Genomic DNA, 57,671 nt, shown 5'->3' on the forward strand with positions numbered 1-57,671 from the left:
TTACCCTACCAACTAGCTAATGCGCCGCAGGCCCATCTGTAAGCCACAGGTTGCCCCGTGTTTCATGATTCTCTCATGCGAGAGAACCAGCTATCCGGTCTTAGCTATCGTTTCCGATAGTTATCCCGATCTTACAGGCAGGTTGCCTACGTGTTACTCACCCGTCCGCCGCTATCCCCGAAGGGACCGCTCGACTTGCATGTATTAGGCACGCCGCCAGCGTTCGTCCTGAGCCAGGATCAAACTCTCCATTAAAGTGATCACCGAAGCGATCTATAATAGAGCTTGTCTTAAGCTCAAAATTCAATGCTAGCGAGAATTTTCATTCTCTGTTAAACATTCACTCGTTGTTCAGTTTTCAAAGGACAATGCTTCTTATTTCTTGCCGCCCCGTTCAGCGGCGACTTGATTAATATATCACAATCCCACACTATAATGCAAGTCTTTTTTATTTTCCATTTTCAGACTCTTCATTATAGTCTTATACAACCCACAGCTTCAACGCGATAAGCATCAATAAACCTGGCACCCCAAGCACACTGACTGTCCCTACGGTTGCGGGGTTTAGCGGAACCTCGATTCGGGTATACGGCCCGAACAGATTTAAAATATATAACAAAAACGCGGCAAATGCAACATGCAAGCATACATATCCAATCCACTGAAAGGTATGCTTGTGCCTGAACAAAGTAATAATCAATAATAATCCGGATACGATAAGGATTCCCCACAGCATATATTGCTTTATCATCAGCCCTCCATTACCCTCCCTTTATATACATCTATGGCAGAGAGGTTCATATTCTTGGCCTGCTTAATTAGCATTTCGAATCTTTTTTCCGCTGCCTCCATAGCATATACGGCATAATCAATCTGATCCACATCCAGCACGTAGTTCAGTCGCTCCTGAGCCGCCACCCATTCGTTATGGGCTACTCCTATCTCAAGCAGCAGCTGCAGTCTCTCATTCTTCAATAGCTCCTCCCGTTTACGATGCTTCGAGCTTAACCTCTGCCATAGCTTCATTTTCGATCCCTCCCAAGTTTGTCCCTATGTTCTATACATATCAATCCAAGGGCTTAAGTAGAACCGAATCTCTTATTTTATACAAAAATAACCCAACTAAGTGCGGCTATGGCTTCGAAGCGGATTCAGGTACATTGCGGTCAAAATGAAAAGTCGCGGCATAGAAGAAGAAGTCTATAAAAAAAAGAAGCCGTACAAGAATAACCTGCGTTATTCTAAACGACTTCTCTTCTTTTCATTGCTATATTCAAAGGCTCGTAAGCTTGTTAAAGCTCCCTGCGTCCTTCTAACGCTTTGGTCAACGTAACCTCGTCGGCATATTCCAAGTCGCCGCCCACAGGCAGACCATGCGCAATCCGCGTCACTTTCAATCCAAACGGACGTACGAGCCTCGACAAGTACATCGCCGTAGCCTCGCCTTCTATATTCGGATTGGTTGCGAGAATGAGCTCCTGCACCTGCTCGTCGGACAACCGCCTCAGCAAATCCGCAATCCGGATTTCATCAGGGCCGATGCCTTCCATCGGTGAGATCGCTCCGTGAAGGACGTGGTAATACCCATTAAATTCTTTGGTTCTTTCCATTGCAACCAGATCCTTGGGCTCCTGCACGACACAGATGACCGAACGGTCTCTGCTTTTATCCTGGCATATGCGGCAGGGGTCCGTATCCGTAATGTTGCAGCAGACGGAACAATAGTGCAAATTTCGTTTGACATTGACCAGGGCTTTGGCAAAATCGATACAGTCGTCTTCCTTCATACGCAGCACATGAAATGCAAGCCGCGCAGCCGTCTTGGGCCCTATACCGGGCAAACGGGCAAACGAATCGATCAGTTTGGCTAACGGTTCGGGATAAAACAAAAGAGATAGCTCCTTATGCTGTTAAAGTAAATTCCCTGTACTTCACAAATGCGGCCGTCGGTCGATTAGAATAAGCCTGGAATGTTCATTCCGCCCGTCAAACGGGACATTTCTTTGTTAGCCATTTCTTCCGCTTTGTTCATTGCATCGTTAATAGCTGTCAGAACGAGATCCTGAAGCATTTCTACATCGTCCGGATCTACGGCTTCCGGTTTGATGACGATTCCGGTGACTTTCTTCTGTCCGTTCACGGTAACAGTAACAACGCCGCCGCCGGCAGTTCCTTCGATCGTTTTTTGCGCCAATTCCTCTTGCGTCTTGAGCATTTGCTCCTGCATTTTCTTCACTTGCTTCATCATTTGGTTCATGTTGTTCATTGAAAATCCACTCCTCGTCATCAATCTTCTTTTATTTTTACCAGATCCTCGCCAAACAATTGGATGGCCTCGTGAATCCATTCTTCCTTCGTTGCCGCCGGTTCTTCCTCATGCACCAGCTTTAACTCCTCACCAGCCTGCTCGGCAGGCTTCGACTGCTCTGCGGCGGCCTTCCAATCCTTCATCATGATAGTGACCAGCCGAAGGGGCTTGCCTAGAATCTCACTCATGACTTGCTCAATCAGCTGTTTATTGGCCGGCTTTTCTGTCGTTTCCCGGTGCATCGAGCTTTTGAAGGCAACGAGCAGAGCCCCCTCAAATACCGCAACCGGCTCTCCGTCCACCAGCCAGGCATGGATGGTAATCTTCAGCTCCTTAACCCGACCAAGCACTTGACTCCACCGCTGAATGACAGCTCTCGTTTCGTCCGTATCCTTGGCGTGCAGGTAGCCCTCCAGCTTCTCAACCCTCTTCATCGCTACAGGTACCGAAGCCGTTCTTCCACCCGAACCGGAATGACCGCCGGCATGGCCGGAACCAGCTGCAGCTGGGGCGACACCCTGCTTAAGCATCTGAGCAATCTGCTCCTCCAGCCGTTGGATTCGGCCAGTCAGTTGAACAATCAATCCATCCTGAGCTGGAGCCGATCCGGCTGTAGGCGCTGCCGCGGCTGAACGTTCAGGACCGGCGGAGCTGCAAAGCTTCATTAAAGCCACTTCCAGCAGCGTTTGGGGCTGTACGGAATATTTCATCTCCGTCTGGTAGTGGTTCAATGTGTCCATCATGGAGATTAGCTCCTGGGTTGTGAACGACTCCGCCACTTCGGCAAATTGTTTTACATCTATGATACGGTCAGTGACCGCCTGAGAACCAGGCACCATCTTGACCATAAGCAAATCGCGGAAATAATACAGCAGGCTCTCCATGCATTTATCCGCACTTTTGCCTTCCTGCATGAAGTCATCAATCAACTGTAATACGGCCCCGACATCCCGTCGTTTCACAGCCTGCACCAATTTTTGAAACTGGTCGCCCGCCATGCCTCCGGTAATCGATACCACATCATCGTATGTGATGCTCTTGCCCGAAAACGCCATGATCTGGTCCAGCAGGCTTAACGCATCGCGCATGCCTCCATCGGACAATCTGGCTATGAACCGAATGGCTTCAACATCGGCATTAATTTGCTCTTCTCTGCACACTTCATGAAGCCTCTCCACCTGCTCATCCAGCGATACCCGGCGAAAATCGAAGCGCTGACAGCGGGAAATAATCGTAGCAGGCAGCTTATGCGGCTCCGTGGTAGCCAGAATGAACATAACATGTGCCGGAGGCTCCTCGAGAGTCTTCAGCAATGCATTGAAGGCTTCCGTTGTGAGCATATGAACCTCGTCGATGATGTACACCTTTTGCCGCACTTCTGTCGGCGCGTACTTCACTTTGTCCCGGATATCGCGGATTTCCTCGACGCCCCGATTGGAGGCCGCATCAATCTCCACAACGTCCATGACGGCACCCTCGGTAATGCGAATGCAATTGGCGCACTCGTTACACGGCTCCTCGGCAGGACCTTTCAAACAATTGACGGCTTTAGCCAATATTTTGGCAGCACTCGTCTTCCCCGTACCCCGTGGGCCGTTAAACAAGTAAGCGTGCGTATAACGCCCTTCGCGCAGCGAATTTTGCAAGGTTTGAACAATGTGCTTCTGACCTACAATTTCACGGAAAGCCTGCGGTCTCCACGTTCGGTATAATGCGATATGTGCCATAGCTTCCTCTCCAACAATTGTTTATCCCGTCTATTATACTACACATCTACGGCTGAATGAAGTGGCTTAGGGGAAAGGAATGCTGAGAGTGAAAGTAGTTCCGAAGCCTTTCGAGGAAACGCGGATATGCCCGCCGATGTCGTGAATAATACGTTGGCAGATGGACAGTCCAAGTCCTGTGCCTTCTTGCTTTGTAGTGAAGAACGGGTCAAAAATTTTATCAATAACAAAAAGCGGTATGCCGGGACCTGTATCGTGAATTTCTATGTTCACTTTTCGCTCCTCAATGTCCACCCTTTCCGTAATCTTCAAATGACCTCCGTCACCCATGGCCTCAATGCCATTTTTGCATATGTTCAGAAAAACTTGCTTCAACAACTCCTTATCCGCTATGACATGTGGAAGCCCGTCTGTGATTTCGCATTGAACGATAACGCCGTGAAGCAGAGCCTCATTCTTAATGATCGGCAAAATATCCTTCACAACCTGCGAAATATCAATGGATGTATAGGTCACATTCTTGGGTTTGCCCAGCAGCAAAAATTCGTTCACCAATTCATTGATCCGGTTCATCTCAGTAAGCATAACCTCGGTATAGCCGCTTTCCCGTTCCATCCCTTGCTCTTGAAGTGTTTTACGAAGCACCTGCAGGAAGCCTTTAATCGAGGTCAACGGATTGCGAATTTCATGGGCGGTTCCCGCCGCTATCTGTCCGATCATCGCCAGCCGGTCGCTGCGCTGAACCTGTTCTTCCAAGGAACGCAGATTCGTCACATCTTTAAAAATAATATAAGCTCCGGCTATCTGATGATTCTCGTCACGCAGCACATTGGAGTCCAGCAAAAGCTCGTAGCGCTCCTGATTGTTCGTCCACGACAGCGCGTGGTTGCGTACAACCATCCCCTCCAGAATACTCCGCTGCACCAACTGATGCTCGGGCGGAAGTGTCGCGAATATACGGTCTACCGGCCGTCCGATCACATTCTCTTTTACTAAGCCAAGCACACGGCACGCCATATCACTGATGTCAATCAATTGAAAGCTGGTGTCAATAAGCAGAACCCCCAGATTGACATCCTTCATAAATGTTCCGGCGAATTGCTGTAGCAAATTCAACCCCCGCTGCAACGTGCCACCTCCTAAGCTATACCCCTTTTAACATTCCAGTTAACTTTAGTATACAATTCTCCTAAATTTTTCATTTTCCTCCTGAGCGCATAAAAAAACACCATCCCCGGTCATAGACCGAAAATGGTGTTTATGTACATACATTTTAAAAAAATAATACCGTGCACCTACCTTGATATTACGATCCAAGCGGAATTTTTAGCCTCGACTCAAGTCAGGCAGCCCTCCGGCACATGAAACATCTTGCTTACGGCTGCTTCCTTCCGGACCTGACCGGGTTCACAAGCATCCATTGCGGAGGACCCAACTCTCAACACCGATTCTAAAACCCAAACCTTACATCGTAATACCGCGAATAGGCGTTCGACCCCGCTACAGCGGATTGCGGGTTACAGGGCACCGCTACCTCCCCGTCTAGCACGGCAAAGATAAGTATAGACGATTCCCCGAGAAATATCAACCTGTGTGCATTATTTACGTGAAACGGAAACTTTCACCGTATATCGGGGCATCATTTTCGACAGCCTGTCGTAGGCCTCCCATTCCACTCTTTCCGCCTCTTCCGCAGATAAGGTGGCCGGCACATCCAGTCTTACCGTAGCAATAGGTCCGTTCATAGTAATGGTAGAGGACCTGACTTCGGGGATTTGTCTTATCGTATCCTTCATTAAACGGGTATCATCCATATACGTATGATAAGTGGGACTCATGGGCATGTTCGGGTTGACCTCCGTTATTCCAAGCGCCCCGTCCCGGGAATACGACTTCACCCTGGTCACTCCGTCCTGCTTCTGACAAGCCGTTCCCCATAATACAACGGATAATAAAATACACAATGTGAATGACGCCACTCTCGGTTTCAAAACAAAAACACCTCCTGCAACTTCTAAGAGCTAGTGAAACAGTCCGATGAACAAAGTCATCAAAGCTGCTGCATTGCTTTTAGGATAGCCACAGGAGGCATGATTATGCTGTAAGACATCTGGAAAACGGTCTAAAATTAGATACCGTATTTCTTTTTAAATTTATCAACGCGACCGCCGGCATCAACGAATTTTTGTTTACCGGTAAAGAACGGATGGCAAGCGGAACAAATCTCAACACGAAGATTTTGTTTGATCGAACCTGTTTCGAACGTATTGCCGCAAGCACAAGTTACCGTTGTGTTATGGTACGTAGGATGGATTGCTTCTTTCACTGCTTTCACCTCTTTTGCCCTGAAACACCATGTGAATCAGAGTTATTTAATTACACACATAGGCGTAGTATATCACGTCAGCTGCATTCGTTGCAAGTAGTTTGTCCGAATTACGGCTTTGGTGGAACATGGGTATAAGAGCCGAGAACAACATGAGGCAGCTCCTCACGGAAAATGTCCAGCATCTGCTTCATTCCGAGCACTTCGCCCTGTGCTTTGGGAATTAGACCCAAATAGCTCTCTGGGTCAATATTCAGATTGCGCAGCTGAATCAGCTTGAGATCGGTTCGTCTGGCAAATTCGATCATGGCTTCGATTTCTTCTTCCCTATCCGTTACGCCGGGAAAAATCAAATAATTGATCGAGGTATACACCCCTTTATCAGCCGCGTAGCGAAGCGATTTCTCGACGTTCTTCAGCGTATAGCCGCGGGGCTTGTAATAAGCATTATAATGGTCGTCCAAGGCACTGATGGTGCTTACCCGCATCAAGTTAAGGCCGGCGTCCACAATGCCGCGGATATGGTCGGTCAGACCGGCATTGGTATTGATATTGATATATCCCATGCTGGTCAGCTCACGCACACGGCGCATCGCTTGAATGATGATCGGCGCTTGCGTCGATGGCTCGCCTTCACAGCCTTGTCCGAAGCTGATGATGCTGTCCGGCGTTTTCAGATGCTCCAGCATGACTTCAACAACTTCATCCACCGTCGGCTTGAAGTTCATACGTGTCTGCGGGGCAGGAAAGCCGCTATCGTCAGGCTGTTCGGAAATACAGCCAAAGCACCCGGCATTGCAGGAGAATGATACGGGAACCGCACCTTCCCAGCGATTCAAGAACGTATTGGAGGCCGTAAGACATTCGTAGCCCAAAGCACAATTCGATAAATGCTTGTAAAGCCGGTTCTCGCTGTACTTCTCCAAATAACGCTGCACCTGCAGCTCCAGCTCGTCAGGATCACAGTTGCGCGGATTCCACCGCTCCGGATCGTCACTCTGATGCGCGGCCACATAAAACCGCCCGTCCTTCCAGACGGCAGCCGTGTAACCGAACAGCGGAAGCAGCTGGCTCTTGTCCGATTTGACGTACCCTGGAAGCAGCAGCCGGGTGAAGCCCTGCGGCAGCAGCGCTCCGACGGCCGTAACATCCCCGGGGACGACTTCCATCTCCCCGGTAGCCGCATTCAAGCCAACCGGTCGTGTATGCGGCAGGCTGACCAACGTAGCTCCTTCCGGAAGAGGAATCAGCTCTTCTTCCATAATATCGGTTATCATATCACCGTTACGGCCAAGTGCAGTATAGTCGGGATGATCGAATACATTTCCATCACGGTCGGCATATAGCAAGTTCATGGCTAATGCTCCTATCTTGTTGAATTACGACGCAGAGGTGTTTTTTACCCGCTTGGAGGCGGATGCGGAAGAAGAACCGCTGCCCCCGCTACCGCCTGTGCTGCCCGCGCCATTTTTTTCGAGCATATCCAAAAACTCTTGGTTCGTCTTGGAATCAGCCAGCTTCTTGAGGAAAGCCTCCAAATATTCATGCGAATCATTCATGCTCTTGCGAATAGCCCATACTTTATCCAGCTCTTCTTTGGTCAAGAGCATTTCCTCGCGGCGTGTACCCGATCGGCGAATGTCGATAGCCGGGAATATGCGGCGCTCCGCCAGCTTGCGGTCCAGGTGCAGCTCCAGATTGCCTGTTCCCTTGAACTCTTCATAGATAACGTCATCCATACGCGATCCGGTTTCAATAAGCGCAGTGGCCAGGATCGTCAGGCTGCCGCCTTCTTCGATATTACGGGCGGCACCGAAAAATCTTTTCGGGCGATGGAACGCCCCGGGATCGATCCCCCCGGATAAGGTACGGCCAGTCGGAGGCACGACCAGGTTGTAGGCGCGAGCCAAACGAGTGATGCTATCCATCAATATAACGACATCTTTCTTATGCTCAACCAAGCGTTGAGCCCGCTCTAACACCAATTCAGCAACCTTGATGTGATTCTCCGGCAGCTCGTCAAAGGTAGAAGCGACCACTTCCCCTTTCACCGAACGCTGCATATCCGTCACTTCCTCCGGACGCTCGTCAATCAGCAGCACAAACAGCTCGATATCCGGGTAATTAGTGGAAATGCTGTTGGCAATTTCTTTGAGCAGCAAGGTTTTACCAGCCTTAGGCGGAGCTACGATCAAGCCGCGCTGTCCTAATCCTACGGGAGCCAATAAGTCCATAAGCCGTGTGGAATAATGCGTAGGGGAGGTTTCGAGCACCAGTTTTTTCTGCGGATACAGAGGAGTCAATGCCGGGAAGTGCAGCCGTTCCGCTGCCGTCACAGGGTCCTCTCCGTTTACTGCCTCCACATGCAGCAAGCCGAAGTAACGTTCGTTTTCTTTTGGAGGCCGGCATTTACCGGATACCAGGTCTCCGGACCGCAAATCAAATTTGCGAATCTGGGAGGCGGATATATAAATATCCTCCGAACTAGGCAGGTAATTGATAGGTCTAAGGAAACCGAAACCGTCCTGCAGGATCTCCAGTACGCCCTCCATAAACATCAATCCGCTTTTTTCAGCCTGCGCGCGTAAAATGGCGAAAATAAGTTCTTTTTTCTTCAACTGCCCGTAATAAGGAATTTGATGCTTTTTGGCCAATTGATAAAGCTCTGTTAATTTAAGTGCCTCTAGTTGAGCTAGATGCATATCCATAATTTCTAACCACCAAACTATTAAATTTTCAAGGCTTAACGTTCCACATTCATTATTCTAGCATGAGGCGTTCATGGAATCCTTTTTCATTTGCCGGGAAGTACATGTTCTCGGAGAAAACCCACTAAGGAATCAGGTCGGGGAATGAGGAAAGGAGCAGCAAGCCTTTCTTGCGAAAAACCATCCCTCAATGTTCACCGCAGCGATCAGACCGGGCGAAGACCTCGCAGATAGCTTTTCGTAAGAAAGCCGCTTCATAACATGTTTAACCGTTTTACGGTGTTCTGTTTCAAAAGACTATCGAAGTGTTGTTTCACTGTGATGCAGACATTGTCTATCATTACCCAATTTGGCGAAGTCTATACGACTACTATTCGTTCTTACGCCATACCTCTGCACCTAAATTCGATAGATTCATAACCAAATGATCGTAACCGCGATCAATATATTCGACGCCGCTAATTTCGGTCACCCCATCCGGTACGGTAAGGCCCGCTATGACCAGCGCAGCGCCGGCCCGAAGGTCCGTCGCCTTCACTTTAGCCGCACACAGCGGAGATCCCTCGATAACCGCCGAACGCCCCTCAACCTTGATTTTGGCTCCCATTCGCACAAGCTCCGGAACGTGCTTAAATCTATTGCTATAAACATAGTCTGTAAGAATGCTGACGCCTTTGGTTTGAGTAAGGAGGCTCGTCATAGGCGATTGCAGATCGGTGGCAAACCCGGGGTACACCAATGCTTTTACGTCGACGCTTTCATAAATAGGCTGACCGACAACACGGATGGACTCATCCATCTCATAAATGTGTACGCCCATTTCCTGCAATTTGGCCGTCAAGGCCTCCATATGCTTGGGAATCACATTATCTACGACAACATCCCCGCGCGTTGCGGCTGCGGCAATCATATAAGTACCTGCTTGTATACGATCGGGAATGATAGAGTGGTGACATCCGTGCAGAGAATCTACGCCTTCTATGCGAATGGTTTCTGTCCCTGCCCCTTTTATTTTGGCGCCCATGGCGTTCAATAAAGTGGCAACATCTATAATTTCAGGCTCTTTGGCCGCGTTTTCAATCAAAGTGACACCTTTGGCGCGAGAAGCTGCCAACATGATGTTGATCGTCGCCCCTACGCTAACTACATCCAAATAAATCTTTGCCCCGCGAAGCTCTTTAGCATGAATATGTAAGGCACCGTTTTCTGTACTTACACGCGCTCCCAGCGCTTCAAATCCTTTAATATGCTGATCGATCGGACGCGGTTCAAAATTGCATCCGCCGGGTAATCCTATGGTGGCTTCCCCAAAACGTCCCAGTAACGCTCCCATCAAATAGTAGGAAGCTCTTAATTTCTTCACATTGCCGTTCGGCATAGGTTTGGATTGCAAGCGGCTCGGGTCGATGATCATGCGATCTTCCTTCCATTCTACCGTTGCACCAAGCTCCTCGAGAAGTTCCGTATAAATGGCTACATCGCTCAAAATCGGTAAATTGTCCAGCGTTACCGTCGTCTCCGATAAAATAGCGGCTGGAATTAAAGCTATCGCGCTGTTCTTGGCGCCGCTTATCTGGACCGTCCCCCTCAGCGGACGACCGCCGGAGACCATCAATTTTTCCATTCGTCCCTCTTCCTCCCACATGACTGCTTTAAAGCACTAAACAAACGAATCAACCGATAAACGGAGCTATTAAAGAAAGAATAGAAGGGAAACACATCTTAACGATGCATTTCCCGTATATAACTTAAGCTTGGTTGGAGCTTCCGAACAATTGAATTTTGGATTTAACCACTTCAATCATGGCTTTGCGGGCAGGAGTGAGGTATTTACGAGGATCGTACACTTTAGCATCTTTGTTCAACACTTCACGGATCGTTTCCGTGCATGCTACTTGGTTTTCGGTGTTCACGTTGATCTTGCCAACCCCTGCTGCGATGGACTTCTTGATCATTTCGTCAGGTACGCCGGATCCGCCGTGAAGAACGACAGGAACAGGAATGGCCTGGGAAACCTTCTCGATAATATCAAATCGGATGTTAGGCTCGCCTGCGTACATACCGTGTGCGGTACCTACTGCGATCGCCAGACAGTCAACGCCGGTTTCTTCATAGAAACGAATAGCTTCTTCCGGCTTAGCAAGGCTTGCATTCTCTTCGTCAACGCTGATATCATCTTCAACGCCGCCGATAGTTCCAAGCTCGCCTTCAACGGAAACGCCCATAGCATGAGCGGCCTTAACCACTTCTTTAGTCAAACGGATGTTTTCTTCGAAAGAATAGTGAGAACCGTCAAACATAACGGAGCTGAAGCCCGCGCGGATACATTTCATAGCAACTTCAAAGCTGCTGCCGTGATCCAGGTGCAATGCGATCGGTAATCCGGATTTTTTGGCAGCCGCTTCAGCAATGGCAACCGTAAACTCGATACCCATATACTTCAAAGCTCCTTCACTTACGCCGTAAATGAAAGGAGACTTCAATTCCTCTGCTGCTTCTACGATAGCTTGGGCGAACTCCAGGTTGTTCATGTTAAATTGTCCAACTGCATACTTGTTCGCCTTTGCCTTAGGCAAAAATTCGTTCATTGAAACCAATGGCATGTGTCTCTTCCTCCTAGTGTTTATTGACCGAGTTAAGTACGAAGACCGCTCTTGTGTCATACTGCGTTATTATATCATATAAAGCTTAAAATGATAACCAAGCCTATAGTAATTTTCCAGACAAGCCTACCTAAAATAGAGGGTTATCTTTGGGGATTTTACATGTAAGCGAACCCAATTCCATAGAAATAAAAAAAAGAGATCCTGAAAAATCAGGATCCCACTGCGTATGAATTGTTGCCCGTAAGTCGCAGCTGATTGTTGACTGCATGGCGAAGCTCATCAATGTCGAACGGCTTCGTGAAATGCATGATAGCCCCCAGCTCCGTAGCTTCCTTAATCATGTCCAGCTCACCATAAGCTGTCATCATGATCACTTTGATGGAAGGGTCAATGGCTTTGATATGCTTCAAAATATCCAGGCCGTCCATTCCGGGGATTTTCATATCCAGGAGCACAAGATCAGGAGAGGCCGATCTGACAATCTCAAGGGCCAGCTTCCCGTTGGAAGCCTGGTAGGTCTCATAGCCTTCGCTGCTGAACACTTCCATTAACAAAATGCGAATACCGTTCTGGTCATCAACAATAAGCAACTTCTTCTTCAATACGGTAACCTCCTCATTCCGCTTTCGTTTGTTTGTCGGAATTCCGTCCTGTCTAACGATCCTAACAAGATAAATTCGATACAAACACCGATATTCCTTCTTGTTTCTGCGGAAAGTTGAAAACTTTTACAATTAAAGAAGTTTCTGAAGAAGCAAATCGAATTGTGTTGTTATGGAATATGCTGTCGCATGAGGATCTATGACTAATTTTTCATTTGAAATGCCGCTTGAACGAAATGCTTGAACAAGGCTTGCGGACGGTTCGGACGCGATGTGAATTCCGGATGGAATTGCACAGCCAGGAACCAAGGATGATCCGGGCATTCAATGATTTCAACCAGTCGGCCATCTGGCGACGTACCGGTAATTTTCAAGCCGGCCGATTCCAGCATGTCACGGTATTGATTATTAAATTCGTAGCGGTGACGGTGTCTTTCGTAGACAAGCTCATCGTCGTAGCAGCGCATAGCGAGCGAGCCTTCCGCCAATTTGCATGGATACAATCCAAGACGCATTGTGCCGCCCAGATCTTCAATATCCTTCTGCTCAGGCAGAAGATCGATCACCGGATACGGCGTAGTCGGATTGATCTCGGAGCTGTTCGCTCCCTCCAGATTCAATACGGAACGCGCATATTCCACTACGGCTACCTGCATTCCCAAGCAAATGCCGAAGAACGGAATTTTGTTCTCGCGCGCATAGCGAATGGCAGAAACCTTGCCTTCGATGCCGCGATCGCCGAAGCCTCCCGGTACAAGAATGCCTTGTACACCCTTCAGCAGCTCTTCCACGTTGCCGTCGGTCACCTCTTCGGCGTTGACCCAACGAATTTTAATTTCCGTGTTGCTGTCGATTCCGGCATGCCCCAATGCTTCGACAATACTTAAATATGCATCATGCAGTGCAACGTACTTGCCGACAATGGCGATTTCCGTCGTATGCTTCAAGGATTTGACGCGCTGAACAAGGCTTTCCCATTCCGTCATATCCGGTTCATTCGTAGTCAGCTTCAAATGATTAACGACGATATCGTCGAGCCCTTGCTCACGCAGCATCATTGGTACTTCATACAAGGTATCCGCATCCAGACACTCGACTACCGCTTTCTCATCGATGTCGCAGAACAAGGCCAGCTTGCGCTTCATATCCTCGGACAACGGATGCTCCGTACGGCAAACGATAACATGAGGCTGAATGCCGATTCCGCGGAGCTCCTTCACGCTGTGCTGGGTCGGCTTGGTTTTGACTTCACCCGCCGCTTTCAAGTAAGGAATCAGCGTCACGTGGATGTACATGACGTTCTCACGTCCAATGTCGCTCTTAATTTGGCGAATAGCCTCGATGAACGGCAAGCTCTCGATATCGCCGACCGTACCGCCGATTTCAGTAATAACGACGTCGGATTGCGCTTCGCGTCCTGCGCGGAATACGCGATCCTTGATTTCGTTGGTAATGTGCGGGATAACCTGCACCGTTCCGCCCAAATACTCTCCGCGACGCTCTTTCGTAATAACGGAGGAATAGATTTTGCCCGTCGTTACGTTGCTGTTCTTGGATAAGTTAATATCGATAAAACGCTCGTAGTGACCCAAGTCCAAATCGGTTTCCGCGCCGTCATCGGTAACGAAAACTTCCCCGTGCTGGTATGGACTCATCGTTCCAGGGTCTACGTTAATATAAGGGTCAAATTTTTGAATGGTAACTTTCAGCCCCCGGTTTTTCAAGAGCCTTCCGAGCGATGCCGCTGTAATCCCCTTGCCCAATGAGGAAACAACGCCCCCCGTGACGAAAATATACTTGGTCATTATGTAACCCTCCAATATTGATAGTATTGCGCGAAATCAGTTCTCATAAACGGAAGGAAAGCAACAACTTCCGCGCCACAATCCATTTCACGTCCAACGGCGCGGAACGCACAAAAATCCCCCATAAAAAAAGAAAAAATGCCCCGACTTTGCGCGGGGCACTTTATAGTCAAGACATTCGTCATGATTCGATCTTTTCCAAAGCCCAGAAAATAGTTTACTCTGAACGCCCATCCCTGTCAAGAAGGAGGAGGGAATTGGTTTATTTCCGATCGTCGTCTTCATCCTCATCATCAAATTCTTCCTCTTCGGAATCATCCAATTCCTCGTCGGAGTCTTCCTCCAGATCGGTCTCCTCGATCTCCTCTTCAATCTCGTCCTCTTCGAAGAATTCGGTTTCTTCCTCTGCTTCTTCTTCCGATTCAAAGTCATCCTCGTCACGCACTTTGTCGAAGGAGTCGTAATCTTCCTCCTCAGCGAAATGATCTTCTTCCTCGGCGAACAGATCCTCATCGTCCAGATCGTCGTCTTCGTCGTTAATAATGCGCGGACGCTTGCCGCTGCCAACGGCATCCTCGGATTTCTCAACCGGATACCAGCGCTTCAATCCCCACAAATTCGTGCCGACACAAGCAAACCGGCCGTCTATATTGATCTCCGTATATAGTTGAGCGATAACCTGCATGACTTCATCTTCAGAGAGGCCTTTAATTTTGGCGATTTCAGCCATTAAATCACGGTAATAAAAAGGTGTATTCGCAGCTTTCAGCAATTCAAATGCTAGATCGACCATCGGCATTTCTTTTGCTTGCTCCGCACCGACCTTTAGAGTGTACTGTCCACTCATCCAAGCACATCCCTTCGAACATTTTACAAGAGTCCTAACTCATAATATCCATTATACTCATTTAGTAAACCTTATTTTATGTAAAAATGCAACTAGGAGTCTGTCCGCAGGACCGCTTTTTTTGCTGATAAAGACTCTGGTCCCCATCCTCCTCAAAATCTTTGCCGATCCCGTCCAAAGAAAGAAGCGAAGGAGAACTCCTTCGCCTTTGACTGTATCCGCGAGAGCCGAGTACAGATCTGCCCCAACTCCCATCTCGCTGAAGAGAATCGACCGACTCTCTCTATTTATCGTATGTGCAAGTTTCCCGAATGACACGGGTCCCAACCCAATTATTTATATAAAGGTTATGTGCACATGCCGCCGGACTTCCTCCCACATACGATATTGAAAAGCGTATGATTCCAGACGGCCGATGCATGGGGGGAAGATCAACTGTGAAACCATCCGCGTTTGTTGAATGGCTACATGGAGCCATGGAAGGTACAGGCAGCAGCGATTGCAAGCATATCATCCGATTCAACGACCCAATGCATTACTCAGCTTGCCTGCAACAAATTAAACGCCGCAAGAAGAAATGGACCCGGCTTAAGGAAGTCCAGCCGCTGCAAATCATTCACGCCCTTTCCTGCACCCTGAATTCCCCGGAGCTGTTGGCGGATCTCCCTTTTATCCAATCCGTTGAACCGGATACCTTGATGAAGGTTCATGCACCGAAATCTTTAAAGTCAGTTCAGTCTAACAGCGGAAAGTCAGCGAGCGAGACGCAGACGATTCCTTGGGGCATTCGGCATATCCGGGCCCCTCAAGCTTGGAAAAAATCCAAAGGGGACCGGATTCATATCGGGGTCATCGATACCGGGGCCGACTACACGCATCCGGATTTGCGCAACTGCCTGTCACACGGAATTAACCTGCTGAACCGGTTTCTGCTGCCCAATGACGATAACGGCCACGGGACCCACATCGCGGGTACGATCGCCGCATCCAGCCGCCAGCGCGGGATATTGGGAGTGGCTCCGGAAGCTCTGATTCATCCGGTGAAGGCATTCGATCATCAAGGCAGCGCGTTTGTTTCCGATATTATTAACGGCATCGACTGGTGCGTGAAAAATCAAATACACATTATTAATATGAGCTTCGGCATGAAAACGTACAGTAAAGCGCTGGAATTGGCCGTGCGCAACGCGTATGAGGCTGGCGTCATCGTCGTAGCCTCCTCCGGCAACGAAGGCAAGAAAGCGGGAATTGATTACCCTGCCAGACTTCGTCAGGTGATCGCCGTAGGGGCGACAACCCGGCGCGGGCAGATCGCTCCCTTCAGCAACATCAGCAAAAAAATCGACATTTATGCCCCAGGTGAGAGAGTATATTCCACTTGGCTGCGAGGAAAATATCACGAATTAAGCGGTACCTCGATGGCGACTTCGCACGTCACCGGCGTGATCGCTCTTATGCTTGCCAAAAAGCCGGGCCTAAAGCCGATGCAGGTAAAAACCATCATCAAGAAAAACGCCAAGCTGATTTTGAAAGCAAACAGAACCAGCTTCGGTATCAAGGAAATCAATGCGATGAGAGCCGTCGGCGCAGTATCAAAAACGGTTTCGAGCGGAGACTGATGCAACCGCCCGAAACCGTTTTTTTGTTTGTCTTCGCTTATTCGGCTTACTGCCGCAAAGCAATCGTCACCTTTAACCGGAAGGAGCCGGATTTCTCCCCCGCCACATACAAGTCATAGCTCCAATCGACGGTCCCGAGACCCTCCAACAGATCGATGATCATGGAGGTCGTGTCCGTGTGCAGCTCCAGGCTGCCTTGAGGCATCTCATAGCTCCCCCGGCAGCTTTGGCCCTGTACGAACGTAAGCTCCGATCGCACGCTCCCGCTCCGTAATAACCGGATGCGGTCACGCTCCAGCTTGATTGTCGTCATCGTCCCCGACATCTCCGGATCGGCTTCTTCATATCGCAAATAATAATGATCGCCCTTTGGGAACAGCTCTCCCTGAACGGACTGCTGCATGCGCTGGTCCTCAGAGAAGCTCTCTATCACGACCGATACTGCCTTCTTCATCTTTCCCGCACCTCCCGCTACACGCAACAGTGTAACGAAACGGGAGCCTTTTTTCAAGGAAAGGACTAAGGCTGCAAGTGAAGGATCGCAATCCCGTTAGGATCAAGCTCCAGCGAGCTATCAACGGACCGGCCGCTGATCAGGTCCACGAAAGCCCCTTCCGGAAGCCCCACGCTGGTTTTCTGTCCGTTATGGTTCAGCACGAAGATATAGCGGTCCCCGTTCGCCGATCGGCGTACCGTCGCCTCCACACCCGCAGGCGCCGTAACAGGAGCCTGCAGCTCCAATTCGGCCAGCAGGCCGCCCACGAGCTGCTTGATGTAGCCAGCCTCAGGCTGCGTGCCTACATAATAGGCCTTCCCACTTCCGAACGTATGTTCCGTAACGGCCGGAGAGCCTGCAAAGAAATCGGAAGAAAAGGATGCCAGAGCTTCGGCTCCCTCAAGCCGTATTATATCGGCCCAAAGATTGCAGCTGAACTCCCCGCCTCCGGTTATGCTGATGCCATTGGTTTGGCCCGGCAGCATAGGATCGAATTCCTCCACACAGATCCCAAGCAGCTTGCGAAGCGGTGCCGGGTATCCGCCCAAGTGGATGCGGTCATTCTCGTCAACGATGCCGCTGAAGAAGGTCGTTAGCAGCGTACCTCCGTTCTGCACGTACGATTCCAAATTGGCTGCGACGCCGGGAGCGACCATATACATTGCAGGCGCAATAACCAGCTTGTAGCTGCTTAAATCGGCGTTCGGCTGCACGAAGTCCACGCCGACATTATGCTCGAATAAAGCCTGGTAATACTGCTTGACCTGCTCCAGGTACAAGATGTCTCGGCTCGGCTTGGAGTCCAGTTCCAGCGCCCACCAGTTATGCCAGTCGAAGATCATCGCCACACGCGCCTCCACGCGGGAATCGACCAGGGCGTCAAGCCGTTTCAGCTCTTGTCCGAGCTGTTCGACTTCACGATAAATGCGGCTGTTCTCATCTCCGGTGTGCGTCACCATAGCGCCATGGAACTTCTCCGCACCGGCCTGGGATTGCCGCCACTGGAAGAACATCACGCCGTCCCCCCCATGGGCAATCGTCTGATAGCTCCATAGGCGCATAACGCCGGGACGCTTAAGCGGATTCTGCTGCCGCCAGTTCACCTGGCTTGTTACCTGCTCCATGAGAATAAACGGCTGCCCGCCCTTCAAGCTGCGCATCAAATCATGCTGCATGGCGGCAAATACCGGAATCCCCGCCGTCGGCTCTGGATAGCTGTCCCAGGTAACCACGTCCAGATGCTTGGCCCATTCGAAATGATCCAGCGGCTTGAAGGCTCCCATGAAATTCGTCATGATCGGCAAATGCGGCGTAATTTCCTTCAGAATCCGCTGCTCGCCCAAATAGGCGTCAAGCAGGCTGTCGGACATGAAGCGCTTGTAATCCAGCTGTTGGCCTGGGTTCGGGTACGTCGGTGTTTTGCCGGGCAGACCGATTTCTTCCCAGTCATAATATTTTTGGCTCCAGAAATTCGTTCCCCAGCGGGCATTCAGCTCATCAATCGTTCCGTAACGCTTTTGAAGCCATACGCGAAACTCCCGGGTACATTCCTCGCAGAAGCATTGGGAAATATGGCACGCATACTCGTTGTTGATATGCCACATAGCAAGTGCAGGATGGTCCTTATACCGTTCTGCCAGCTTGCGGACCAGCCGCTGTCCGTACAGGCGGAACGCCTTGCTGTTAGGGCAGTAATGCTGGCGCGAGCCTTGAGCGTAACGGGCCCCGTTCTCATCTACGGGCAACGACTCGGGATGCAGCTTCGCCAGCCATGCAGGCGGCGATGCGGTAGCGGTTGCCAGGTCCGCCATAATGCCGTGCTCGGCCATCAAATCCATCAGGCGGTCCAGCCATGCAAAATCGTATGTTTCCGGTCCCGGCTGCAGTGCAGCCCAGCTGAAGATACCGACGCTGACAATGTTGACGCCAGCCTTGTTCATCAAACGCATATCGTCTTTCCATACTTCCTCCGGCCATTGCTCCGGATTATAATCTCCCCCATAGAACAAATGGGGAAGCTTAACATTTTTGGATACGGTCATAACGAAACCTCCTCAAAATAGGATCATATGCATAGGATAAATCTTATTGAGGTGCTATTTCAATCGGATCATTTTCTTGTTAATATGAATATATTCATATTGGTTTCTACGGAAGCATAAGGCGGTGTCTCTACCCTTTGGACTACAATATATTCGGCGTCATGACGGAAATGGATTTGAAATATCCGATCTATATTACGAATGCGGGCGGCTGGCGCAATCAGGAGCCCATGCACCGGGAGAAGGGCTTCCCCGACTACCAGTGGATTCAGACGGTGAGCGGGGCCGGTCAGCTGGAGGTCGGCGGCAAGCTATATACGGTAAGTGAGGGACAAGGCATGTTCCTGCTTCCTAATGAGAAGCACGGCTATGCTCCGGTCCGCGAGCCCTGGACAGTCAAATGGGTGACGTTCAACGGAGCTCATATGGCTGAGCTGCTGGCTTCCATGCATTTCGATACATCGACCATCCTATATTTAAGCAATCCCGATGTGACACTTAATAAAATCAATGCCATCGTCTCGATCCTGCAATCGGAAGATCCGCTGCGGGGAGCGGAATGCTCCTCCCTCGGCTATCAGCTGCTGCTCGATCTGTTCCTGTACGCCTCCCGTTCGGAGGTCCGTACCAAAAGGCAGCATGCGGAGCAGCTCGCTCCGGCATTTCTGTATATCGAGGCCCACTATCACGAGACCATCAGCTTGCAGCAGCTTGCCGACCAGCTCGGAGTCACTCCCCAGCATACCTGCCTGCTGTTCCAGCAGACGCTCGGCATCCGTCCCTTTGCCTACTTGACCCGCTACCGGCTGCGAAAGGCAAAGGAGCTGCTGCTCAAGCAGCCGAATACGGAGGTTCGCGATATCGCCCGCAGCGTCGGGTACGAGGACAGCAGCTACTTTATCAAGCTGTTCAAAAAGCAGGAAGGGATTACCCCGAGCAACTTTCGCAAAATTCACCGCCTGGCTTGACAGCAACCTTTGCCCTGCGTAGAGCGTAAATACCATATTAATAGTTTTTCCAAAATAAGGAGCGGTGTGCATCATGCTGTTAGTCATGAGTTATCAGGCGGTATGGAATTGCAGTGTTCCTCCCTATAGGGCGGACCTGGCTGATATCCTCTGCCCGGTGAAATATGAACATCCTCGGCGTATGGGGCGTGCCCTATGACCTCCAAGCTCAGCAGAAGATCTTTTCTGAAGCATGCGCTGTCCGGCTTCGCGCAGCTTGCCGTATTATCCGCAGGCGGTTACGGTTACGCACGCTATGCCGAACCTCGCTGGCTGCAAACCAAGCATCTGACCTTAACGCTGAAGCGGCTGCCTCCCGCCTTTAACGGGATGCGGATCGTCCAATTCAGCGACGTACATCTCGGGTTCCATTATACAGCGGAGCAGCTCTCTCATCTGGTCGGCATTATCCAGTCCCATGAACCCGATCTGATCTGCTTTACCGGCGACCTGTACGACTACGTCGTTCTGGAAGACGCCCCTGCGGTTATCCAGGCGTTGTCCCGGCTGGAAGCCCCCCTCGGCAAAGGAGCCGTTCTTGGAAATCACGATTACTACGGCAAGGAGCCGAAGAAAATTACGAAGATTTTGGCCGACAGTGGCTTCTATGTCTTGAACAACCAGTCCGTCGCCCTGAACCGGGGCAAGGATTACATATGGCTGAGCGGCATAGAAGATATGTGGAACGGGCAGCCGGACATCGACAAGGCGATGCAATCCGTGCCCCCTAACGACTTTGTGCTGCTGCTGTCCCATTGTCCCGATTTCGCCGATATCGCTCTTCAATATCCGATCGATTTGCAGCTATCCGGTCACAGTCACGGCGGCCAGGTGCGGCTTCCCTTCTATGGCCATATCGTCACTCCCGAATACGCCAAAAAATACGTAGACGGCCTGTATATTTTGGGCGACGGCAAGCTGCAGGTCTATACCAATCGGGGCATCGGCGTGTCCCAATACCCGGTCCGGTTTTACTGCCGTCCGGAGCTAACGGTCTTAACCCTGCAATCGGGGTAAGCTTGCCGTACGAAGACCCGCAAAATGGAGCCTCGATTCTTAAGCCCATGGAATGAATAAATTATGTAAAAAGGCAGCCCCTGCGCCATCGGCGCAAGAGCTGCCTCTTTCTATTGCATCTATTATTTCACTAGTCCGAGCAAAATTTCTCTGATAAGCTTAGCCGCTACAATTTGCGTCTGCTCCGTCGGATCGTAGGCAGGGGCTACCTCCACCACATCGGCGCCAACGACATTCAGGTTAGCCGCAGCCATTGCATGAATTGCAGCCAGCAGCTCCTTCGAGGTGATGCCGCCCGCTTCTGCGGTACCGGTACCCGGTGCGCAGGAAGGATCGAGGACATCGATATCGATAGTCAAATAAACCGGACGACCCGCCAGCTCCGGAAGCACCTTTTTCAAAGGCTCCAATACTTCGAACGGATGGAAGTTGATATTCTCGCGGGCATAGCGGAATTCTTCGCGGGAGCCGGAGCGGATACCAAACTGGTAAATGTTGCGTCCGCCCATTAACTCAGCCGCTTTGCGAAGCGGTGTGGAGTGCGACAGCGGTTCGCCTTCGTACTGCTCGCGCAAATCCGCATGAGCGTCGAAATGAACGATCGCCAAATCAGGGTATTTGGCATAAACCTCGCGGAAGATCGGCCAAGAGCACAGATGCTCTCCGCCAAGACCGAGCGGGAATTTGCCGTCATTCAGCAAGCCGCGGACATATTCACCGATGATATCCAGGCTGCGCGCCGCATTGCCGAAAGGCAGCAGCAAATCGCCTGCATCGAAGTACTTTATGTCCTCGAGGCTTTTGTCAAGATAAGGGCTGTACTCCTCCAGACCGATCGACACTTCGCGGATACGCGGAGGGCCAAAGCGGGAGCCTGGACGGAAGCTGACCGTAAAGTCCATAGGCATACCATATATAACGGCTCGGGATGCCTCGTAATCATCAGAACTTAAAATAAATACGTTACCGGAATAAGCTTGATCCAAACGCATGCGTGACACTTCCTTACTTTAGAGATATTTATTTCGTAAGATCTTCTACGAATTTCGGCAAGGCGAAAGCCGCTTTATGCAGTCGAGGCGTGTAGTACTTCGTCTCGATTTCAGGAATTTTCGTCTCATCGACCTCGAGCGGATCGTACTTTTTGCTGCCCATCGTGAAGGTCCACAAGCCGCTTGGGTACGTCGGAATATTCGCGCAGTATACGCGTACGATCGGGAAGATTTCTTTTACATCACGGTTTACCGTTTGGATCAAGTCCGCCTTGAACCAAGGATTGTCCGTTTGCGCTACGAAAATACCGTCTTCCTTCAATGCTTCGAAGATGCCTTGATAAAATCCGCGGGTGAACAGCTCTACTGCCGGTCCAACCGGCTCCGTAGAGTCGACCATAATGACATCGTATGTATTTTTATGATCATGGATATGCATGTAGCCGTCGTTCACGATAACCTCTACGCGGGGGTTATCCAGCTGCCCTGCGATTTCCGGCAAGTACTTCTTGGAATACTCGATTACTTTACCGTCGATTTCTACAAGTACCGCTTTCTCCACTTCCGGGTGCTTCAGCACTTCGCGGATAACCCCGCCGTCGCCGCCGCCTACAACCAGCACATGCTTAGGATTAGGATGCGTGTAAAGCGCAGGGTGCGCCACCATTTCATGGTACACAAACTCATCCTTAATCGTAGTCATCACCATGCCGTCCAAAACAAGCATGCGTCCGAATTCTTCTGTATCGATCATGGCGAGGTCTTGAAAGGCGGTCTTCTCCGTTACAAGCGTCTCACGAATTTTTGCGGTAATGCCGAAACTTTCGGTTTGCTTCTCCGTGTACCACAATTCCATTATCAGTTCACCCTTCCTTCTTCATCATACCGGTTCATTCCAGGTCCTGAAGCGTATGGTTTTTTCCTATTCCAAACGGGCCGATTTCCTGCGTTATCTGCTTCTGGTTTTGCGTCAAGTTGTATTATAGTGTATCCACCCGAAAATGCAAATACAAACCGGATGAAATTCGGAACCTTTAAAAAAAATTAACGCGGATGCCGCATTCCTTGAATAGCCGTTTCTATGTTTTTCCATAATGGAAAGTAAGGACTCTTATAAGCTTGGGTTGAAATAGCCCTACAAAGCGGGCACTGGCCTTGAGCCTAGTCCAGTCCTTTTTTTGGGGGAGCTCCAAAATTATAATGTTGTATGAAAGGAGGGATGATCGTGTCCGATGCGAAAAAGAACAAACCGGCCGAGCCGGACGAGCTTCGCTGGTTCCGAAAGCTGAAATCGGCTGTCTCGCTCACTTTCTCTACGCTCCTTATGACTACGGCCGTCATCTTCATCCTGCTGTTATATATGCGTTCCCAGGCGCTGCCGGTCTCCAAAATGGGTCCCTCGACCGAAATGTACGATATGCACGGAGAGGTGCTGGAAACATTAAACGGGGGAAAAAACCGCCAGGAGGTTCCTCTTGACAACATTTCCCCTTATTTGGTCGAAGCGACGCTGGCCATTGAGGATCGTAATTTTTACAATCATTACGGCTTTGATCTGCGCGGGATCGCACGGGCGGCCGTCGTCAACCTGCAGCATATGGCCAAGGTTCAGGGGGCCGGTACGATTACGCAGCAGCTGGCCCGGAATCTGTACTTATCACACGAGCGCACATGGTCGAGAAAGCTGAAGGAAACGTACTACGCCGTCCAAATGGAATTGCATATGACCAAGGACGAAATATTGGACGAGTATTTGAATCAAATTTATTACGGGCATTCCACCTACGGCATTCAGGCGGCGGCCAAGCTGTTCTTCGGCAAGGATGCCAAGGATTTGACGCTTGCCGAAAGCGCCATGCTGGCCGGTATTCCGAAAGGTCCCCGCTACTATTCTCCCTACTATGATATGAAAAGCGCAAAGGACCGGCAGGAAACGGTGCTCCAAACGATGGTCCATGCCGGCATCATCAGTCAGGGACAGGCCGATCAGGCGGCTAAGGAAAAGCTGACAATCCTGCCGTTGGAGCCCCGCAAACCGGCGATCGCGGGCTACTTCCGCGATTATGTGCGCAGTGTGGCGACGGAAAAGCTGGGCATTACGGAGGACCAGTTCGATGACGGCGGCCTGAAAATCTATACGACGCTGGATATCAATACCCAGAGGGTCGCCGAAGAAACCGTGAGCTCCCAATTGGAGCCCTATCCGGAGATGCAGGCCGCACTGGTGGCAATCGACCCGCGCAACGGCTACGTCAAAGCGATGGTCGGCGGACGCAACTACAGCGAGAATCAATATAACCGGGCATTGTCCAATACCCGGCAGCCGGGCTCTTCCTTTAAGCCGATCATGTATGTCACCGCGCTTCAGCAAAAGCAGTATACCCCGGTGACACGGTTTAAAAGCGAGCCTACGACATTCACCTATGACAACGGAAAGCAAACGTACACGCCGAGCAACTTCGATAACAAGTATTTTGACTGGATCGATCTGCGGCAGGCGATCGCCAAATCGGACAACATCTTCGCCGTTCATACCATACTGGACGTAGGGCCGGAGAATGTCATTGCGATGGCGCGCAAAATGGGCATCAACAGCCCGATGAAGCCGCTCCCCTCGCTAGCGCTTGGCACCTTCCCGGTAAGCCCGTTCGAGATGGCGTCCGCCTTCGGCATCTTCGCCAACCAAGGCGTCCGGGTCGAGCCTACAATCATCACCCGCATCGAAGACAGCTACGGGCGGGTTCTGTATCAGGCGAATCCGGCCAAGGAAACGGTCATCCCGCCTGCTTACACTTACGTCATGACGCAGCTCATGGAGAGCGTATTCGAGACGGGGGGCACCGGCAACCGCGTCTCCGCCGTGCTGAAGCGTCCGGTTGCGGGCAAGACCGGCACCACCAACACAGACGCCTGGCTGGTCGGCTATACGCCCGAGCTGTCGACGGCCGTCTGGGTCGGTTATGACAAAGACCGGAACATCAATGCGGTAGAATCGCATCTGGCCGCCCCTATCTTTGCGGAGTTTACGGAGCATGCGCTGGAATCGGTTCCGCCGAAGCTGTTCCCGATCCCCGACGGGGTGACCAGCGTCTACATTGATCCGGCGACAGGCAAGCTGGCGAATGATGACTGCCCTAACTCCAGAATGGAAGCCTTCGTGCAGGGAACCGAGCCTACCGACTACTGCACCGAGCAGAAGAAAGAGCCTGTGAAGCCGGCCAAGCCAAAAGGCAACGGCACCTGGTGGGAAGATCTGAAGCGCTGGTGGAACGATTAATGAGGGAGCCGCATCGGATACGGTGCGGCGAGTCTGTTAAAAAAACCGAAAATCTGAAAATTCGCTTCGGTCCCCCGGTGAGGTATCCCCTTCCGGCCGCTGTTGTTCTCGGGAAACTTTGATTATATACGCTTTATAGCGGGGATTTCCCGAAAACAAAGGCGAACGCTATCGCTCCTACAAAGGATACCCCGCCTGTCACCTTTTCCATTTTCTGCATGATAGGTTTTTTCAACGACCTGGCCGCATCGGATACGGTGCGGCTTTTTTGCTTTTTTAGCCAAATTCCTTCCATATTATGACACACAGCTATGCTATACTATGAGGACAACATTGGAGGTGCGTTTATGGGGCTTCATTCCATTCTAACTGCGGCAAAAAGCATCACAGAGCGGCTGGATACGGCCGGCATCCCTTATGCTTCCGGCGGAAGCGGCCTATTGTACAGCCTCGGGCTCACAGAGCAGGTTCGCGACTGGGATATCACGACGGAGGCACCGCTTGAGGATGTGGAGAAAGCACTGAAAGGAATTTCGTGGACCAGGGCCGTCAGCGGGGATTATCCCTTTGCAAGCAGCTACCGGCTTTCCATCACACACGGTTCCCTTCCTGTAGATCTGATAGGCGGCTTCGCGATTCATACGGATGCCGGATTATGCCGGCTGTATTCCCATTCCTCCCGCGTATGGGAAGGCATCCCTATGGGGAGTCCCGAAGTATGGGCGGCCGCCTATGCATTGATGAACCGTGAGGAGAAGGCGAATAAGCTATTCTCCTATTTGACCGAAAGCGGAGCGGACCAGGAGAGGCTGCAGCAGCTGCTGCAGGAACCGCTGCCAGAGCCTGTCCGCAGCAGACTTCTCGCTTTAACAATATGATTTTCAATGCAGGTCAAGCGTTAGCCGGATATCAGAAACTTTTGCGCCATTTGCCGCGTTATATACCATACAAACTAATTTTTCCATAGGTAAGGTTGGGAAATGATGAAGCTAAAATGGAAGCTTACGGCTGTCATCGTGCTGATTGCCGCTCCGATCTTCACTGTATTCACGATTAACAGCATTGTGAAATCCTCCGCGGCACCGTACATTGTCAGTGTTGAGGAGGCTCCTAAGGCCGAGGCTATTCTTGTTCTGGGTGCAAGGGTATATCCTAACGGCTCGGTATCCAGCATGCTGGGAGACCGATTGGATGCGGCCCTTGAGCTCAAGGAGGCAGGCAAAGCGGACCGGTTCATTGTGAGCGGTGATCACGGCAGAATGGATTACGACGAGGTCAATACGATGAGACGCTATCTGGAGCAGCGAAATGTAGAACCGGAGCATATCTTCATGGATCACGCCGGATTTAGCACATATGAAAGCATGTACCGCGCTAAAGATATTTTCCAGGCGAAAAAAATCGTGATCGTGACCCAGGAGTACCATCTGATGCGCGCTGTCTATACCGCCCGGCAAATGGGTTTGGATGCTTACGGCGTCGCCTCGGACAGGCAGCAATACGCCGGGATGCCGCGCTACGAAACCCGCGAGGTATTAGCCAGGAACAAAGACTTTCTTTATGTAAATTTATTAAAGCCTAAACCGACTTATTTGGGGGACCCGATTCCCGTGATGACCTCTGACGGAAGAATCACCTCTGACGGCAAATCATAACGAACTCAGGTGAACAGAAGCTATGCCTATGAAGCTGCAAGCTGACATTGTCCATATACGCCCCCTCGCTCTATCCGATGCCGAAGCGCTGCATCGCCTTCGCACCGAGAACCGGGAATACCACCGGCTGTTTGAGCCGGTCCGCCCGGACGACCATTTTACGCTTGAGTTCCAGGAGGAACAAATTCGCCTAAGCCTGGTAAATGCGCAAAACGATACCAGCTACAGCTTCGGTATTTTTTTAAATGAAAGCGAGCATTTAATTGGACGCGTTAACCTATCCTCTGTATTCCGGGGGCCTTGGCAAAACGCTAATATCGGCTATTATTTAGATAAAGGGCATACAGGCAAAGGCTATGCGACGGAAGCCGTCAAGCTGACCGTACATTGCGCCTTCCACCATTTGAAGCTGCATCGCGTCCAAGGCGCTGTTATGCCCCGCAATACACCTTCCATCCGTGTGCTTGAGAAAGCAGGTTTTCGTTACGAGGGCTTAGCCCGAAACTACTTGCATATTCATGATGTGTGGGAGGATCATAATATTTATGCAATTACCTGTGAGGAGCAGCAGCAGGATCTTCCTTAATTTCAGGTAGCCAGGAGGGCTGCATAATGCAAAAAATAGCTGTCATATCCGATATTCACGGCAACATTCCGGCTCTCGATGCAGTGCTAGAGGACATACGCCAGCGGGGAGTCACGGCTATCTATTGTTTGGGAGATTTGGTCGGTACCGGCCCTCATCCGGCCGAAGCCGTTGATACCATCAAGGAGCTGTGTCCCGTCGTTGTAATGGGAAACTGGGATCATCTATTGACCAAGCCTAGTCAGGACGAGGTTCTCCAGTGGCATCAGCGCCGGTTAGGGGAGGAACGCCTCCGCTGGCTCGGGCAGCTTCCCTTCTCCCACGATTTTATGATGAGCGGCAAGAAGATCCGGTTGTTTCACGCATCCCCGGTCAGTGTGTATACGCGCATTCAGCCGTGGGATTCAATGGAAAGCCGGCTCACCATGTTTCATAATACCGACCAGACAGGAGGAACGGATGGCAGCGAGCTGCCCGATGTCGTCGGCTACGGAGACATTCACAACGCCTACTCCCAAAATCTGCGCGGAAGAACGCTGTTTAATGCAGGCAGCGTAGGCAACCCTCTCGACATCCCGCAGGCCTCCTATGCCATATTGGAAGGGCAGCTCGACAGCTCCGTTCCTTCCGCCTTCTCCATCCAGCTTGTCCGGGTTCCTTATGATATCGAGCTGGCCGTCCGTCTGGCGGAGCAGGCCGATATTCCGCTGCTCGAACCGTACAGCCGCGAGCTTCGAACAGGGCGTTACCGCGGCTTGAAGGAATAATTCTATTTTTGTCCAACACAAAAAGGCAGACCGAGGTCTGCCTTTTTGCTGTCCTAGTATATGTTGCATATACTGAGCAATAGTATACATCGTTCGCGAGGACTTATACAATGGAAGTCACATAATGTACATAATTTTATGCCAGCGCTTCCTTCAGCGCCTCATCTGAGTTTTCCCACATCTCCGGGTTGTACTCCATAAGCAATTTTCGCAAGGCCGCCTTCTCCCGGGCCGGCAAATTTTCCAGCATGATCCGGCGTTTTAGCGCATAATCCATCCGGTTTACATGGTCAGCCAGGATCTTCCACCCGCGTCTTGCCTCCGGATCGACCGACATTTCGCAGGACGTCACACCCGCATAATAAGAGCCGGATTCCCTGCGGTCTGCCGCTACCCAAACGATCCAGCAGGTGCGCCCGTTCGGGACGTCCTCCTTGTTTGTCGAGAATTTGATGCCCTTCTCCACTTTGCTCTTCGCATGCAGAGCTCCCATATCGAGATACGCTTCGTCCCCATCGATAATGACGCTGGACAGCTGGCTCAGGTCGATAGATCCTGCGCCAAAGCCGCGATGCTCCACCTTGCCGCTGACAATGTTGAGGGAGTTCAATTTTTTCGGCTTATCCGCCGCTTGATCCTTATTTATATCCATTAATGGCACCATCCGTCTTTAATGTTATCGTCTTGCCCGTTCCTTCTATTTTAGCTAAAATGCCCCCCCTATTTCCACTAAAAACGAAAAATTATTGATACAGCCCTCAGCGGACAGGGTAAGCAGCCTGAAAAATTTCTTTTGTACCGAGCAGAAATAATCCTCGTCCCACAAACATATACATGCTGTAGATGCTTGTCAACGGGGTGAAAAATAGATGAAAAATGTTATCGGCAACCGACTCGCGCAATGGTGTCTTCTCGTAGTCCTTGCCAGCGGAGCAACCTTTGCAAGCCAAGCCCTGCCGGGCGCTAGCCTTCCGCAGCAAGCTCCATTCTCTCTATCCGACCTGCGCGAGGGTGCGGAACTATTAGGCTCGCTCGCACCGAATCCCGTCGCCATGACCTCCTCATCATTGAAGGGAGAGCCCGACTTTCAACCGTATCAATTCGATCTGTCTCAAGCGGACGGCTCCTCGCTGGGTCTTCAGCTCCAGCCTCTGGCCAAGCCCGTGGCAGCACGTATGAACGAGCCAGCAACGCCGGCGCCTCCCAGCTTGCCGGCCAAGCCTATCGAGAAGCCTGCCCCGCAGCCGCTCAGCTCCCGCATCGTCGAGTATCATATGAACGTCGAGCTGGATGCGGCGAAAAAGCAGATTGCCGGCACTCAGACGCTGACCTGGAAAAATCCCGGAAGCCAGCCGGTACAAGAGCTTTACTTCCACATGTACCCGAATGCGTTCAAATCCAAAAAAACGACCTTCATGAAAGAGTCCGGCGGCAAGCTGAGGGAAGATAAAAGCACAGAAAACAATACAGGGAATATGGACATCAGCAGTATCAAAACGTTAGAGGGCGAGGAGCTCGTCTCCAAAATGGAGTATGTTCAGCCCGACGACGGTAACAAGGATGACCAGACCTTGATGAAAATCACCCTGCCCAAGGCGGTGAACCCCGGAGAGCGAATCACGCTGAAAACCAACTTTTCCGTTCAGTTCCCTTCTGTGTTCGCCAGGATGGGGTACGCCGACGATTTCATCATGGCTGGGCAGTGGTTCCCGAAGGTAGCCGTCTATGAGCCGGCAGGTACCAGAGGACGCACGGCCGAGGGCTGGAATTTGCACCAATATCACGGCAATTCGGAGTTTTATGCGGATTTCGGCATTTTTGACGTACGCATCAAAGTGCCGTCCAGCTACACAGTTGCAGCCACCGGTTTTCCGACGAAGCCGCCTGCGGACGACGGGAAGACGAAAACCTATTCGTTCTATTCCGATGACGTGCATGATTTTGCCTGGGCCGCCTCCCCTCATTTCATTTATTATGAAGAGCCCTACGCCACCCAGCAAATTCCGGGCGTCCGCATCAAGCTGTATCTCGATCCCAAGCACGAGCAGCTGAAAAACCGTTACATGACCGCCGCCAAAAAAGCATTGGCACGGTTCTCCCAATGGTATGGCAGCTACCCGTACTCCACGCTCTCGATCGTTGTACCGCCCGAGAACGGCAATGGAGCAGGTGGCATGGAATACCCGACACTCGTCACCGGTTGGGGAGCAGCCAGCGAACAGCCGGACCTGGAGCTTGAGCGGGTAATCGTACATGAAATTGGACATCAATTCTGGTATGGCATGGTCGCGAACAACGAGTTCGAGGAAGCTTGGCTGGATGAGGGCTTTACCTCCTATGCCGAGGATAAGCTGATGGAGCTGGAGTACGGCGTTAAGCCGAATCTGCTCGTGGAGTCCAGCTATATGACTTCTCCGGCAGCGCTCAAGCTGGATTCCTGGGCGTACCGGGGCCACAATCAATATGCCGAGAACGTCTACATCCGGGCCAAGCTGGTATTAAAGTCGCTCGAGCAGCAAATCGGCCGGGATACGATGGACCGTGTGATGAAGACCTATTTCCAGCGCTGGAAGTTCAAGCATCCGACGACCTCCGATTTCCAGAAGGTACTGGAGGACGTGACCAAGACGAGCTGGGCAGCCTTCTTCGATCAATATGTCTATAACGGCCTTATGGTAGACTACGCCGTGACCGGCATTCACAGCAAGCAGGTTGTCCAGGAAGGACAGCCCTTATATGAGAATACGGTCCGTATTCAAAGGTTCGGGGGAACCTATTCTACGATTCCCATCCGCTTCCATTTTGCCGATGGCTCGCAAATTGATAAAACCTGGGACGGGATCGACGCCGACGTCCAGTTCAAGCTGAATCACACGGCGCCTTTGGATTACGCTTCTATCGACCCGCATTACTCTATCGTGCTGGAAAACAAGCGAATCAACAGCTTTATGAAAACTAATGTGGACAGCAAGCTATCCATTCGCTGGAATGTCGGTGTGGTCAAATTAATCGAGACCTTGTTCGGCTGGGTCGCATGGTGAGGTGAGCAAGCGCTTATGTTGAATTTAATAAAAAAAGGATTGGGCTTAACCTGGAACCAGCCTTTTACCGTATGCACTCTATTTATTTATAATCTGCTGTGGGGGCTCGGGCTCTTCGAATGGATCCACTCCATCGTCTTCCCCTTGCTCCGCCGCTATCCCGGCAAAGAGCAGGCCCGTGAAGCGGTACAGCTCTTCTGGATCGAAGGCCAGTTCCAATTGACGAAGACCGACCTCGTGCAGCCTTACCTTCTGTGGGGGCTCGGGCTGCTGCTGGCCCGCATGCTGCTCACCCCGGTGCTGAACGCCGGTGTATACTACTCACTTAAGCATACCGAATTAAACGCCGGTTACCGGTTCGTCCAAGGGATACGTGAGCTGACCTTACCGTTCTTCGGCTACTATCTGGCCCAAATGGCGCTGCAGCTCGGCCCGCTGTACTGGCTGATCCCCAAAGCAGCCCAGCTGTACAGCAAGCAAGCAACACTGTATGCGGCTGCGCAGGAATTGCTGCCTTGGCTCGGCGCCTATCTGGCCTACATGTTTATTCTGCAGACGCTGTTTATGTATCTGCAATTCGGGAAAGTATGCGGAAAGTCATCCTTATTCTCCGTATCCCTCCTGCTGCGCAACGTTCTTCCTGCCCTGTTGATCGCTGTCACGGTCGCACTGATCGGCCTTCTTATTACCGCCGCCGTCGTGACATCCACCATGATATGGGCCGGATTCCTTGCTCTTCTCGGCTTTCAAGCCTACCGCTTCATCCATATGTTCTGCAAAATGTGGGAGATCACGGCTCAATACGCGCTTTGGTCCGCCAAAAGCGAATAGCTTCCCCCGATGTCCTGACCGGCAGAGAGAAACAAACGGACCCGCTAAATTTTAAAAAACATCAAAAAAACCGTCCGCTTCCCCTTGGAAGCTGCGACGGTTTTTTCGTGTTACAGGGTTCAGGGTTACATCCCAATTCATGCCACCCGATGTGAGATAACAGATTTTATCCATAAAGTCAATAGCCCGTTAAATCGGGCAACCTCACTACAGACAGTAATGTTCCACGATTTGGACGACGCCCATGTCAAACGACTCAGCATTTTGTCGAAATATGGATGGAAACGCCCCGTTTCCTCCCAATGATTTTTCATTGTAAACCTTTTCATCTACTGCTTTTTTAGAAATTTCGAGAAATATAGCAAAAAAACCTTTATAATTGTGAACTTTTTATGACAGCGGGAGGAAAACTGCATATTTGATCGAATTGTTGTAGTCGTAACAAAAATAACGTACATATTGCCGAATTTCCACAGCGGAAAACGGGGGATCCAAATACCCGGGTGAATTGATCTCGCAACAGAGTGATCATAGGGAGCCTTCAACCGAACCCTTAAGCTAACCTCGTAGGCATCGGAAGGGGAAAATTTCCTTTGAAAAAGTTTTTTGGTTTTGCCGTTTCTGTGGCACTGTTTTGCAGCATTCAAGTAGGAAGCGCTTTTGCGGAAACGCCGCTAAGTCAAGCCGTGAACGAAGAGCTGGGAGCGCCTTATAAATGGGCGGGCACCACAGCAAAAGGCTTTGATTGCTCCGGCTACACTTCCTTCGTCTTCGCAAAATTCGATATCGATTTGCCTCATACGTCTAAAGGACAAGCAGCGATCGGTACAACGGTGTCCCAAGATGAGCTACGCCCAGGCGATCTTGTGTTCTATAACACGGATGGCAAAGGAATCTCACATGTCGGTATTTATGTTGGTGACGGAAAGTTCTACCATTCCGCCACAAACAAAGGCGTTACCGTGACCAAGCTTAGCGATTCCTACTACGCCAAGCGTTTTGTCACAGCGAAACGCATCCTGTCGGAAGAGCAGTACCAAGCTGTGATGACCGACAGCAAATAGAAGCATCGCGCAACTATTTTTTGAAGCCCTCAGCGTTTGCCTCCGTTACGTCTCCAGCGTCCGGACAAGCCTGCAGGGCTCTCTTTCTTCTATACGATTGGTTACCCGAAAAAGTTCCACTTGAACCCGTTTTCTCGCCCTTCCAATTTCGACCAGGTGAGTAAACCTAGAGACTCACGTCTCGAAAGGAATCCTTCACTCGCTTCCCCGCTTCAGTACCGCATCCGACATCCTTACAAGCAATCGCCTTATCTCCTCAGCCGCTTCCGCATCCGTCCATTCGCCCCGATCGTTGATCTTTTTGGATACGAGTGGAATCGACAGCTGTCCTCCTTCGAACAGGTGAGCGGTTAGCATGCCTAAAGTCAGCATCAGGGAAGCATGAGCCACCTTCCCTCCTGTCGCTAGCGGGGAAGCGCTTATGGCGGCCGTCGGTTTATTCATCAGCTCTCCCGACGAGACCAGCCAATCCAACGCGTTCTTCAGAACGCCGGGCACTCCATTCGCATATTCCGGCGTACAGATCATCACTCCATCTGCCGCTTGCAGCGTCTTTCGCCATACAGCTACCGAAGCCGGTGGAGCATCTCCATCCAAGTCGGGATTAAAATGCGGGAGATCCCCTATCCCCTCAAAGCTAACCAGCTCCATCCCCTCCGGCACCAAAGCCTCTGCGGCCTGCAGCAGCCTTGTATTAGAGGATTCCTTGCGCAAGCTGCCGGAAATCGTTACGATTCTCATTCTGCTCCTCCTCCTTTTCGTCATGATACGATTATAACCTACCGGAGTAAGGAAAGCCTTATAAGCCCTGGAACTTCTTGGATGCTACAGCCATGATGATGGAAATAATACATTCTCAGGCATCTTGTGATAAATATCACATATAATTATTCGAGCTCCAGCTACAATAAAGCCATCCAATATATCCCACAGCGAACGGTTTTACATTGAGGAGGTTATTCCATGAGCAAGCACGAAATCGTAATACCCGAGAATCCCGTTTCCCATTTTTTATTCAGCAGCACCCGGGCAGGTGTGATTTGGTTAATCATTCGCCTCTATGTCGGCTACACTTGGGTTACATCCGGGTGGGGAAAAATAACGAACCCTGCATGGACCGGCGATAAAGCGGGAACCGCTCTAACAGGATTTATCAAGGGGGCATTGGCCAAAGCCGAGGCCGGCAAGGATGTTACCGGCTGGTATGCGGGCTTTCTGGAGCACTTCGTACTGCCGAATGCCAAGGTGTTCGGATTCGTTGTCGCCTTCGGCGAGCTGCTCGTAGGACTCGGATTGATCCTGGGTCTGTTAACCGGCATCGCAGCCTTCTTCGGCGGCGTTATGAACGCCAGCTTCTTATTCGCCGGAACCTTGAGCACGAACCCGATTTTATTTATTTTGGCCACATGGCTGGTGCTGGCATGGAAAAATGCAGGCTGGTACGGGTTAGACCGCTGGGCGCTGCCTTTCCTCGGTACGCCTTGGGGACGCAAAGCATCGACCGAAGGCTTCAAGTCCGCCCCGCCGCTGTAAACGCAAGCTTATCAATGGATAAGTACATGAAAAATCAGCAGCAGAAGGAACAACCCGTCCGCCGGTAACCCGCGGGCGGTTTTTTTTGCGTCCTCTCCCTCCACGCATCCAGGTACGAACCATTCACCTCTACTTGAACTATCAATCTATGATACACTGAATAAATAGATGACAAGTAAGCGGTAAGGAGATAAAGCAATGAAACTGGTATCCTGGAACGTCAATGGTTTACGTGCTTGTGTTAACAAAGGTTTTTACGATTATTTCAAGGAATGCGGAGCCGATATATTCTGTGTTCAGGAGACGAAGCTGCAGGAAGGACAAATTAGCCTGGAGCTAGGAGATTCCTACTATCAATATTGGAATTACGCCGTTAAGAAGGGGTACTCCGGCACCGCCGTCTTTACCAAGATAGAGCCGCTTTCCGTGCGATACGGCATCGAAGAGGACCAAGAAGAAGAGGGCAGGATTCTCACGCTGGAATTCGAATCATTTTATCTAGTCAATGTGTATACTCCCAATGCCCGTCGCGACCTGTCCCGGTTGGCGTACAGACTGGAGTGGGAGGAAAGGTTCCGCGCCTACCTTCAACAGCTGGACGAACAGAAGCCTGTTATCGTTTGCGGGGACCTGAATGTGGCGCATCAGGAAATAGACCTAAAAAATCCGAAGTCCAATCAAAACAATTCCGGCTTCACTCCGGAGGAACGGGAGAAAATGACGCAGCTTCTGGAGGCGGGATTTCTCGATACGTTCCGGCATTTCTACCCTGACCGGACAGATGTCTACAGCTGGTGGTCCTTCATGCCCAAGGTAAGGGAGCGGAATATCGGATGGCGCATTGATTATTTTCTGGCTTCCTCCCGACTTGCTCCCTTCTTGCTGGATGCGCAAATAGATACGGAAATCTTCGGCAGCGATCACTGTCCCGTGATTCTTACGATGTCTGACGAGATTAGCGGCTAAAAAAGACATGATGATAGATAAGATTAAGCCTATGCAGCGGCCCCTCCCTATTTATTGTTCACGATGACTGCACTCATTCGACTTAACTCAAGCCACCTCTCCGGTGGCTTTATTCTGTTGAAAAACCTATGAAGCTTGAACCATTTTCAATATATTCCAGTGGGGTATACCCCTCCAGCCGCTGTTGAAACCCATGAATTAGATTAGATTTAGCGGTATTTTCACGGGTTTCAAAGGCGGACGTAAACTCCTCCGAGGCATACCCCACCTCCATATATAGCATAGTTCTCGCAAAACTAGTTTTTTCTACAGCCTGAAGCCATCTCTCTGATGGCTTATTTTTTTCTTTATCGGTATTCGTTTGTTAAAAAATGGCTATTAAACATCGATGGTCTTAATAACCTTCGCAGGATTTCCTCCTACGACAACATTGCTAGGAACATCTTTGGTTACAATTGCCCCGGAAGCTATTACCACATTATCACCGATAGTAACGCCGGGATTAATAACGGCTCTTCCACCTATCCAAACATTATTGCCAATCGTTACAGGCTTCCCAAACTCAGCCCCAGAAACTCGTTCAAACGGGTTTAGCGGGTGTGTGGCCGTATAAATATGTACGCCTGGTGCTATAAAACAATTTTCACCGATACGGACTTCACACACATCCAGAATAACGCAATCGAAGTTCGCATAAAAATGGTTGCCTACATGAATGTTGTAGCCGTAATCGCAACGAAATGTCGGTTCCATATACAGGTTTTCACCGGTTGAACCAAAGAGCTGTTTGAGCAATTCCGTTCGTTTATCATAATCCGTTTCTATCGTTTGATTGAACAGTCTGGTCAGCTTTCTAGCGTTCTCACGGTCTTTGGTTAATTCCGGATCGGAAGCAAGGTATAATTCTCCGGCTAACATTTTCTCTTTCTCGGTTTTCGTATTCATCTTGGACATCCTTTCGTATAGGAATATCTTCATGGAATTGAGTTACAAGCCTAATAATGATCCAGACGCTTGCTTGCGGTGCCTCTAAACCGTCCCCAGCTTCCAATGTAGCATATTTCTGTCAAAGCCGGGTTATTCAACAAACGGACCTACAAAAGGACCTTAGCTTCGTAATTTTGCGAGGCCCCGAAATTAATTTATAGCTCTATAAAGAAAAAAAGGGCGTGACCACCGCCTCCCGGCAGTCCGCCACAGCCCAAATTCATTGGTAAGGGACTACGTTCATGAAACAAGGGGAGCCCGGGTGCGGGCTTCCTTATGCTGTGCCGCATCCACTTGGCTAGGCTCAGCTACAGGTACAACACAGGATTACTTGCTTTTTGGAGAAACCAAAATTTTGATTTGGCTCTTCTCCTTGATGAGAGTCTCGAAGCCTTCCTCCACAATATCGGAAAGCGGAATCCGCTTGGTCACCAGCTTGTCGGCGGGGAAATATCCTTGCTCCATCAAGCTTATGACGGCAGGGAAAATATCACGGTAGCCGATGATCCCGGCAATATTGCGCTCTTTCAGCACGATTTGGTTAGGATGAATAGATGCCTCACGCTCGAAAATGCTGACGATCATAATTTGACCGCTGATTTTTGTCGAAGCAATGGCTTGGTTCAATACGGCCGGAACGCCGGTCACTTCATAGCATACATCCGCTCCGCCGTTAGTAAGGCGCTGGATTTCTGACACAATGTCCGTTTCCGCCGGATTCAAGACTATGGCTCCCAGCTCTGCCGCTTTGCTGCGTCTCTCCTCGGACAGCTCCACCGCATAAATTTCCGATGCGCCGGAAGCCTTCAAAGCTTCGATCAGCAGCAAGCCGATCGGGCCTGTCCCGAATACAACCGCGCGGTCGCCTACTTTCAGCTGGCTCGAGCGAACGGCGTACAGGACGACAGCCGAAGGCTCAACTAATGCGCCTTGCTCATAAGATAGACTGTCCGGAATTTTGTGCACCATATGCTCATCTGCCGCAACATATTCCGAGAAGCCTCCTCCGCCCCCGGCCAGGCCCAGGAAGCCCATTTTGTCGCAAAGATTGTATTTGCCGTGTCTGCAGGATTCGCATGTGCTGCATGAGAACACAGGCTCGACCACCACACGGTCTCCAACCCGGAACCGGGTCACCCCTTCGCCGACCTCAACGATTTGTCCGGAAAACTCATGGCCCATGACGATAGGCGCTTTTTCATTCGTAAGCGGATGGGGCGTTCCCTCAGGAATAAAAATAGGACCTGCAGCATATTCATGCAGATCGCTTCCGCATATTCCGCACGCCTCGATTCTGATTTTGACCTGCCCTTTCTTAGGGGTAGGCTCATCGATCGTCTCTACGCGCAAGTCCTTCACACCATGCCATCTTAACGCTTGCATATTAGTCATCTCCCTGTAGGAATTAAGAAATAAATGATATGATTTCCCATTTACAAAGGCATAATAGGAAACGTTTCCGGTAACTATCATGTCACAGTTTCGACAAACTGTCAAATAACAAAACGGGGATCCCACCTGCTTATTTGCCGTAAAAACGAGTCCTATCCCGTGGTTTGACCGCAATCCCGTTTTAGGAAGGATAGGCTATGATATAATAAAAATAGAACTCCCATCTCGCGGAAATATTACGGAAACGATTCCGGAATGAAAGGAACATTCCTTCGTATGACGAATAACAAAAAGCTGACGATCGAGGATGTCGCCAAAAGAGCCGGTGTCGGCATCGCCACCGTGTCCCGGGCGCTTAATAATCATAAAGGCATCAGCGCCAAGACGAAGGCCAAAATATTGCAGGTCGTAGAAGAGATGGGCTTTACGCCCAACACTTCGGCCCAGAGCCTCAAAATACGCCAAACACGCCAGATTGCGCTGGCGGTCCCCGATATCCGGAATGCTATCATTCCGGATATTGCATGGTCGGTCGAGCAGGCGGCCAAGCAGCATGGGTACAGAGTCGTGCAGATCAATACGCTGGGGAATGCCATGCTGGAGCTGGAGACGCTGAGGGAGCTGGACAAGCTGCATGTTGACGGGCTTGTCATTATGCCTCTGGCGTATCCCAAACAGCTCGAGCCCATGATAAATCAGGCCGTGATCCCGGTATCCGTCATCAACTACGGCAAAAAAATGAGCGAGGACCTCAACGCGGATATTGTCGGCATGGCCCGCCAGGAGGGCAAGCTGGTGATGGAGCATTTACTGCAGATAGGGCGGACCCGAATCGCTTATGCAGGTGCCCCGAAGCAAAAGATTGAGGAGCGTTATTTTGCTTACGAGCAGTCGCTTAACCACGTGGATCCGTCCCTTGTCTATTTCGGCGAAGATTTCTCCTTTGAAACGGGACGGCAGGCGGCCAATTATTTTTACAGCCTGAAGCATATGCCGGACGCCATCTATGCGGTGAATGACATGGTTGCCATCGGCATCGTAAACCGGCTCAAGGAGCTTGGCGTTCGAGTGCCGGAGGATGTGGCGATTGCGGGCATCGATAACAATCTGTGGGCGACCGTAACGACACCGCAGATCACCTCCGTCTCCATCATGGGCAGCGAGGTCGGAAGGCTCGCGGCGGAGCTATTGCTCAAACGCATTCAATATCCGAACACCTCCGGCTATGAACGGGTAGAATTCGAGCCCCGGCTTATTGTCAGGGAGTCTACTGTCAAAATGAATCAGTACGCCAAAAGCTAACTCCCCCTCTCAGCAAGGGGAATAGGCATTGTAACAAGCCAAAGAGGGCTGCTGCAGGGTATCATCCTTCCCCTGCCGCAGCCCTTACATTGTGCGCATAAACAGTTATGCGCTCTCTTATTCTTCCACTGTCGCGATCGGATTGTCCTTGTACGAGATCCAGTCGCTCCAGCTGCCGGAATACAGCTTCACGTTCGCCAAGCCCGCTTCCTTCATCGCCAGCACGTTAGGACAAGCGGTAACGCCTGACCCGCAGTACACGATAACCTCATCGGCCTTTTGCAATTGTGCGAATTGCTCACGAAGCGCCGCCGCATCCTTCCAGCTCCCCTGTTCGTTCAGGCTTTGCTTCCAGAAGTAATTTTTTGCCGAAGGAATATGTCCGGCCACCGGATCAATCGGTTCCTCCTGGCCAAGATATCGGCGCTCTTCACGAGAATCGACCAATACCGTCCCTGGACGGCCTATGCGCTCCTTCACTTCCTCCATGCTGACCAGCATCGAGCTCTGCAGCTTGGGCACGAATACAGCCTCGTGCACAGCCGGCGGCTCGTCGGTTACCGGGTAGCCTGCGGCCTTCCACTTGGAGTATCCTCCGTCTAACACAAAGACTTGCGTATGTCCTGCATATTGGAGCATCCACCATAAGCGGGAAGCCATGGCTCCGCCCTGGTCGTCGTATACGATAACCTTCGATTCGCTGCTGATGCCGGCGGATCCCATAATTTGCGCAAAGCGGTTCATATCCGGAAGCGGATGCCGCCCTCCGTGCTCCGATATCGGGGCCGACAGGTCTTGTTCCAAATCGATATAAACGGCGCCGGGGATATGATCCTGCTCATACGCCTTCCGTCCTGCTTCCGCGTTGCCCATTCCCAATACGAAACGACAATCTATGATGACGACAAACTCATCTGTTCCATGCTCGAACAACCATTCCTGAGATACGATATGCTGCATCGAAGGTTCACTTCCTTTGCTGAAGGTAAATGTTTTCTTCTAGTATACAACGGAACGGCAGAGGAACAAAATGTGGAAATATTCAAGGAAAGCCGCAGGTCGACAAAAAAGCCCGCACTCTGTACAATGGAGTATGGTAATTATTTGGAAAAGGAGATGAGTGCGCCATGCACACGACATCCCAATTTCGTGTCGTCCCCTTAACGGAAGATCATTGCCGCGATATTTGCACGTGGGAATATCCCGTTCCTTATAACGTATACAACTGGCGGTCCTGGGAGCTGATGGTTGCGGAACAGGAGGAATTCGCCGATGCGGCGCTTCGGGAGGAGCAGTACCGCGGTGTCGTCGATTCCGACGGCTTGCTGGTGGGCTTCGCTCAATTCTTCCCTTTGGTCGGCGTGACCCGGCTCGGTCTAGGCATGCGCCCGGAGTTTTGCGGACAGGGGTACGGGGTTGAATTCGTACGCACCATCGTAACCGAAGCCAAGCAAAAAGCACCTTCCAACGAAATCGACCTGGAGGTGCTGATCTGGAACATCCGCGCTTACCGCGTATATGAGAAAGCAGGCTTTGTGCAGACCGATACCTACGAGCGGAAAACCCCCACTGGGATGGAAACGTTCCACTGCATGGTCTGGAAAGGCTCCGCTGAGCCGCTATAAATCGGCGTATCGCTCGAACACGGCGTCATAGCGCGAAGCCGCCTCGAAATCAAGGTCCGTCAAGCCTCCTGCCCGCCAGGAGGTCAGACGCAGCCGCACCAGCTTGTAATCGACAGCAATGAACGGATGGTGATTCAGCTCCTGCTCCGATATCCGGGCGATCTCCTGAACAAATTGAATCCCGTCCATATAAGCCGGAAACCGGTACGATTTGACGATCCATTTGCCGTCCTCCCTGCTCCAGCCGTCCGCTTGCCCGAGCCTGGATACGATCTCTTCCTCCGTCAGCTTCGTCAATTTCATCATGGCCATCCTTCCCCTGAACCGTCCGCGCGAGCCGCTATACCAGGTAAACCACGCTGATCAGCTTGCCCTCATGGTAAACGACAATCACATGCTTTTCCCGGTCATGGCTCACCGTGCAGCTGCCGACGCGCATTTTGGGCTCCGTACCCAAACCGTAGAACAGATCGTCAGCCAGCGTCTTGATGCATTCCTGCTGCTCCTCGCCGTCCAGCTCATTCCAATCCTCCGGTGTCATTTCCAAAAAAGAATAACATTCGTCGATGCTGTGTAAAGCTTGGGTAAAGTCGTCAATAATGTCATTATATTCTCGGGCGAATTTAATTCCCATGCAACGTCAGTCCTTCCGGGTTGAAAATGGAATGAAAATGCTTACTAAGCATTTTAACCTGAAAATTCCTTCTCATGCAACCGCACGGAAATAAAGCATTTGTATCCAAAATCTGTTACACTGTAAGGATACAAACAAGTTCGGAGGCGGAACGTTTCCTATGTTGAAGCTGCAACTCCCGAAAAACCGAATGAACTTTTTGATCGAACGGATGCAGCAGGATTTCGATCTCTCTGCCCTGGAGCAAGGGTGGGAGCATTTCCATAAACGCCGCATATCCGAGGTAGAGCTGGTCCATGGATTAGAGATCCATGCCCTCGTTCGCGATGCACAGGCATGCGAGGTCGTTCTCGATCTCGACCGCTTCGAGAAGAGCGAATGCAGCTGTCCTGACGACGGGTATTGCCAGCACATGGCTGCGGTTATCTTCACATTATATGCTTCGTTCGCACGCCCGGAACTGCTGCTGCAGCACTTGAAGCAGTCCATCCGGGTCAAAAATCGCCAGCAGCTGTCGCGAACGGCTGCAGTGACCAGAACGGAGAAGAAACAAGAGCGCCTGGAACCGCCCGAGGCCCAACAACTGCCTGCCTATTGGCACCGTTTCTTCGATCAGCAGTTTTACGGCTATTCTCTCTCCCAGCAGCATTCGATTGAGCAGTTCTTTGCCACAGCCCAAGAAACGCTTCATCCGATTGCAGCCGCGTGGGAGCCTTCGCTGCGGACGCTCTATGAGCTGCACGTGCTGCTGTTCGTCATGCGCAAGATCGAGCAGTTTTACTCGGAGACGAAGACCTCCTACATGTCCTACTATATCGAAACCGGGTGCAAAACCGTCGCCAAGCAGTGTATGGAGCAGCTCATGAAGCTGCTGCCTGAATTGGACATTCCCTCCCTGCTTAAGCGGCATGGTGAAGCTATAGATGAAACATTGACTTTCCTCGGCGACGCCGCACTCAGCGGCAAGGACTCTCCATTGGATTGGCTGGTGGGCTATCGCAGCCTTTGGTGGCGGCTGACAGAGGATCCGGACCGGATCGCCAAAGAGAGGAAGCGGCTTAAGCTGCTCGCCTCCAAGACAGGTCTTCAGCCTCGGCGCAAGGATGCCCTGTTGATCGCGGCCGCGCATTTTGAAGTTATGGACGGAAAAGACGAGCAGGCCCGGACGCAGCTCGAAGAGCTGAGCAAGCGGGAACCCCGCGACTATTTCTTGTACCTGAACCACAGCTATGAGAATCAGGAATGGGAACGGATGCTGGCCTGGCTTCGGTGGATGCTGCCCTCCATGCAAAGGGCGCAGCAGGATGAGCTGCGGACGTTCTGCACGTACTGGATGGAGGCGGTCAACCGGCAGCCCGATGACGGGGAATGGGTCGACGTAATGATCGCCCTGCTGCCGCGCACCTACTACTTTTATACGACCTATTTGCTCAAGGCCCACCGGTTCAAGGCCTGGGTCGATCTGCAGATCGCCAACCGTGTCTCTCCGCTCAATTTGTATGCGCTGGATTTAAAAACGGTGGAAAGCCATGATCCGTCCCTTCTGCTTCCGCTTTATCATCAGGCGGTGGAGCGAAGCATCGCGGAAAAGAACCGGAATGCCTATAAAATGGCCGTTAAGCTGCTCAAAAAGCTGCATGCCTATTACAAAAAGCTCGATAAGCTTACTGTCTGGGAGGAATACATGTACCGGCTGGCTACGAGATACTCCCGCCTTAGAGCGTTTCAAGAGGAGCTTCGGAAAGGGAAGTGGATTCCATGATCGATACATCTGCAGTTACGGTTCATGCCAGATGGATAGCCCCGGGCTGCTTCTTCTTATGGGGCTCCCGGTACAATGGGGGCGTGAGCGATGCCTATGATTTGAAGGGACTGCTGTTCGCCTGGCACGAGCCTTCGTTCTACGGCACGTTCATCGAAGTAACGGAATCGATGAACGTAGAGGGGCTGCAGCTGTCCGCGCTGGAGGCGCTGGACTACTTCTGCAGCCCGAGCGCAGTCCAGCATCTGAAGCTGGACTGGAGCAGCGAGCTGCGCGAGCTGATGCGGCTGGCGCCTCATGTTAAGGAGGCGCTCGTGCAGGGGCGCTGCATGCCCGACTTCGCGAAGTGGAAGGCGGGCGAGCTCGGCTGGAAGCTTCAGCTGCCGGATTCCGTGGCGGCTGAAGGGTTTTCGCCTTTGGCGCAGCAATGGATGGACCGCCTCATCCCCGAATGGGGTGAGGAGGACAGCCTGCTGCGCCAGAGCATCCGGCAGCTGGAGGCGACGTATCCTCTGCTGCAGCGAGGCAAGCTGCCGGCGGATCTGTGGATGGACGAGGAGGATTGGCTCGTCTCCATCGGCTGGCAGACCGACGGCACGCCGTTTCGGACGTGCCTGCAGCTGAGCGAGCCGCCGCAGCAGAAGAGCAGCGGCAGCTGGCCTCTGCGCGTCATCCTGCAGGACCGCGCCGACAAGACTCTGCTGCGCGAGGTGGACTCCCGGGCCCTCGCGGCGGCTGCCAAGGGCGACGCGGACGCGCCGCCGCCCGGCCCGGCCGCACCCGCGCTGGAGGAGCTCCCGGCTGCCTGGCAGCCTGAGCTTCAACGCGCGGGGCGCGATATCGCCAAATGGCAGCGCATCCTGCCATGGCTCGAGAACAGCGAAGAGCCCGGCACGCTGCGCAGCGAGCTCACGCAGGACGAGGCTTGGCAGCTGCTGACCGCCGGCAGCCTGCGCCTGATGGAGGCGGGCTACTCCGTCTTCCTGCCCGCCTGGTGGGAGCGCATTCGGCGCTGGCGTCCGCGCCTCAAGGCGAAGATCAAATCGTCGGTCGGCACCGGACCGCAAGCGATGTTCGGACTCGAGCAGCTGATGCAGTTCGACTGGAAGATCGCCCTGGGCGACATCGAGCTGACAGAGGAGGAATTCCGCTCCCTCCTGGAGGAAAACCGCAAGCTCGTCCAAATCCGCGGCCAATGGATTCAACTGGACCCGGCTCAGCTCCTGCAGCTCGAGCAGGTCATGAAGCAGGTGCAGAAGAAGCAGGGGCTATCCTTCCGCGATGTGCTGGAGCTGCATCTGCTCGGCTCCTCCGAAGGAGAGGAAGAATTCGGCTTCCAGCGCTCCCTGCAGATGGAGGTAGAGCTCAACGAGCAGCTGCAGGAAATGGTAGATCTGCTCAACCACGCCAAGCGCCCGCCGCTGGTCGAGCCCCCTGCGTCGTTCCGCGGAACACTGCGGCCTTATCAGGTCGAAGGAATCTCCTGGCTCCTGTTCCTGCGGCGCGCTGGTCTCGGCGGCTGCCTTGCCGACGACATGGGTCTCGGCAAAACCATTCAAATGATAACGTACTTGCTCCACCTGCGGGAGCAGGAAGCTGCGGCCCAAGCGGAGCAAGGGACTGAGACCGCTCCGTCACTCTTGGTTTGCCCGACCTCCGTGCTCGGCAACTGGCAGAAGGAGCTCGAGCGGTTCGCACCCGAGCTCAAAATCCATCTGCATTACGGCCCGAACCGGGCAAAGGGCGACGCCTTCAAGGAAGCCTGTCAAGGCTATGACCTGGTACTGACAACCTATACCTTGTCTCATCTGGATGAAGCCGAGCTGTCCCAGCTGGAATGGAGCTCGATCTGCCTCGACGAGGCGCAAAACATTAAGAACGCCTATACGAAGCAGGCGACTTCGATCCGCGGCCTCAAGAGCCGTCACCGGATCGCTCTGACAGGGACCCCGATCGAGAACCGCCTGACCGAGCTGTGGTCGATCTTCGACTTCCTCAATCCGGGCTATCTCGGAACGCTGCGGGAGTTCACGCACCGGTACGTAGGCGCCATCGAGCGAACGAACGATCTCGAGCTCATATCCAAGGTACAGCGGCTGGTCCGCCCTTTCCTGCTGCGGCGGGTCAAGAAGGACCCGGCTATTCAGCTCGATCTGCCGGATAAGCATGAGTATAAAACGTTCGTCTCGCTGACGGCAGAGCAGGGCATGCTGTATGAAAACTACATCAAGGATATGTTCGAGCGGCTGGACAGCCTGAGCGCTATGGAACGGAGAGGCTTGATTCTGGCGGCTTTAACGAAGCTGAAGCAAATCTGCAACCATCCTTCCCTTCTGCTGAAGGAACCGGCCGCCGCCCCCTGGCAGCAGCGCTCCAACAAAGTCGAGCGGCTGCTTGAAATGGTTCAGGAGCTGCGCCAGGAAGGAGATAAATGCCTTATCTTCACCCAGTTCGTGGAGACGGGCCATCTGCTGCAGCGCATTCTGGAGCAGGAGCTCGGCTCCCAGGTGCTGTTCCTCCATGGCGGCACGCCCAGAGCGGCGCGTGACCGTATGATTGCCGACTTCCAGAACGAATCGCTGCCGGGCGACAAGCAGCCGGGCATCTTCCTGCTCTCGCTCAAAGCCGGCGGCACGGGGCTTAATCTGACAGCGGCCAACCACGTATTCCACTTTGACCGCTGGTGGAACCCTGCCGTCGAGAATCAGGCGACGGACCGGGCCTTCCGGATCGGGCAAACCCGCCATGTGCAGGTGCACAAGTTCGTCACGCTCGGGACGCTGGAGGAGCGCATCGACGAAATGATTGAGAAGAAGCAGGGCCTGAGCCAGCAAATTGTCGGTAACGGCGAGCAGTGGATCACGGAGCTGTCCACCGAGGATTTGAAGGAGTTGTTCGCACTGCGCAATGATTGGGTCGAGCTCTAGCCGCCCGACCGGACTTCCTAGACCTGAACATCGAGAAATAAATAATGCGTGCCGCCAACAGGACACGAGTAGGTCTGCATCAACCGGGCCGTATCCAGATCGGTATATTCGCTCGACAGCATGCCCTGCCGCTGATTGTTCAGCCGCATCATATTCGGAATAAAATAAGGACGCCATATCCAGTTCGAACCTTGATATTGGGCGTCCCTTTTCCATTGGCCCCCGCTATCCCTCGAATAATTGGAGGAAACCTGACATCCGTCCTCGCGGCAAATATAAATCCGCACTACATTAGAGCCCACACTCAGAAGCAGACCTTCGATCATCCTATCCGCATCCGCAAAGCCGGTGATAGGGGCATCCGGGGCAATAAGCTCGCTCAAGCCCTCCTGCACCGAGAACAGCGCACGATAGCGTGCGACTTCCTGCTCGGTATACAGCCTGATTTCCTCTTTCAGAAACGGCTCATAGGCGCGCTCATCCTGAAGCTCTTCCCGGGCCTCCGAGAAGAGGAAGCCTTGGACATATCTGGCCCCCGCCTTCAACGAATGGTACAGATCGTGCTTGGTCTCTACCCCTTCTATCAGGAGTGATGAGCCCATTTGGGAGGAAAGAATCGAGAAGGAATTCAACAGTGCCTTGTACCCGTCATGTATAGCGCTCTTCTTCAACAGCTTCAGATCGATCTTCAAGATGTTCGGCCGGATGGAAGCGATACGGTCATAGTTGCTGTAGCCGCTGCCGATATCATCAATGGCTATCAGGCAGCCATGGTCCCGATATACATGAATCATTGCGGATAATTCGTCCAGCCTGCCGTGGAACTCCTCTTCCGTCACTTCAATGACGACCCTTGCAGGATCAAGCCCGTGCTTTTGCAGGAGCTTTAGCGTAGGCAATACTCCCTTCTCCTTATACACACGGTAAATCCAGGACGGCTTTACATTCAGAAACAGCATGGCGCTGGAATCCGATTGGGCTATGGCCGCAATGGCTTGCTCGCGCAGCATTCGGTCTACATGCAGATGCTGCTCGTCGCTGATGTTCGGGTTTTGGAAAAAGTCCCCCAAGCTTCGAACCCGATTCCCCTCCACCCTTCGCCCTAACGCTTCGTAAGCGATAATTCTTTGTGTTTGCAGCGATACTATCGGTTGAAAAAAAGAACGCAGCTCCCGTTCCCGCAAATCTCCTGTTCCGTTCAGCATTCTCCTTGCCCTCCAATAACCCATAAGCGTTAGTTGTATGATAGATTTCCTAACATAATATTCCTATGGTTATTGTAAGGTACAACAGGTCGCCTGGCAATCGGTTACTACGAAACTTGCCGTATTTTCTTAGGCTGCGCTCTCCTCCACCTGCTTACCGAGAGCCGAAATCGATCGATTCTCCATCCCCGGGCACCTTGACTTGATGCAGCAGCCCCTCCGACCGCAAATAATCGGTTAGCTGCTCTCTCGTCTCCAGGCAATGGTTGATCGCCTCCATATGAACGGCTACCACGCAAGTCCCCGATACATAGCGGCATACGCGCGCAATATCCTCCTTGGTCATCGTGATCGGATCGCCTTGGGCAAATTGAGCCGCACCCCCGTTAACAATCGTGACATCGGGACGATACCGGTCCAACGCTTCCTCCACCTCCGGAACATAGATGGTATCTCCCGCTATATACAGCACAGGCTCGCCCGGAGCCTGCAGGACAAAGCCCGATACGTTCCCCATCCGTTCGCCGATCTCCCCTGTCCCGTGCCGCCCTCCTGTTCGCGACAGCTGGATGCCTTCCCACTTAAGCTCGCTCTCTACCGGCTGCACATCGGTAAAACCTGCTTCTCTTATGGCTTCCGCATCCGACGGCTGGCAAAACACCGGTAGCTGCTTATCGAGAAGACGCACCGCTTCCTTGTCCCAATGATCAAAATGAGTATGGGTCACGATGACGGCATTCACCGATTGTAATAACTCAGGGGTGACGGCAATGGAAACTAAAGGATTTTGTCGACTATTTGTCGAATTCATTACGGGTGGCTGTACCCCTTGATCGCAGAGCATAGGATCGACCAAGAACCGTTTTCCGTGAATATCTGCCAATAACGTTGCGTGACGAAGAAGTTGAACTTTCATTACCGTTTCCTCCTAGACCTGTCAGTTTACTCTCCTGCCTACCCGAGCCCTTGGACCCGGAAAGCATCTGTCATCAGTATGCACCGTTTCTCCAAACGGCTGAAGGACTTGATGAAAAGATTCCGCACAAACCATTTTCACGATGAAAAAACTGCCCCCTGGACAGGAAAGGATGAAGCCCATGCTGGATGAAACGGATATCAAAATATTGGAGTGCTTGCTGGCCGATGCGCGAATGCCCCACAAGGAAATCGGAGAGCATGTTCATCTGACCGGACAGGCGGTCGGCTTCCGGATCCGCAAGCTGGAGGATGCCGGAGTGATCCAGGGTGTCCATGTGTCGCTGAATCATGAAAAGCTCGGCTTGACGGTTATGGCGCACATTATCGTGTTCATGAAGATGACGAGCTCCCATGCCCAGTTCCAGAGCTTCGTACGGGAGCATCCCCATGTCAAGGAGGCTTACCGCATCAGCGGTGAAGGCTGCTACTCGCTCCGTCTGCTCGTGGCTTCGCATGGCGAGCTTAACGAGTTTCTGGACCGGCTGCTTAACTACGCCAACTATAGGGTTCATATTTGCTTGGACCGAATCAAATGAACAGCATCATTCTATTTTTAGGTAAGGAGCTTATGCATGAACGTAACCCGATCTAACGTTTCCTTGCTCTACGTCGTACTCATCGTCGCCCTGCTGGCCCTTGTCAGCGTGTCCAGCTATATCGCTTCCACGAACATGGAGGACGAGCTCAACAGCGTCGTGCAGGAAGCGATTCCCCTGGCCGCACTGGCCGAAAATATTTTAGGCGATGTCATCAATCAGGAGACCGGTGTACGCGGCTTTGAAGTGACAAGCGATGAAAGGTATCTGGAGCCCTATGAGCAAGGCAAAGCCCAGCTTGCCAAAGACTTGGAGCTTATGGCCGTGTACCAGAAAAAATATCCAGGTTTGAAAAGCCTGATGGAAGGCGACATTATTCCGCAAATCCAAAAGCTTCAGGACCATTACAGCTCGCAGGTGGAGCTGGTCCGGGCCGGCAGGGTGGACGAGGCACGCGCGCGTCTAGGTAACGGCAAAATGCTGATGGACCGGTTCCGGCAGCTGCACCTGAAGATTCGGACTGATATCGATACGATCGGAACGGATGCCTACAATGATGCACAAAGAGCGGGCCATCTCGCGCGGATCATCATAGCGGCCGGCGGGGCGGTAGCTATCATAATCGGCGCCTTCTCTGCCGTGATTTTCAACCGGGCCCGCCGGGCCGAGGCCGCACTGCGCAAAAGCGAGGAGACCTACCGCTATATGGCGGAGAGTCTGGAAGCGCAGAATGAAGAGATCATCGCGCAGCAGGAGGAGCAGGAGCAGACCTTGGAAAAGCTGTCCCAGAGGGAGCTGGAGCTCGAAGCGATCAGCTCTTACCAGGAGAAGCTGTCCGGCTCGCTGAACATGAACCAGTTCCTGCAAGCCTCCATTCCGGCGTTGTTAAACTCGCTTCAGATGGATGCGGCGCTCCTTGTCGTGAAAGTGAAAGCCGCCAATGCGCTTGTCCCGCTTCCGGAGGAGCCTCCCTCTTCCGGACAGCGTTCTGCCTATACCATTTTGTATGCGGCAGGTTACCCGTCGCAGCTGCCTTCCCGGGTCGAGCAGGAGCTGTACGGGCCGGCCCAACGCGTATTTACGGAGAAAGTGCAGATAGACTGCAAGCGGGAGCTGTCTCGGGAAGAGACCGGTCTGCACCAGGGAATGACCCATGCGATAGATCAATATCACCCCTTGTTCGACGATAAACAAGAAGTGATCGGCTTCCTGCTGCTGACCAGCTATTTGTCCTCGCGCACCGAGCAGCAGGACCGTACGGGCAAAGGCCTGATGCGGCAGTTCGGGCTCGCCTTCCTGGCTCAGCAGATGAATGAGGACCGTCATCTTCAATCACTGTATCTGGAGCGGCTGAATGAACAGCTTCTTCAGGAAAAAGCCTTGATCGAGGAGCAGCGCGACTTGATCGAGAGCATCCTGGAGTCTACTAATGAGGGAATGATGCTGTGCGATTCCTCAGGTAAGCTGCTTTTCGCCAACCACCGGATGAAAAGCTACTTTACGATCGCCGATCAAGGCGGAGAGGATTGGAACGAGCTTACCCGAAACATGGAGAAGATCATTCCTTCCTTGTCACCCGTCCGCCTTGCTATGGATAACCTGCTGAACGGCACGCTTGATAAGCTGACCGAACGGTTCGCCTTCATGGATCAGGAGGAGCAGCAGCGCTATGTCGAGCTGTACGCCACCAAGGTAGGTGACAAGAAAAACCAACAGGAGCGAGGCTACCTGTTCGTGTTCCGGGACCGGACCGAGGAGGAAAAGGTCGATGAGATGAAAAACGAATTCATCAGCATCGTATCCCATGAGCTCCGTACACCGCTGGCCAGCGTGCTTGGATTCATCGAGATTCTGCTGCACCGGCAATTGCCGCAGGACAAGCAGCACAAGTATATGCAAACCATTTACAAGGAAGCCCATCGCTTGTCGAACTTGATTAACGATTTCCTCGATCTGCAGCGTATGGAATCCGGCAAGCAGGCGTATCATTTTGCGCCCGTTGAGCTGATCAGCATCGTGAGGGAAGTGGCGGAGCAGTGGAAGGAAAAGCCGAGCCACACAGTGGTCATTGAGTCTTCAGCCCAAGAAGCATGGGTTCGTGCTGATGCCGACAGGCTCAAGCAGGTGGCGCACAATTTAATCAGCAATGCAATTAAATATTCGCCTCAGTCCGATAAAGTGAACATTCTCATCGATGCGCAGGACGGGCAGGTCAAGCTGCACATTACTGACTTCGGGCTCGGCATACCGGATGAGGCAAAAGATAAGTTATTCACCAAATTTTTCCGGGTGGATAACTCGGACCGCCGGCAAATCGGGGGCACGGGCCTGGGTCTTGCCATCGTGAAGGAAATCGTCGATGCGCACGGCGGCTCCATCACCTTCGAATCCGCGATGGGCGAAGGCACGACCTTCACCGTTCAGCTGGACAGCTACCGGTTCCCCGAGGTCGACGGCAGCATTATCGTACTCGAGGACGATGATAACTTGGCCAAGCTGATCCAAGTTGCTCTCAGCAAGCTGGAGATCCCTATCGTGCATTTGCGTTCCGCGGAAGAAGGCATCGGCTCCCTGCATCGCATTCGCAAGAGCCCGCCGCGTCTCTGCATCGTGGATATTCATCTTGAGGGCTCGAAGAACGGCTGGGATTTCATGGCCGAGCTCTACGATCACCCTACCTTCTATCGCACTCCGGTCATCGTATCGACTGCGCTGGAGCCGCCGCTTAATTATTACGAGAAGGATATTGAGAAGTTTTTGCGCAAGCCATTTTCAATGGAGAAGCTTCTTCAGGCTGCAGAGCAATTGCTGTACCATACAGAGTCCCAGCCTTCCTATATTTTCCCTGAGCAGGATGAAGCCTTGATCACATCGTCCTTAAGGAAAAAAGGGATTGAGGTCAGCGGAATTACGCATGGACAGGATACGATTCAAATTGAGCCCAAGCGTAAACCCGATCTGCCGGAGGCTTAGCTCGGCAGGGGATATTCGAGCGGTCATTTTATAGAAGACAGCAATCTAGGGTAAGCTGCTCCTAATACGAACCGAAGGAGATGTTGTTGCGATGCACTTTCGCGAAGAAGAAAAGGCCGCCGTCTACAAAGCCATCTATACCCGCAGAGATATACGGACCTTCCGGCCCGATCCGATCCCGCAGGATACGATCATGAAGCTGCTGGACGCCGCGCATCACGGACCTTCCGTCGGCTTCAGTCAGCCATGGAATTTTATTCTCATTCAATCGGAGGAAGGAAAACGGCGTCTCGCCTGGGCGGCGGATAAAGAGCGGAGAGCGCTGGCCATTCATTATGAAGGAGAAAGAGAAACGAAGTTCCTGTCGCTCAAAATCGAAGGGCTCGAGCAGGCTCCCCTAACGATCTGTGTAACCTGCGATCCCACCCGCGGCGGCTCCCATGTCCTCGGGCGCAATTCGATCCCGGAGACGGATATTATGTCGACTGCGTGCGCCATTCAGAATATGTGGCTCGCAGCCTGCGCCGAAGGGCTTGCCATGGGCTGGGTCAGCTTTTATAAGAAGAACGACGTTCGCGACATTCTGAATATCCCTCCCCATATCGACCCCGTTGCCCTGCTGTCCATCGGGTATACCGATAACTATCCTCCGATGCCGATTCTGGAAGCGGCTCAATGGGAGAAACGGCGCTCGCTGGAGCCGCTAATTTTTGCAGAGAAGTGGGGAGTGCCGCCGGAGCGTCCGTGAGCGGATGAACGAGCCCCCGACCCCCTTATGGCGCTCTTGGCTTCATGGCGGGCCGGTATCATCTGTGAGCCGAAGACACTTTGGGACCATACCTTAAATCTTTATGGAATAGGAAGAGCTGCCCGATCCTATTTAGGAGCAGGCAGCTCTTCCCCGATTGCAGCTTCACATATGGGAGCCGTTCAGCTTTCGTCTCGTCTATCTTCTCCTGGTTTCCGTTAACCGGAACTGATTCACCAGCTGCTGCAGAAAACCGGTAATAGCCTCCACATGATGGGAGGTATGACGGACGTTCACAATATCGGTCATTAATTCCTGCACCTTGCCTTCGACCTCGGTAGAAATTTGGCGGTTTTCTTTGCTGACGTCGGCGATTTTTTCCATCAATCCGACTACCTCGTCGACGACTTGTGTTTTTTGCGAGTCCATCCCTGCCCCGGTTAATAGCTCGGAGGCTGCTGCCGCCAGCCGGGTCCCTTCCTCCACCACCTGCGTTCCTTCCTCCATTGAGGAGAACGCTTCCTTGGCGTTTTTATAAATATGCTGCACTGTTTCGTGAATTTCCTCCGTCGATTTGCGGGTCAGATCAGCCAGCTTGCGGATTTCTCCTGCAACAACCGCAAAGCCTTTGCCATGCTCGCCTACCCGGGCCGCTTCGATCGAGGCATTCAAGGAGAGCAAATTCGTCTGGTTGGATATTTCCTCAATGACCTGAAGCACATTGGTGATCTCCTGGGTCGTCTTCATGAAGGTCTCAATCGTTTGGTTCGTTTGAGCCACCTTGTCCGAAATTTGGCGCATCTTCTCCCCGATTCGCTCTACCTCGGTCTGCGCCACCGCAATTTGCTCCGACGCCTTGTCTTCAAGCACCCTCAGCGTTCCCTGCATATCGCCTACCGCATCCTTGGCGACATCGATATCCTTCAGCTGGCTGCGAATGCTTCGAATCATATCATGAATTTTGCCGCTCATTCGCTCGGTGGATCCGGCTGTACTGACCGTCGATTCGTTCAGCAGCTGCTGGCTGGACAGCACATCGGCCGCCGCCTGCTTCACCTGGAGCATAATCCCTTCCAAAGAATCGATCATATTATTAATCCATTTCGCCAGCTCCCGGGTCTCGTCCTTATCGAACCGCGCATAGTCCAGACGCTGCGTTAAGTCCCCCTTGCCTTCGGCGTTGATCCGGATAAACCGGTTGATAGTATGAAGGCTGTCCACCACCGGCTTGGAGCCCTTCTTATGCAGCGTCCAGGCGACTAGGCCGCCGTACAACAGATGGAGCACGCCCAGCCCGATAGCCACAAGAGCCGGAGACACGGAACCCAGGCTTAGCGCAAAATAGACCAGAAGGGCGCTCAATACCGCGAAAACAGCGATCAGAGGCAGCTGAAGCTTAGCCAGTTTCCAGCCGACCCCGCGAATCCGGTACACCTCCTCCAGATCCCCCTCGCACATCATCCCCCAAACATCCGGGCAATGAGGAAGCTGGAACGTCACCCCCTTGCCGATGACCGGAATATGCCGGTAATCCGAATAACCCGGAAAGGAGACGAATAAGTTGCTGCCGTTCGCTATCGTATTTGCAACGCCTGGATGAAGCTTGCCGGTGGCAGGATCAGTGAACACCAGCTCGAGCTCAGTGTGCTCCTGTACCGAAACTACACCCCAATCGGTTGTGACGCCGTCCTTCAGGTTTTCTCCGTGAGTAAACGTACGATCCTCGAAGCGGCTTCGTGATAAGGCCGTACCCGGAGCAATGTGGGTATTCAGGCCCGCCTGTGCCATAAAAATATAGTTATCGCCGGAATCCGGATACACATGGCCTGATTCCCGCTGAATCAAGTCGCCGATCACATCGTTAGGGACTCTTCCGCACAAAGCTCCCGCCCACCGGCCGTTTTTCATAACCGGCACTATATAAAGAAGCGTCATTTTATCATGAAAAGCGGAGGTCGAAGGTCCTATCTCCAGCGTCAACGGGTCTGCATAGGGACCGAACAAGCATTTATCCCCTTTATAGGTATACTCCAAGCCTTTAGACAGCAGACCGCGCCCGGCATAGCTTGTGCCGACATGTTTCGGGTAAGACGAGAACACAACTGCGGCTTGTTCGTTCAACAGGAAAATTTCCGAAAAATCCGATGCCCGATTACGGACGGATGCGAACAGCTTGTCCAGCTCCTTAGCCTGGCGGTTCTGCGAATCGTCCCGATCCTCATCCACTGAAGCCATCTGCACGAGCAGACGATCCAGATGAGCCCAGTATTCGTTCGTCCAGCTTCTCAAGAGCTCCATGCGGGTGTTCGCAATCCCTTCGAAAATATCCTCGACATCCTCCTTTAACCCCCGATTCAATCGGTAAGACCACCAGAGAGGAAGCCCCTTCCTGAAACCTAACCAATCAAACATATGTACTCCCCCATCCCTTAACAGGTGTTATCATTATGTAAAATACTATAACACAAAGAGAGTTCTTATGTGAGAATTTTTTCCTATTTTCCGCATAAAACTTATCACCAAATTGAAAAAGGTAGTAAAAAAGACTCATTCCCAAGGGAATGAGTCTCAAAACCTGCCATAATATTCAACGAAATCCGAACGTTCGAATAAATGCTTTAAATCCATCCAGTCCCGCTTCGGTCCGTTTGAATACGCCTGCATCCTGTAAAACACAGGAGAATTTATGACCGATAGCCTTGCGAAGCACCTCTTCCGCGGCTGTAAGCGTCAAGGCCGTTCCGTGCTCCGCAATCAGCTCGACGATCCAATCGCGATGCTTATACAGAGGATGCTCCTCATGCTCGGTAATTTCCGCATCCAAAGGAAGAGATCCCGTCAGCACTTGTGCCAGAAGCTCCATTTCATCCTTAAGGCGACCCGGGAGAACGGCCAGACCCATCACTTCAATCAAGCCAATATTTTCTTTTTTGATGTGGTGAAGCGGCTGATGAGGGTGAAAAATTCCGTCCGGATGCTCCTCGCTGGTCCGGTTGTTGCGAAGAACAAGATCCAGCTCATACTCTCCATTTGCATTATTGCGTGCAATAGGGGTAATCGTATTGTGAGGAACACGTACGCCGTCCTGATCCGTGTAAGCCAATATATCATGAGCGAGATCGCTGTAGGCTTTCCATTCGTTAAGAATCGTATCGGCCAGCTTCAACAGCAGCAGCTTATTATGACCGGAAATACGGATAACGGACATAGGCCATTTGACAATACCCAGCTTCACGTTCGGATAGTCTGGATGGGACATGCTGTATTCCACCGGTGCCTTCTCCATAGGGAACCGATGCTTGCCGCCCTGAAAATGATCGTGGTTCAGGATGGACCCTCCTACGATCGGCAGGTCCGCATTAGCCCCTATAAAATAGTGAGGGAACTGATCGATGAAATCAAACAGGCGGTAAAACGTCTTATTGGAGGTCTGCATCGGCCGATGCTGATGGTCCAAAATGATGCTATGCTCGTTGTAATACACGTACGGAGAATATTGGAAATACCACGGCTCTCCGTCCAGCTCCACAGGGATGACTCGCAGATTTTGCCGTGCGGGATGATTCAATCTTCCTGCATACCCAACGTTGTCGATGCAGAGCAGGCATTTCGGATAATTGCTCGGCGCTGCTGTCTTAAGCAGGGCGATCTCTTTGGGGTCCTTCTCCGGCTTCGACAGATTTACCGTAATCTCCAAATCACCGTATTCCGTTGGCGCCAGCCAATACTGGTTTTTGGCAATCCGGTCTGCGCGAATATAATTCGAATCCATGCACAGCCGGTAAAATTCATTCGTAGCCCGCTCCACGCTGTCCTGCTTGGCCGTCTTCCAGAACCGGCCGGCCACCTCCGATTGACGAGGCATCAGACAGCCCATGATTTTGGCGTCCAGCAGATCGCGAAGCGTCGTGTTGTTGTCTTCCAGAATGCCGGTTTCCGCCGCATAATCCAGCAGCTGCTCCAGCAGCTCCACAGGGCTATCGATAGATTCCTCTTCCACTTTCCCGCTGTACGGCTCCCCGATCCGAAGCATCTCAAGCAGGGCGTTACGCGCAGCATAGATGTCGATCGGCTCCAGCAGCTTATGTCTAATACCGAACTGGAGGAGCCGCTCTATGGTCAGAGCGGCTGTTTCCTCCCGATTCATACCGGTTGTGTCATTCATAGCGCACGATCTCCTTTGTTACAGCTTGTAAGCCGCATGTACTTGATTACTTCGCATAGCCTTCCGGATGGCTCTGATGCCATGCCCATGCCGATGCGATGATTTGCTCCAGACTATCGCGCTTCGGCTTCCAGCCGAGCTCCGCCCGGGTCCGCTCCGAAGAAGCGATAAGGATGGCCGGATCGCCTGCGCGGCGCGGCTCCACAACCGCAGGGATATCGTGTCCCGTTACCTTGCGGGCAATGTCGATCACTTCCTTAACGGAGAAGCCTTTGCCGTTGCCCAGGTTATAGATGCCGCTGTCGCCGCCTTTACGAAGCTTCTCCAGCGCCAGAATATGAGCGTCCGACAAATCGGTCACGTGAATGTAATCGCGGATGCAAGTACCGTCCGGCGTTGCGTAGTCATCGCCGAAGATCGAGATATGCGCTCTCTTTCCTAGAGCCACCTGCAAAATGATCGGAATGAGATGCGTTTCCGGTGAATGGTCCTCTCCAATACGGCCGCTTTCATGGGCTCCCGCCGCATTAAAATAACGAAGCGACACGTATTTGATGCCATGCGCCGTATCGAACCAGCGCATCATTTTTTCCATCGCCAGCTTGGTTTCCCCGT

At 52.0% G+C, this 57,671-nt stretch carries 51 protein-coding genes, 1 rRNA gene, 1 other RNA gene and 1 riboswitch (1 of these 54 running past the window's edge); of the genes, 20 read left to right on the forward strand and 33 right to left on the reverse strand.

Annotation, left to right across the window (positions count from 1 at the left end; genetic code table 11):
* From ABEA66_RS04175 to rpoE, 17 genes are all read right to left on the reverse strand, one after another.
* A 16S ribosomal RNA gene (locus ABEA66_RS04175) occupies positions 1-255 on the reverse strand; the annotation flags it as partial.
* Between the two features lie 226 nt (positions 256-481).
* Positions 482-751, reverse strand: a complete 270-nt coding sequence (locus tag ABEA66_RS04180) for a pro-sigmaK processing inhibitor BofA family protein (RefSeq protein ID WP_225948221.1) — start codon at positions 749-751, stop codon at positions 482-484.
* The gene (locus ABEA66_RS04185; RefSeq protein ID WP_192702923.1) at positions 751-1,026 is read right to left on the reverse strand and encodes a DUF2508 family protein; all 276 of its coding nucleotides are present in this window, start codon (positions 1,024-1,026) and stop codon (positions 751-753) included. The genes ABEA66_RS04180 and ABEA66_RS04185 overlap by 1 nt, the downstream gene beginning before the upstream one ends.
* A 266-nt stretch (positions 1,027-1,292) precedes the next feature.
* Positions 1,293-1,889, reverse strand: a complete 597-nt coding sequence (gene recR / locus ABEA66_RS04190) for a recombination mediator RecR (protein ID WP_079911077.1) — start codon at positions 1,887-1,889, stop codon at positions 1,293-1,295.
* A gap of 65 nt (positions 1,890-1,954) precedes the next feature.
* A complete protein-coding gene (locus ABEA66_RS04195; RefSeq protein WP_079911078.1) occupies positions 1,955-2,266 on the reverse strand; it encodes a YbaB/EbfC family nucleoid-associated protein in 312 nt (103 codons plus the stop codon).
* Positions 2,267-2,286: 20 nt separating this feature from the next.
* On the reverse strand, positions 2,287-4,035 hold the full coding sequence (gene dnaX, locus ABEA66_RS04200) for a DNA polymerase III subunit gamma/tau (protein WP_345586373.1): 1,749 nt from the start codon (positions 4,033-4,035) through the stop codon (positions 2,287-2,289).
* Positions 4,036-4,101: 66 nt separating this feature from the next.
* Positions 4,102-5,118 carry an ATP-binding protein gene (locus tag ABEA66_RS04205; RefSeq protein WP_377740965.1) on the reverse strand — a complete coding sequence of 339 codons (1,017 nt, stop codon included), beginning with the start codon at positions 5,116-5,118 and terminating at the stop codon, positions 4,102-4,104.
* Between the two features lie 204 nt (positions 5,119-5,322).
* Positions 5,323-5,586, reverse strand: an RNA gene (gene ffs, locus ABEA66_RS04210) — signal recognition particle sRNA large type.
* Positions 5,587-5,633: 47 nt separating this feature from the next.
* A complete protein-coding gene (locus ABEA66_RS04215) occupies positions 5,634-6,026 on the reverse strand; it encodes a hypothetical protein (RefSeq protein ID WP_079911081.1) in 393 nt (130 codons plus the stop codon).
* Positions 6,027-6,163: 137 nt separating this feature from the next.
* The gene (gene rpmE, locus ABEA66_RS04220; RefSeq protein ID WP_079911082.1) at positions 6,164-6,361 is read right to left on the reverse strand and encodes a 50S ribosomal protein L31; all 198 of its coding nucleotides are present in this window, start codon (positions 6,359-6,361) and stop codon (positions 6,164-6,166) included.
* Positions 6,362-6,471: 110 nt separating this feature from the next.
* A complete protein-coding gene (locus ABEA66_RS04225) occupies positions 6,472-7,716 on the reverse strand; it encodes a radical SAM family protein (RefSeq protein WP_079911083.1) in 1,245 nt (414 codons plus the stop codon).
* Between the two features lie 24 nt (positions 7,717-7,740).
* The gene (gene rho / locus ABEA66_RS04230) at positions 7,741-9,069 is read right to left on the reverse strand and encodes a transcription termination factor Rho (protein WP_079911084.1); all 1,329 of its coding nucleotides are present in this window, start codon (positions 9,067-9,069) and stop codon (positions 7,741-7,743) included.
* Between the two features lie 370 nt (positions 9,070-9,439).
* Positions 9,440-10,693 carry a UDP-N-acetylglucosamine 1-carboxyvinyltransferase gene (locus tag ABEA66_RS04235; protein WP_079911085.1) on the reverse strand — a complete coding sequence of 418 codons (1,254 nt, stop codon included), beginning with the start codon at positions 10,691-10,693 and terminating at the stop codon, positions 9,440-9,442.
* 124 nt (positions 10,694-10,817) lie between these two features.
* Positions 10,818-11,672 carry a class II fructose-1,6-bisphosphate aldolase gene (gene fba, locus ABEA66_RS04240; RefSeq protein WP_079911086.1) on the reverse strand — a complete coding sequence of 285 codons (855 nt, stop codon included), beginning with the start codon at positions 11,670-11,672 and terminating at the stop codon, positions 10,818-10,820.
* A gap of 212 nt (positions 11,673-11,884) precedes the next feature.
* On the reverse strand, positions 11,885-12,277 hold the full coding sequence (locus ABEA66_RS04245; protein WP_079911087.1) for a response regulator: 393 nt from the start codon (positions 12,275-12,277) through the stop codon (positions 11,885-11,887).
* 203 nt (positions 12,278-12,480) lie between these two features.
* Positions 12,481-14,082, reverse strand: coding sequence for a CTP synthase (gene pyrG, locus ABEA66_RS04250; RefSeq protein ID WP_079911088.1), 1,602 nt, complete (start codon positions 14,080-14,082; stop codon positions 12,481-12,483).
* A 262-nt stretch (positions 14,083-14,344) separates the two neighbouring features.
* Complete coding sequence (rpoE, locus tag ABEA66_RS04255) at positions 14,345-14,929, reverse strand: DNA-directed RNA polymerase subunit delta (RefSeq protein ID WP_079911089.1); 585 nt, start codon at positions 14,927-14,929, stop codon at positions 14,345-14,347.
* A gap of 437 nt (positions 14,930-15,366) precedes the next feature.
* Here rpoE and ABEA66_RS04260 point away from each other — a divergent pair, with 437 nt between their 5' ends.
* Positions 15,367-16,548, forward strand: a complete 1,182-nt coding sequence (locus ABEA66_RS04260; protein WP_417629277.1) for a S8 family peptidase — start codon at positions 15,367-15,369, stop codon at positions 16,546-16,548.
* Positions 16,549-16,594: 46 nt separating this feature from the next.
* On the opposite strand, the gene ABEA66_RS04265 is transcribed toward ABEA66_RS04260, so the two are convergent.
* Both ABEA66_RS04265 and ABEA66_RS04270 read right to left on the reverse strand, forming a co-directional pair.
* Positions 16,595-17,002: a YwiB family protein gene (locus ABEA66_RS04265; protein WP_079911092.1), complete on the reverse strand. Its 408-nt coding sequence runs from the start codon at positions 17,000-17,002 to the stop codon at positions 16,595-16,597.
* Between the two features lie 65 nt (positions 17,003-17,067).
* Positions 17,068-19,086 (reverse strand): beta-galactosidase, encoded by a 2,019-nt coding sequence (locus tag ABEA66_RS04270; protein WP_345586388.1) that lies wholly within the window; start codon positions 19,084-19,086, stop codon positions 17,068-17,070.
* A 137-nt stretch (positions 19,087-19,223) separates the two neighbouring features.
* Here ABEA66_RS04270 and ABEA66_RS04275 point away from each other — a divergent pair, with 137 nt between their 5' ends.
* Together ABEA66_RS04275 and ABEA66_RS04280 are read left to right on the forward strand one after the other, a co-directional pair.
* Positions 19,224-20,054 carry an AraC family transcriptional regulator gene (locus ABEA66_RS04275; protein ID WP_345586390.1) on the forward strand — a complete coding sequence of 277 codons (831 nt, stop codon included), beginning with the start codon at positions 19,224-19,226 and terminating at the stop codon, positions 20,052-20,054.
* Positions 20,055-20,249: 195 nt separating this feature from the next.
* Positions 20,250-21,110: a metallophosphoesterase gene (locus ABEA66_RS04280; RefSeq protein ID WP_345586392.1), complete on the forward strand. Its 861-nt coding sequence runs from the start codon at positions 20,250-20,252 to the stop codon at positions 21,108-21,110.
* Between the two features lie 122 nt (positions 21,111-21,232).
* Here the strand turns inward: ABEA66_RS04280 and speB are convergent, their stop codons facing one another.
* Positions 21,233-22,102: an agmatinase gene (speB, locus tag ABEA66_RS04285; RefSeq protein ID WP_079911096.1), complete on the reverse strand. Its 870-nt coding sequence runs from the start codon at positions 22,100-22,102 to the stop codon at positions 21,233-21,235.
* A gap of 28 nt (positions 22,103-22,130) precedes the next feature.
* Positions 22,131-22,958, reverse strand: coding sequence for a polyamine aminopropyltransferase (gene speE / locus ABEA66_RS04290; protein WP_079911097.1), 828 nt, complete (start codon positions 22,956-22,958; stop codon positions 22,131-22,133).
* A 369-nt stretch (positions 22,959-23,327) separates the two neighbouring features.
* On the opposite strand from speE, the gene ABEA66_RS04295 reads away from it, so the two are divergent.
* The 5 genes from ABEA66_RS04295 to ABEA66_RS04315 all read left to right on the forward strand — a co-directional run bounded on the left by ABEA66_RS04295 (position 23,328) and on the right by ABEA66_RS04315 (position 28,387).
* Positions 23,328-25,379 carry a transglycosylase domain-containing protein gene (locus ABEA66_RS04295; RefSeq protein ID WP_377740952.1) on the forward strand — a complete coding sequence of 684 codons (2,052 nt, stop codon included), beginning with the start codon at positions 23,328-23,330 and terminating at the stop codon, positions 25,377-25,379.
* Between the two features lie 347 nt (positions 25,380-25,726).
* Positions 25,727-26,257, forward strand: coding sequence for a hypothetical protein (locus ABEA66_RS04300; protein WP_345586398.1), 531 nt, complete (start codon positions 25,727-25,729; stop codon positions 26,255-26,257).
* Between the two features lie 102 nt (positions 26,258-26,359).
* A complete protein-coding gene (locus tag ABEA66_RS04305; RefSeq protein ID WP_345586400.1) occupies positions 26,360-27,034 on the forward strand; it encodes a SanA/YdcF family protein in 675 nt (224 codons plus the stop codon).
* A gap of 28 nt (positions 27,035-27,062) precedes the next feature.
* Entirely contained in the window at positions 27,063-27,620 is a 558-nt protein-coding gene (locus ABEA66_RS04310; RefSeq protein WP_079911451.1) for a GNAT family N-acetyltransferase, read from the forward strand.
* A 26-nt stretch (positions 27,621-27,646) separates the two neighbouring features.
* Positions 27,647-28,387 (forward strand): metallophosphoesterase family protein, encoded by a 741-nt coding sequence (locus ABEA66_RS04315; protein ID WP_079911101.1) that lies wholly within the window; start codon positions 27,647-27,649, stop codon positions 28,385-28,387.
* Between the two features lie 136 nt (positions 28,388-28,523).
* Here ABEA66_RS04315 and ABEA66_RS04320 read toward each other — a convergent pair whose 3' ends face one another.
* Entirely contained in the window at positions 28,524-29,039 is a 516-nt protein-coding gene (locus ABEA66_RS04320) for a YwhD family protein (RefSeq protein ID WP_079911102.1), read from the reverse strand.
* A gap of 217 nt (positions 29,040-29,256) precedes the next feature.
* Between ABEA66_RS04320 and ABEA66_RS04325 the strand changes: the two genes are divergently transcribed.
* The 3 genes from ABEA66_RS04325 (at position 29,257) to ABEA66_RS04335 (ending at position 33,323) form a co-directional block, all read left to right on the forward strand.
* Entirely contained in the window at positions 29,257-31,428 is a 2,172-nt protein-coding gene (locus tag ABEA66_RS04325; RefSeq protein WP_345586406.1) for a M1 family metallopeptidase, read from the forward strand.
* 15 nt (positions 31,429-31,443) lie between these two features.
* Complete coding sequence (locus ABEA66_RS04330) at positions 31,444-32,259, forward strand: hypothetical protein (protein WP_079911104.1); 816 nt, start codon at positions 31,444-31,446, stop codon at positions 32,257-32,259.
* Between the two features lie 450 nt (positions 32,260-32,709).
* Positions 32,710-32,847, forward strand: a riboswitch (cyclic di-AMP (ydaO/yuaA leader).
* A gap of 5 nt (positions 32,848-32,852) precedes the next feature.
* Positions 32,853-33,323, forward strand: a complete 471-nt coding sequence (locus ABEA66_RS04335) for a C40 family peptidase (RefSeq protein ID WP_079911105.1) — start codon at positions 32,853-32,855, stop codon at positions 33,321-33,323.
* 195 nt (positions 33,324-33,518) lie between these two features.
* Here the strand turns inward: ABEA66_RS04335 and ABEA66_RS04340 are convergent, their stop codons facing one another.
* Entirely contained in the window at positions 33,519-34,064 is a 546-nt protein-coding gene (locus ABEA66_RS04340) for an NADPH-dependent FMN reductase (RefSeq protein ID WP_345586410.1), read from the reverse strand.
* A 222-nt stretch (positions 34,065-34,286) separates the two neighbouring features.
* On the opposite strand from ABEA66_RS04340, the gene ABEA66_RS04345 reads away from it, so the two are divergent.
* Together ABEA66_RS04345 and ABEA66_RS04350 are read left to right on the forward strand one after the other, a co-directional pair.
* Positions 34,287-34,856 carry a DoxX family membrane protein gene (locus ABEA66_RS04345; RefSeq protein WP_345586412.1) on the forward strand — a complete coding sequence of 190 codons (570 nt, stop codon included), beginning with the start codon at positions 34,287-34,289 and terminating at the stop codon, positions 34,854-34,856.
* Positions 34,857-35,054: 198 nt separating this feature from the next.
* The gene (locus tag ABEA66_RS04350) at positions 35,055-35,822 is read left to right on the forward strand and encodes an exodeoxyribonuclease III (RefSeq protein ID WP_345586414.1); all 768 of its coding nucleotides are present in this window, start codon (positions 35,055-35,057) and stop codon (positions 35,820-35,822) included.
* Positions 35,823-36,200: 378 nt separating this feature from the next.
* Here ABEA66_RS04350 and ABEA66_RS04355 read toward each other — a convergent pair whose 3' ends face one another.
* The gene (locus tag ABEA66_RS04355; protein ID WP_345586416.1) at positions 36,201-36,767 is read right to left on the reverse strand and encodes a sugar O-acetyltransferase; all 567 of its coding nucleotides are present in this window, start codon (positions 36,765-36,767) and stop codon (positions 36,201-36,203) included.
* Between the two features lie 369 nt (positions 36,768-37,136).
* Complete coding sequence (locus ABEA66_RS04360) at positions 37,137-38,192, reverse strand: 2,3-butanediol dehydrogenase (protein WP_345586418.1); 1,056 nt, start codon at positions 38,190-38,192, stop codon at positions 37,137-37,139.
* 285 nt (positions 38,193-38,477) lie between these two features.
* Here ABEA66_RS04360 and ABEA66_RS04365 point away from each other — a divergent pair, with 285 nt between their 5' ends.
* On the forward strand, positions 38,478-39,503 hold the full coding sequence (locus ABEA66_RS04365) for a LacI family DNA-binding transcriptional regulator (RefSeq protein WP_079911112.1): 1,026 nt from the start codon (positions 38,478-38,480) through the stop codon (positions 39,501-39,503).
* Positions 39,504-39,620: 117 nt separating this feature from the next.
* Here the strand turns inward: ABEA66_RS04365 and ABEA66_RS04370 are convergent, their stop codons facing one another.
* The gene (locus ABEA66_RS04370) at positions 39,621-40,463 is read right to left on the reverse strand and encodes a sulfurtransferase (RefSeq protein ID WP_345586422.1); all 843 of its coding nucleotides are present in this window, start codon (positions 40,461-40,463) and stop codon (positions 39,621-39,623) included.
* A gap of 167 nt (positions 40,464-40,630) precedes the next feature.
* Here ABEA66_RS04370 and ABEA66_RS04375 point away from each other — a divergent pair, with 167 nt between their 5' ends.
* On the forward strand, positions 40,631-41,128 hold the full coding sequence (locus ABEA66_RS04375) for a GNAT family N-acetyltransferase (protein ID WP_079911114.1): 498 nt from the start codon (positions 40,631-40,633) through the stop codon (positions 41,126-41,128).
* Here ABEA66_RS04375 and ABEA66_RS04380 read toward each other — a convergent pair.
* Entirely contained in the window at positions 41,123-41,434 is a 312-nt protein-coding gene (locus ABEA66_RS04380) for a 4a-hydroxytetrahydrobiopterin dehydratase (protein WP_079911115.1), read from the reverse strand. The genes ABEA66_RS04375 and ABEA66_RS04380 overlap by 6 nt on opposite strands.
* Before the next feature lie 34 nt (positions 41,435-41,468).
* Entirely contained in the window at positions 41,469-41,762 is a 294-nt protein-coding gene (locus ABEA66_RS04385; RefSeq protein WP_079911116.1) for a hypothetical protein, read from the reverse strand.
* Positions 41,763-41,922: 160 nt separating this feature from the next.
* Here ABEA66_RS04385 and ABEA66_RS04390 point away from each other — a divergent pair, with 160 nt between their 5' ends.
* Together ABEA66_RS04390 and ABEA66_RS04395 are read left to right on the forward strand one after the other, a co-directional pair.
* The gene (locus ABEA66_RS04390) at positions 41,923-43,524 is read left to right on the forward strand and encodes an SWIM zinc finger family protein (protein ID WP_345586426.1); all 1,602 of its coding nucleotides are present in this window, start codon (positions 41,923-41,925) and stop codon (positions 43,522-43,524) included.
* Complete coding sequence (locus ABEA66_RS04395; protein ID WP_345586428.1) at positions 43,521-46,451, forward strand: DEAD/DEAH box helicase; 2,931 nt, start codon at positions 43,521-43,523, stop codon at positions 46,449-46,451. Before ABEA66_RS04390 ends, ABEA66_RS04395 begins: the two co-directional genes overlap by 4 nt.
* A 17-nt stretch (positions 46,452-46,468) precedes the next feature.
* Here ABEA66_RS04395 and ABEA66_RS04400 read toward each other — a convergent pair whose 3' ends face one another.
* Together ABEA66_RS04400 and ABEA66_RS04405 are read right to left on the reverse strand one after the other, a co-directional pair.
* Positions 46,469-47,656 carry an EAL domain-containing protein gene (locus ABEA66_RS04400; RefSeq protein WP_345586430.1) on the reverse strand — a complete coding sequence of 396 codons (1,188 nt, stop codon included), beginning with the start codon at positions 47,654-47,656 and terminating at the stop codon, positions 46,469-46,471.
* A gap of 154 nt (positions 47,657-47,810) precedes the next feature.
* Positions 47,811-48,572, reverse strand: coding sequence for an MBL fold metallo-hydrolase (locus ABEA66_RS04405; protein ID WP_079911120.1), 762 nt, complete (start codon positions 48,570-48,572; stop codon positions 47,811-47,813).
* A 181-nt stretch (positions 48,573-48,753) separates the two neighbouring features.
* Here ABEA66_RS04405 and ABEA66_RS04410 point away from each other — a divergent pair, with 181 nt between their 5' ends.
* From ABEA66_RS04410 to bluB, 3 genes are all read left to right on the forward strand, one after another.
* Positions 48,754-49,170 carry an Lrp/AsnC family transcriptional regulator gene (locus ABEA66_RS04410; protein WP_345586433.1) on the forward strand — a complete coding sequence of 139 codons (417 nt, stop codon included), beginning with the start codon at positions 48,754-48,756 and terminating at the stop codon, positions 49,168-49,170.
* Positions 49,171-49,206: 36 nt separating this feature from the next.
* A complete protein-coding gene (locus ABEA66_RS04415; RefSeq protein ID WP_345586435.1) occupies positions 49,207-52,143 on the forward strand; it encodes an ATP-binding protein in 2,937 nt (978 codons plus the stop codon).
* A 91-nt stretch (positions 52,144-52,234) separates the two neighbouring features.
* Positions 52,235-52,891, forward strand: coding sequence for a 5,6-dimethylbenzimidazole synthase (gene bluB, locus ABEA66_RS04420; protein ID WP_079911123.1), 657 nt, complete (start codon positions 52,235-52,237; stop codon positions 52,889-52,891).
* Between the two features lie 198 nt (positions 52,892-53,089).
* Here bluB and ABEA66_RS04425 read toward each other — a convergent pair whose 3' ends face one another.
* From ABEA66_RS04425 to galE, 3 genes are all read right to left on the reverse strand, one after another.
* Positions 53,090-55,303 (reverse strand): methyl-accepting chemotaxis protein, encoded by a 2,214-nt coding sequence (locus tag ABEA66_RS04425; protein ID WP_345586437.1) that lies wholly within the window; start codon positions 55,301-55,303, stop codon positions 53,090-53,092.
* A gap of 175 nt (positions 55,304-55,478) precedes the next feature.
* Positions 55,479-57,056 (reverse strand): UDP-glucose--hexose-1-phosphate uridylyltransferase, encoded by a 1,578-nt coding sequence (locus tag ABEA66_RS04430; RefSeq protein ID WP_345586439.1) that lies wholly within the window; start codon positions 57,054-57,056, stop codon positions 55,479-55,481.
* A gap of 46 nt (positions 57,057-57,102) precedes the next feature.
* Positions 57,103-57,671 carry the 3' portion of a UDP-glucose 4-epimerase GalE gene (gene galE, locus ABEA66_RS04435; RefSeq protein ID WP_079911125.1) on the reverse strand. Its footprint extends 418 nt past the window's final position, so the window shows 569 of its 987 coding nt (coding positions 419-987); its start codon lies off the right edge, out of view; it ends in the stop codon at positions 57,103-57,105.

Origin of the sequence: Paenibacillus vulneris, from assembly GCF_039543185.1 — a bacterium.
GTDB classification, from domain to species: Bacteria; Bacillota; Bacilli; order Paenibacillales; family NBRC-103111; genus Paenibacillus_S; species Paenibacillus_S vulneris.

Coding starts and splice junctions, on each gene's coding strand:
- ABEA66_RS04180 (WP_225948221.1), bottom strand. CDS start 751: ATGATAAAGCAATATATGCTGTGGGGAATCCTTATCGTATCCGGATTA.
- ABEA66_RS04185 (WP_192702923.1), bottom strand. CDS start 1,026: ATGAAGCTATGGCAGAGGTTAAGCTCGAAGCATCGTAAACGGGAGGAG.
- ABEA66_RS04195 (WP_079911078.1), bottom strand. CDS start 2,266: ATGAACAACATGAACCAAATGATGAAGCAAGTGAAGAAAATGCAGGAG.
- dnaX (WP_345586373.1), bottom strand. CDS start 4,035: ATGGCACATATCGCATTATACCGAACGTGGAGACCGCAGGCTTTCCGT.
- ABEA66_RS04205 (WP_377740965.1), bottom strand. CDS start 5,118: ATGAAGGATGTCAATCTGGGGGTTCTGCTTATTGACACCAGCTTTCAA.
- ABEA66_RS04225 (WP_079911083.1), bottom strand. CDS start 7,716: ATGAACTTGCTATATGCCGACCGTGATGGAAATGTATTCGATCATCCC.
- rho (WP_079911084.1), bottom strand. CDS start 9,069: ATGGATATGCATCTAGCTCAACTAGAGGCACTTAAATTAACAGAGCTT.
- ABEA66_RS04235 (WP_079911085.1), bottom strand. CDS start 10,693: ATGGAAAAATTGATGGTCTCCGGCGGTCGTCCGCTGAGGGGGACGGTC.
- fba (WP_079911086.1), bottom strand. CDS start 11,672: ATGCCATTGGTTTCAATGAACGAATTTTTGCCTAAGGCAAAGGCGAAC.
- pyrG (WP_079911088.1), bottom strand. CDS start 14,082: ATGACCAAGTATATTTTCGTCACGGGGGGCGTTGTTTCCTCATTGGGC.
- rpoE (WP_079911089.1), bottom strand. CDS start 14,929: ATGAGTGGACAGTACACTCTAAAGGTCGGTGCGGAGCAAGCAAAAGAA.
- ABEA66_RS04265 (WP_079911092.1), bottom strand. CDS start 17,002: ATGAAGAAGGCAGTATCGGTCGTGATAGAGAGCTTCTCTGAGGACCAG.
- ABEA66_RS04270 (WP_345586388.1), bottom strand. CDS start 19,086: ATGACCGTATCCAAAAATGTTAAGCTTCCCCATTTGTTCTATGGGGGA.
- ABEA66_RS04280 (WP_345586392.1), top strand. CDS start 20,250: ATGACCTCCAAGCTCAGCAGAAGATCTTTTCTGAAGCATGCGCTGTCC.
- speB (WP_079911096.1), bottom strand. CDS start 22,102: ATGCGTTTGGATCAAGCTTATTCCGGTAACGTATTTATTTTAAGTTCT.
- speE (WP_079911097.1), bottom strand. CDS start 22,958: ATGGAATTGTGGTACACGGAGAAGCAAACCGAAAGTTTCGGCATTACC.
- ABEA66_RS04300 (WP_345586398.1), top strand. CDS start 25,727: ATGGGGCTTCATTCCATTCTAACTGCGGCAAAAAGCATCACAGAGCGG.
- ABEA66_RS04305 (WP_345586400.1), top strand. CDS start 26,360: ATGATGAAGCTAAAATGGAAGCTTACGGCTGTCATCGTGCTGATTGCC.
- ABEA66_RS04310 (WP_079911451.1), top strand. CDS start 27,063: ATGAAGCTGCAAGCTGACATTGTCCATATACGCCCCCTCGCTCTATCC.
- ABEA66_RS04315 (WP_079911101.1), top strand. CDS start 27,647: ATGCAAAAAATAGCTGTCATATCCGATATTCACGGCAACATTCCGGCT.
- ABEA66_RS04320 (WP_079911102.1), bottom strand. CDS start 29,039: ATGGATATAAATAAGGATCAAGCGGCGGATAAGCCGAAAAAATTGAAC.
- ABEA66_RS04325 (WP_345586406.1), top strand. CDS start 29,257: ATGAAAAATGTTATCGGCAACCGACTCGCGCAATGGTGTCTTCTCGTA.
- ABEA66_RS04330 (WP_079911104.1), top strand. CDS start 31,444: ATGTTGAATTTAATAAAAAAAGGATTGGGCTTAACCTGGAACCAGCCT.
- ABEA66_RS04340 (WP_345586410.1), bottom strand. CDS start 34,064: ATGAGAATCGTAACGATTTCCGGCAGCTTGCGCAAGGAATCCTCTAAT.
- ABEA66_RS04345 (WP_345586412.1), top strand. CDS start 34,287: ATGAGCAAGCACGAAATCGTAATACCCGAGAATCCCGTTTCCCATTTT.
- ABEA66_RS04350 (WP_345586414.1), top strand. CDS start 35,055: ATGAAACTGGTATCCTGGAACGTCAATGGTTTACGTGCTTGTGTTAAC.
- ABEA66_RS04355 (WP_345586416.1), bottom strand. CDS start 36,767: ATGAATACGAAAACCGAGAAAGAGAAAATGTTAGCCGGAGAATTATAC.
- ABEA66_RS04360 (WP_345586418.1), bottom strand. CDS start 38,192: ATGCAAGCGTTAAGATGGCATGGTGTGAAGGACTTGCGCGTAGAGACG.
- ABEA66_RS04365 (WP_079911112.1), top strand. CDS start 38,478: ATGACGAATAACAAAAAGCTGACGATCGAGGATGTCGCCAAAAGAGCC.
- ABEA66_RS04370 (WP_345586422.1), bottom strand. CDS start 40,463: ATGCAGCATATCGTATCTCAGGAATGGTTGTTCGAGCATGGAACAGAT.
- ABEA66_RS04375 (WP_079911114.1), top strand. CDS start 40,631: ATGCACACGACATCCCAATTTCGTGTCGTCCCCTTAACGGAAGATCAT.
- ABEA66_RS04380 (WP_079911115.1), bottom strand. CDS start 41,434: ATGATGAAATTGACGAAGCTGACGGAGGAAGAGATCGTATCCAGGCTC.
- ABEA66_RS04385 (WP_079911116.1), bottom strand. CDS start 41,762: ATGGGAATTAAATTCGCCCGAGAATATAATGACATTATTGACGACTTT.
- ABEA66_RS04390 (WP_345586426.1), top strand. CDS start 41,923: ATGTTGAAGCTGCAACTCCCGAAAAACCGAATGAACTTTTTGATCGAA.
- ABEA66_RS04395 (WP_345586428.1), top strand. CDS start 43,521: ATGATCGATACATCTGCAGTTACGGTTCATGCCAGATGGATAGCCCCG.
- ABEA66_RS04400 (WP_345586430.1), bottom strand. CDS start 47,656: ATGCTGAACGGAACAGGAGATTTGCGGGAACGGGAGCTGCGTTCTTTT.
- ABEA66_RS04405 (WP_079911120.1), bottom strand. CDS start 48,572: ATGAAAGTTCAACTTCTTCGTCACGCAACGTTATTGGCAGATATTCAC.
- ABEA66_RS04410 (WP_345586433.1), top strand. CDS start 48,754: ATGCTGGATGAAACGGATATCAAAATATTGGAGTGCTTGCTGGCCGAT.
- ABEA66_RS04415 (WP_345586435.1), top strand. CDS start 49,207: ATGAACGTAACCCGATCTAACGTTTCCTTGCTCTACGTCGTACTCATC.
- bluB (WP_079911123.1), top strand. CDS start 52,235: ATGCACTTTCGCGAAGAAGAAAAGGCCGCCGTCTACAAAGCCATCTAT.
- ABEA66_RS04425 (WP_345586437.1), bottom strand. CDS start 55,303: ATGTTTGATTGGTTAGGTTTCAGGAAGGGGCTTCCTCTCTGGTGGTCT.
- ABEA66_RS04430 (WP_345586439.1), bottom strand. CDS start 57,056: ATGAATGACACAACCGGTATGAATCGGGAGGAAACAGCCGCTCTGACC.